Consider the following 57671-nt stretch of genomic DNA (forward strand, 5'->3'; position numbering starts at 1 on the left):
CACGAACTGATCCCACGCGACTTCATGACCCGCCTCGGCCCAAGTCGTATCGGCCTTCAAGGCGAGCGACAGCAGCAGCGTCGCTTCGCCGTCGCCCGGCAGCGCATCCCACGCATAAGGCACGATAATCTCGGCACTCTCGCCCGGCGCCAGCGCCAGCTCCAGCACGCCGCTCTCTCGCGCTACGCCGTCGATTGCGATCTCCCAGCGCAGCGCGTACGCGGAAAGATCGGTGAACAGATGTTTGTTGCGTACGCTGAAGCGTCCCTCGCGCAGATCGACCGCCGTCCATGCCGCATTCTGGTAGCACTTTTTAACCTCGAGCAGCTTGGGCGTAATCGTACGGTCCGCGAAGAGCAAGCCGTTGCCGCTGAAGTTGCCGTCGTGCGGAGACTCGCCGAAGTCGCCGCCGTAGGCGAGGTACTCGACGCCCTCCGGCGTGCGCGTGCGGATCGCCTGGTCGACCCAGTCCCAGATGAACGCGCCCTGCAGGATGTCGTACTTGTCGAACAGCTCCCAATACAGGTGCAGGCCGCCGCAGGAATTGCCCATCGCATGGCTGTATTCGCACAAGATATAAGGCTTCTTGGGCTTGTTCTGCGCGTAGCGCTCGACATCCGCGGGCTTGGCGTACATCGTCGACTCGATATCCGACGCGGCATCGTACGCTCTGTGATGGAACGTACCCTCATAATGCACGAGGCGTGACGGATCGGACTGCTTCAGGAAATCGTGCATGGCGATGAAGTTCTCGCCGCCGTACGACTCGTTGCCGAGCGACCAGATGACGATGGACGGATGGTTCTTGTCCCGCTGCATCATCGAGTTGGCGCGGTCGAGCACGTTGTCCCGCCATTCCGGCTTGCTGCCCGGCACGTTGAACTCCTTTTCTTCCTCCTGGCCGTACTCCCAGCTGCCGTGCGTCTCGAGATTGGTCTCGTCGATGACGTACAGGCCGTATTCGTCGCAAAGGTCATACCAGATCGGCTGATTCGGATAGTGCGACGTACGTACGGCGTTGACGTTATGCGTCTTCATGAGCAGGATGTCGCGGATCATGTCCGACTTGGACAGCGCGCGTCCGGTGTCGCAGGAGAACTCGTGGCGGTTCACGCCTTTGAAAAGAATCCGCTCTCCATTGATCTTCATGAGCCCGTCCTTGAGCTCGAACGCGCGGAAGCCGACGCGGCAGCCGGTCGCATGCAGCAGATCGCCGTCGTCGCCATAGAGCGACAGCACCAGCGTGTATAAATGAGGCGCTTCGGCGCTCCATTTGAGCGGTGCCGTCACCGGGGCGGACAGCGTCAGGGCGAGCACTTCCTCGGAAGAGGAGGCGACGGCCAGCGAGTGAGCGGCATCCCATACGGCGTTGCCGGAAGCGTCGTAAAGCTGCAGGTCCAGGCGGCTCGCGTTATAACGATTGCCGAAGTAGTTTTCCAGTTTTACGTCCACGGCCAGCACCGCGTCCCGATAGTCCGCATCCAGCGTGGGCTTCGCGAAGAAGTCCGATACCCGCAGGGTGGGAGCGGAGTACAGATATACGTCGCGGAAAATGCCGGACAGCCGCCAGAAGTCCTGGTCCTCCAGCCAGCTCGCGTCGCACCAGCGGTACACTTCGACCGCCAGCTTGTTTTCCCCTTCGACCAGGTAGGCCGTAATATCAAACTCCGCAGGCGTGAACGTATCCTCGCTATAACCCGCGAGTTCGCCGTTGACCCAGACGTAGAACGCGGACTCGACGCCTTGGAAGCTTAAAAATACGGGCTGTCCCGTCCACGAAGCGGGCACCTCGAACGAGCGCACGTAGGAGCCGACCGGGTTGTAAGCCGTGGGCGCGAACGGCGCCTTCAGCTCGGGCTCGCGTTCGGACCACGGGTAGCGGATATTCGTATATTGCGGATAATCGTAGCCTTGGAACTGCCAATGCGAAGGCACCGGCATGTCCGCCCAGCCGCTCAGGTCATAATCCGTCCGGTAAAAATCGGCCGCGCGCTGATCCGGCGTGTCCGCGAGGGAGAATTTCCAGGTGCCGTTCAGGGAAAGAAAGTAAGGCGAAGCGGTCGGATCCCCTGCGAGAACGCCTTCGGCGGAAGTATAGGCCATCATATGGGAATGCGCTTCCATCCGATTCAGCTGGAAGACGTCGGGATTGTTGTTCCATTCGGGATAGCCGTTGGCCGGCGGGGTATATTGCAGCTTTTGACGCACTGGCAGCGCTCCTCTTCCATTAATGACGTTAATATATTCACATTATAGACTCTATGATAGAGTGGTTAAATAAAAGGATTTTATTCCAAACTATTAAAATATGAAACGAGCGATGCCAGTTGAAAAGCAAGATGCTGTTCTGCCGGACGGACCGGACGTCGCTGCTGCCGGTGTACGTGACATCGATCGGCTATTGGGAGCATCAGCCCGAGACCGAGCGCGAGGAAGGCTTTCCCGATTATCAGCTGCATCAGACGATACGGGGGGCCGGCGAATATACCGTAGAGGGCCGGTCCGTCCGCGTCGGACCCGGAGAAGCGTTCGTCCTGTACCCGGGCGTCGCGCATGCGTACCGCCCCGTTTCGAAGCCGTGGGAGATGGCGTGGGTCGCGTTCAACGGCCGGGAGGCAGGCGCGCTGCTGCGTTACGCCGGTTGGCGCGCTTCCGGAGTCGGACGGCTGGCGGAGGCGGGACTGCTGGAACCGTTCGCGGCGATGCTCGAGGGCGACTCGCTCTCGTACGAGGCGAATCTGGAGCGGTCGCACGGCATATACGCCCTGCTGCTTGAGCTGGGACGCATGCAGACGGCAGGCAACCGGGAGCAGGACATGAACCGGATGAAGCCGATCGTTGCGTACATCGAAGACAACCTCCACCGGGCGCTCTCGCTCGGGGAGCTGGCGGAGGCTGCAGGGGTATCGCCGCAATATTTGTGCCGGTTGTTTCAGAAGACGGTGCAGATGCGGCCGCTGCAATACGTCAACCTGCAGCGCGTCGGAAGGGCCAAGCAGCTTATGTTCGGCGCGCCGGGCCGGCGGATGCACGAGGTCGCGCGGGACGTCGGCTTCGACAACGCCAGCTATTTCGGTGCTGTGTTCAAGAAGGCGACGGGCTTCAGTCCGGAGCAATTCCGGCGGCTGTACGGGCTGCCGGGAAACGATTGAGCGAGTCCGACGAAAGGCAACTTTTAACCGCCGCGTATCGTTGAAGGGTTAAAGGGGCGATGAGAAGTGGAGCGACAAGGCGAAGGCAAGAGAACGGGGATCCGTATTCGATGGATGGCTGTGGCAACTCTAGCGTCGGTGATATTATTGTCGGCTTGTCAGTCAGGCGCGCAAAATGGAGCGGATTCCGGCAGCGGCACGGAGAATAGGGGCGAAGCGCTACGGACGGAGGGTGAGGCGGAGGCCTTACCGTCGTACAAGCCGGAGGCCTTACCGTCGTACAAGCCGGTGCCGAGCGTCGGTCCTTCGGCCGAACCAGAGCCGGAGTTGGCGTCCCGTGTGCTGAACGAGCGCGTCGAAGCTTCGGATGTCAAATGGGTCTATATGACGTGGCCCCTTCAGTCTAATTTGGCTGCGACACTTTATTCGGATCGCGATGCAGCTCGTATCTCGCAAATCATCGATTGGATCGAAGCGGCGCGGCCAATCGATGGGACAGGGCTGACCATCCCAATCAGAGATCGCAGCATGGCGGTTAACGTAGAGCTTCAGGACGGACGCCTGGTCGTCGTACGGCCGGCTTGGCGCTGCACGGCGACGACGTCTGAGAAGGGCAACGCAAATGTAAGCTGCGAAGACGAGTTAGACCGCATCGTCATCGAGGAAACCGCTGAATCGGGGGCCGATGCCGTTTTTGCGGAGTCCGCCGAGCTTTATCGATTTTTAAACGAGGACTTTAAAGCTTGGATGTCGCCGGTTCAAAAATACGAATATCCGGATAAATTGAAGCCTGGGGCTGCGTTTGCGATCAGCGGCCACGGTGCTCGTTCGCAGTCGGCGACCGTCACGCTATCGAAGGGCGACGCCGTCCTATGGACCGGAAAATCCGACGTGCGCGACGGCGAGTGGAAAGTGGAGGGCAAGCTGCCGGACGCGCTCGCTTCGGGAAAGGATTACTGCCTTCAAATTCAAACCGACGAGGGTGGAACGACCGTCTATCCCGACGTCGAGTAGAGACGCATAGGGCTGCCGATCACGATCAATCCGGCAGCCCGCCGGGCGTCAGCGCCGCGGCGCCGCCGAGTACGACGGCGAGCAAGCGATCGGACATATCTTCGGCCGACACGGCTTGCTTTTCGCGGGCCCATTCGTTGGCCGCCCCGAAGATCGCCCAGCTGGTCGTAGACGCGACGGTAGCGGCAGGGACAGGCCAAGCTTCGGGAGGGGCGGGCACGGCTGCGAGCCACCGTCCGAACAGGGCGGCCAACTCCTGTTGGACTGCCTGCTCGAACAGCGGATGGAGCGATTCGCGCCGCCGGCAGCCGCCGTACACATTCGCGAAGTGGTCGAGCACGACCGCGATTGCGAGCCGCAGGTCGCTTCGGCGCCAGCCCGCGTCCGGCCCGAGCCGGGCGCCGAGCAGCGCCTGCAGCTTTTCGCGGATGACCAGATCAAGCAGGCCGTATTTGTCAGGGAAGTGGGCATAAAAAGTGCCCCGATTGACGTCCGCACGCTCGGCGATATCCCGCACCGTCACGGCCTCGAATCCCTTTTCATCGACCAGCTCGCGGAACGATTGCTTAAGCAGTCTGACCGTCCTTCTGGAACGTCTGTCCCGTTGATTCGAAGCTGCGTTAACGATCGTACTCCTGTCCGCATCCATGTCCGTCCTCATGTCCGAGACCTCCGTTTCCCGACAATATCGGGGTTGTGTCCGTTTAAAGGCCGAATCGCCGTTATTGTCGATTGAACGCGATGCGTTCGGCACGCTACATTATAAGCGAGCGCGCAGTTGGCGCACAATGGAGCGGAAAGAGGGGAACGAGATGGACGAGTGCAGGACGGCATGGATGAACGCAGTGCGCTTCCATGAATACGGCCCGCCCGATACGCTGCGCTTGGAGCGGGTTGCTCGGCCGGTCGCGGGGCCGGGCGAAGTACTCGTGCGCGTGCATGCGGCGGGGGTCAACCCGGGGGACTGGCAGATGCGCTCGGGCTGGGCGGCGGAAAAGTTCGGACTGGCGCTAACGCTGCCGTTCACGCCGGGCTACGACCTGGCGGGCGTCGTCGAAGCGGCAGGGCCGGGAGCTGAGCGATACCGCGCCGGAGACCGCGTCTATGGAATGACGGCGACGGCGGGCGCTTACGCTGAATATGCGGCCGTTCCCGAGTCACGGCTTGCGCCGCTGCCGGGGGCGCTCGACGACGAACAAGCCGCGGGTGTGCCGATGTCCGCATTCACCGCATGGACCGCCGTGCATGAGCAGGCGCTGCTGGCGCCTGGCCGGACGGCGCTGATTAACGGTGCGTCCGGCGGCGTCGGTCACTTCGCCGTGCAGTTCGCAAAGCTCGCAGGCGCTCGCGTCATTGGCGTGACGTCGGGCGGCAACCGCGGATTCGCGGAGTCGCTCGGCGCCGACAGCGTCTTTGACTATACGGCGGACGATTGGAGAGAGCTCGAGGGAGCGGCGGACGCTGTCATTGATACGGTCGGCGGCGAGCGGACGGATGAACTTGTCCGGGCCGTTCGCAAAGACGGCACGCTCGTGCCAATCGGTTGGGGGCGGTACTCGCCGGAGCTGGCTGAGAACGTCGGGGTTCGCGTGCAGGCGCTGCGCATGGCGCCATTCGACGCTGACAGGCTCAAGTGGATCGGAGAGCTGATCGTCACCGGGGATCTAAGGGTCGAGATCGGCGCATCGATACCGCTCGCGGAAGCGGCGAGTGCGCATGCGCTAAGTGAAAGCCGACGGGCGCGCGGCAAAATCGTGCTTCGAACCGACGCTTAGAGGGCGGGGCTTCCTGGATATAGAAGAAGCGCGAACCGATAGAAAATTCCGATAAGGCCGCAGATTGACGCCGGGACGCCGGGGTGGTACAGTCGTGACCATACAAAACATAGTAAGCGGGTGGGAAAAATGGCTTTATCGGCGAAACTAGTGTCAACGGCAGCCTCGTGCAGTCCTGAAGCGACGGGGTGGGAGCAAGACCTTCACGCTGTGCCGGAAGGCGCTGGGTTGGACGTCGATGCCGTCAGCCGCGCGATCGAGGAGCGGGAGGCGGAATGGATCTCGCTTCGGCGGGAATTTCACCGTTTTCCCGAGCTGCTGTTCGACGTCGGCCAGACGGCCGCACGCGTCGCGCAGCTGCTGCGCGAGTACGGACTGGAGGTGCAGGAGGGCGTCGGCGATCACTTCGGCAAAGGCGTCGTCGGCGTGCTGCGCGGCGGCAAGCCGGGACGGACCGTGCTGCTGCGAGCGGACATGGATGCGCTCCCGATCCGGGAGATCGAGGGCCGCGAATACGGGTCCGAGATCGAGGGGGCGATGCATGCCTGCGGCCATGACGCGCATACGGCGATGCTGCTCGCGGCCGCTTACGGTCTGAGCCGGGAGCGCGAACGGCTGGCGGGGACGGTACGGTTCGTATTTCAGCCCGCCGAAGAGGGAGCCGCGCCGAGTCCGGTGGACGGCGAGCTGCGCAGCGGCGGACGCGATCTCGTCGAGAGCGGGGCGGCGGACGGCATCGACGCGGCTTTTGCAATTCACGTCTGGCCGGGACTGGAAACCGGCGGCTTGGCGATTCACCGGCGAGAGGCGATGGCGGCCTCCTCGCATTTCCGCTTCACGTTCCGCGGACGGTCCGGCCATCATGGGGCCCCGCATCTGGCGGCGGACGCGCTGCTCATGGCCGCGCACTTCGCCGTTGAGGCGAATAGCGCCGTCGCGGTCGCGTCCGACCCGCTCGAGCCGGTGTCCTTCGCCTTCGGCAAGCTCCAAGCGGGCACCGCGGGCAATGTAATCGCGGACACCGCGGAGGTGCTCGGCACCTACCGCGCCTTCAGCGATGCGACGGTGAAGCGGATCCGGTTCGTGCTCGAGCGCTGCGCAGCCGCCTGCGCCGACCGCTTCGGCGGCACCGTCGAGCCGAGCTTCCGCATGGGCAAAGCGCTGATCAACGATGCCGCCGCAGTCGGGCTTGCCGAGCGGGCGGGCGCGGACGTGTTCGGCGCGGAGCAGGTTCACGTGCTCGACCAGCCCAGCCTTGCCGGCGAAGACTTCGCCTACTATCTCGACAAGGCGCCCGGCGCCATGCTGCTCATCGGCGTGCGCGACGAGACGCGGGGCATCGTCCATCCGCTCCACCATCCGTCGTTTGACCTGGACGAACGCGCGATCGCGCTCGGAGCCAAGCTGCACGCGCGGGCGGCCGTTGCTTTTTTGGAACGGGGCTGGGAATAAAGAGTCATATAGGCTTTTACGTAGTGAAGCCGACGCAAGCAAGACCCCGCGTCGGTTTTTTTGTTGTATCGGAAGATACTGCCCCACGCGCAGGAACGCACGCTTCTCCGCCGTTTAAACGGTATCCCCTTCCCACAGGAACGCACGCTTCTCCGCCGTTTAAACGGTATCCCCTTCCCACAGACAGACAGGCAGGCTGACAGTCAGCCGGCATTGCTATCGCCGTTGCCCTTACTCCCGTGCACGTGTCTGTTCCCGGCGAAATGACGCAGCAAGCTTGTCCGATTCTGGGAAAAGATGACGAATCCGATGACCTGCGTAACTGTCTGAATGACAGGCAGTGGAGCTAGAATAGTCCAATCAAGACAGGGAATGCAAGGGTTGAGGCCCGTTCCTGAGTGAAGGGGATATCGTTAAAAAGGCAAAATCCGGCTCGCGGTACAGATGGAAATTAGCGGTACTTTGCGCGATGAAGAGAGGGAGGGGATGCGACCGTCGAAGCGGATGAACGGCTTGATGAGCCGACGCGCGTGTCTGCGGGATCGGCTGCAAAAGGGAACAGAGTGCCAACGCTATTTATCAAGATTTTTGCGAGACCATGTATGGAGGAGATCCGATGAAGATACGCAAACGTAATCAAAAAAGCTTGTTGCTGGCCTTGTTAAGCCTATGCCTGTTCGCGGGCAGTTGGCCGGCGCCCGGGGCGAAGGCCGACGCCGCCGTGCCCGGGGCTATTGTGCAAAAATATATCATGATCGACCAGTTCGGCTACCAGCCGGACGGAGACAAGGTAGCCGTGCTCGTCGATCCGCAGGTCGGCTTCAATGCCGCGGACGCTTACACGCCGGGCGGGACGCTGGAGGTGCGCCGGGTGTCCGACGATTCGGTCGCGTTCAGCGGCGCGCCGAAGGTTTGGAACAACGGAAAGACGCAGGAGAAGTCGGGCGACCGCGGCTGGTGGTTCGATTTTTCCGAAATCACGGCGACCGGGGATTACTATATTTACGATCCCGCGAACAATTTCAAATCCTATGACTTCACGATCTCGCCCGACGTCTACAAGGACGTGCTGAAGGCGGCGATCAAGACGTATTACTATCAGCGGATCGGCACGCCTCACCTGGCGCAGCACGCCGGAGCGGCGTTCGCGGACGACGCGGCGCTCATAGGTCCGGGTCAGGATTCGCAGGCCCGCAGCGTGTTCGACCGCAACAATCCCGCCACCGAGCGCGATCTGTCGGGCGGCTGGATGGATGCCGGCGATTACAACAAGTACGTGACGTACACCGCGCAGCCGATCAATGAGCTGCTGTCGGCGTACGAGCAGAAGCCGGACATCTTTACCGACGACTACAACATTCCTGAATCCGGCAACGGCATTCCCGACGTCATCGACGAGGTGAAGTGGGAGCTGGACTGGCTGAAGAAGATGCAGGAGGAAGACGGCGGCGTGCTGATGAAGGTGGGCTTCCCGCATAGCGGGAAAACCGGCGAGTACAACGACAGGCCGAGTAAAATTACCTTCCAACGCTACTATCTGCCCAAGACGTCCGCCTCGACGGTCGTCACGGCGCTTAACTTCGCGCATGCGGCGGTCACGCTGCGTCAGTTCCCGGAGCTGGCGAGCTACGCGGCCGATCTGCGGGAGCGGGCGATCAGGGCGTGGGAATGGTACCAGAACAATCCGAAGGAAACGAATGTGGACAACGGAGATGTTGAGGTCGGTGACGCCGACATGCCGCTCGACAAGCAGGCCCAGGTAGCGACGGTCGCGTCCGCCTATCTGTTTACGCTGACGGGCGATCAGACCTACCACGATTACTTTAAAGCCAACTATACGACGACCTCGCCGATGTCCGATGCGTACTGGGGGCTGTACTTCGGCGAGCAGGCGGACGGCGTCATGTTCTACACAACGCTGCCGAACGCCGATCCGGCGGTCAAGGCGCATATTTTGGAGCGCCGCGATCTGCACGACTTCTCCCAGTCGTTCGAGGACAACGACGATCTGTACCGCTCCTTTGTGCCGGACTTCTCCTACCACTGGGGCAGCCTGCAGGTGAGGGCGCGTTCGGGCGCCTCCTCCTATGACTTCTATCAGTACGATATCAATCCGGAGAAGCGGGACAACTTCTACAAGAAGGCGCAAAACGTACTGCACTATTTCCACGGCGTCAATCCGTTCGCCTTTACGTACCTGACCAACATGGATGCATACGGCGCGGAAAATTCGATCAAGCAAATCTACCATAGCTGGTTCGCCGACAAAACGCAGTGGGACAACGCGCCTCCGGGCTTCCTTCCGGGCGGTCCGAGCGAGCAATACACGGGCAGCCAGTCTCCGCCGCTTAATCAGCCGGCCCAGAAGACGTACAAGGACTGGAATGCCACCTCGAACGACGATCCGGCCGAGAGATCTTGGGAGATTACCGAGAACGGCATCTATTATCAGGCCGGTTATATCAAGCTGCTCGCCAAGTTCGTGCCCGAGCCTGCGGCGCAGGCGCAGGCCCCGCAGACGCCGACTGGCCTCACCGCCACTGCTGCGGAGAGCACGACGGCGATTCAGTTGAACTGGAGCCGCTCTCCAGGCGCGACGAGCTACGATGTCGAGCTGGACGGCGTCGTACGGGAAAATGTGAAGACGCTCTTCATCACGCATGACGGCCTGCAGCCGGGCACCGAGCATTCGTATCGCGTGCGGGCGAAAAATGCGATCGGCGCCAGCGCCTGGAGCCCGCTCGTGATGGGAACCACGTCCGTGCCGCCGCTGCCTCCCGAAACGCCGACCGGCCTCAAAGCCGAACCGGCAAGCGCATTTGTGATGAACGTCATTTGGAATGCTGCCGACCGCACGAAAAAGTATGAGCTTGAAGTGGACGGCACGATTGTAAACAACGCCAAGCAGACCGCCTACAAGCACAAGGGGCTGGACCCTGTCTCTACGCACACCTACCGGGTGCGCGCCATCAACCTCGGCGGCACGAGCGCATGGAGCGCGCCGGTGACGGCGACGACGCCGGTAGCGCCGCCGACCAATGTGATCGATCTCTCGCATAACGGCGATAGCGGCTACACGTTCGGCCAGGCGAACGACCAGGTCAAACGCTATCAGACATTTATCGCCGACATGTATCCGGTGCTGACGAGCGTCGAGGTCAAGCTGCGCAAGTTCGGCAATGCGAGCGATGCCACGGTAGCGCTGTATGCGACCGCTGCCGACGGCAAGCCGACGGGCAATGCGCTGGCCACCGCGACGATCGCGGCGGGCACAGTGACCGAGGACTACAAGGCGCTGTCCGCGCCGCTGAAGTATAGCGGTCTGCAGAAGGGCAAAAAGTACGCGATCGTACTCGGCCAGACTACTCCGAGCAGCCAAAACAACATCTACGAGTGGCTCGCGGGCTATAATGTGAGCAACGACATCGAGTTCGGCAAGTTCAACGGCTCGGCATATATCGACGAGTCGGACATTGGAGACGGCTGGACGAAACTATACGTCGCCCAAAGCGCCGATCCGCAGCAGCCGCCGGCCGTGCCGACAGGGCTGACCGCGACGGCGGCAAGCAGCACGTCGATCTCGCTCGGCTGGACGGCCGTAACGGGCGCGACCGGCTATCAGATCGAGATCGACGGATCGTCGACGTACGTGACGTCGACGGGCACGTCTTACACGCACAGCGGCCTGACGGCCGGCTCGACACATAAGTACCGCGTGCGCGCGGTCAACGCCGCGGGCACGAGCGGCTGGAGCGCCCTCGCTACCGCGACGACGAGCCAGAATCAGCCGCAGCCGCCTGCCGTGCCGACGGGGCTGACCGCGACGGCGGCAAGCAGCACGTCGATCTCGCTCGGCTGGACGGCCGTAACGGGCGCGACCGGCTATCAGATCGAGATCGACGGATCGTCGACGTACGTGACGTCGACGGGCACGTCTTACACGCACAGCGGCCTGACGGCCAGCTCGACGCATAAGTACCGCGTGCGCGCGGTCAACGCCGCGGGCACGAGCGGCTGGAGCGCATTGGTCACCGCGACGACGCAGGGGCAGTCTTCCTCGTCCGTCATCGACATCTCGCATAACGGCACGGACGGCTTTACGTTCGGCGAGACGAGCGACCAGGTCAAGCGTTATCAGACGTTCGCAGCCAACGCCAACAAGAAGCTGACGAAGGTCGAGGTCAAAGTTAAAAAGTACAACGGGCCGGCCGACCTCGTCGTTACCTTGTACGCGACAAAGGACAATAAGCCGACGGGCAGCGCGCTCGCGACCGCGACCGTCAAAGCGTCCGCGATCGGCGAAGACTTCGCCGTCGTGAGCGTGCCGCTGGCGTACAGCGGTCTCGCGAGCGGCACGACGTACGCGATCGTGCTCGGTCAATCCAAAAACTCGGACTACGCCAACTATGAGTGGAGCACGTCCGAGGTGAGCGCGAGCCTGAAGTACGGCAAGTACAGCGGCGGCAAGTGGATCGACGAGTCGGGCATCGGCGACGGCTGGCTGAAGGTATACGTCGGACAGTAGTTTTAACGGGACGAAGTGGTTTAAAATGTGCGAAGAAGCCGCCGCGGGGGTAACCCTGCAGCGGCTTTTTTTCGCCTCTTCGCGACAGGTAAACGCGCTTTCGGCGTGCCGGCGCTTTTCGATGTTTTGCGGGTCGAAAAACCTGCATTTGTAACATTTGTACATGTATTTTCTGCCGACCCGCGACGCTTGATGAAATACCTGCAAATGTGCAGGTAAATGCAAAGCGCATGCCGAATATGGGGCTGATAAAGGAAATTAACTGCACTTTGACATCTATTCTGTACAAAAGGGCCGACGTCGGCGGAAATAGATGTAGATTTGCAGGCATTACGGCGAAAGAGCAACGCGGGCAATGATATCCCGACCTATAGTAGGAACGGCTGCGGATGAGCCGTCGACAGGCGTTCCGCAAAAATCGAGTTTCGGATATCCGCCAACCTAAATGAGACCGACAGAGCGATTTTCCCTGACGGTATTTCTGATCTTTTCACATTAGAGGGGGATTCCGAGCAACTCGGCGCCGTTCCGATACAATATCCGCTCGAGCACGCCATCCTTCCAGTCCTGATTCCGGAAATGGGACAAGGCAAAATCGTAGGGAACGTTGGGGTAGCAGGTGCCGAACAGAATCCGGTCGCGTAGTTGAAAATTGGCGGCCTCCACATAAAGCTTGCTGCCTGGGAAGCCGAGGTACAAATCCGGGGACAGGTATACGTTGGGGCAGAAAATCGCGAGCGCTATCGCATCGGAGACGAACGGCCAGGCGCCGTGCGAGATGATGATTTTCAGATCGGGGTAAGCCCGCGCCGCCCGCGCGAGACCACCGGGTTTGGCATAATCGAAATCGACCTGCGGGCCGACAAGGCCGAGAAAGCCGCTCAGCGTGATGGATAGCGGGAGCCCATGCTTGAGGCAAGCTTCAAAGATCGGATCCCAAGAGGCGTCACCGATCGGGACGCGCGGCTGCAGCACGGCCGGATTAATCGATACGCCGCGAAACAGGCCTGTCGCAGCATACTGATCGATGGCCGCAACGGCACCGGCCACATCCGGGCTGTCCGCCCCGATGAAGCCGATGAACCGGTCGTCCGTACGGCTCGCCAGGAAGGCTGCCAGTTCCTCGTTCGACGATCCCGGCTCGTTGTCGCGTCCCATGATGACCGTGTGCGCGATGCCCAGCGCTTCGCCTTCGCGGATGACCTCGTCCAGCGTTTCCGACCGTATGGGCTCAAGTCCCTGCAAATTCAATAAACGGCTCAGCGCGTCCTTGCCTTCCGCAAATAACGATTCCCATGCGGGGATCGGCGGCTTCATGCGAAAATCGATGATCACGTCGCGGGTCCTCCTTGTTCAATGCTCGTTTACTAGAAAATCTATCACCTCGGTTCCGCCCGGGTCTAATCGAATAATTGAATTGAAGGATTAACAAATCCAATCGGCTGCGAAACGGCAAAAGATGACGGCGTGGAATGCGGAATGTGTGGGTGGCGTGAATCGGAGGTGCGGGCGGAGGAGCGATCCGCGGAGGGTCGCTTCTTTTTATAATTATCGATCGATGCATTCAAAAACTCTATTAGACGCTGCGTCGCGACAGGCGTATAGTAGTTGCATCTGTAATTCTGACTAAATTGCCTGGAATAGTGTGAAGAGCTTTGCGAATGCCCAATCCCGAGGAGGTCCGCCATGAAATTTGCCTTATTCAGCCTGCTGATGAACATACCGAACGCGGTGACCGGGGAGTCGCTGACCGACCAGGAGAAGTTTCAAAATGTATTGAAGCAGGCCGCGCTGGCCGAGGAATTGGGCTTCGACGCGTACGGCGTAGGAGAGCGGCACGGCGAGCCGTTTCTGTCCTCGTCGCCGGCCGTGGTGCTGACCGCCGTCGCCGCGCGTACGTCGCGAATCCGGCTGCTGACAACGGTGACGGTGCTCAGCGTGCTCGATCCGGTGCGCGTCGCCGAGGATTACGCCACGCTCGATCATCTCTGTGGGGGGCGGCTCGAACTCATTATCGGCAAGGGCAACGATCCCCGCCACTATCCGCTGTTCGGCATTCGGGAGGAGGAGCAGTGGGAATCGCTCGCGGAGCGCTACGCGCTGCTGAAGCGGCTGTGGACGGAGGAGAAGGTGACCTGGGAAGGCAAGTACCGCCCGTCGCTCAGCGAGGTGACGACCTTCCCGAGGCCATTTCAACAGCGGATCCCCGTCTGGCACGGCAGCGCGTCGAGCCCGCTTTCGACGGAGCTGGCGGCTAAATACGGCGAGCCGATTTTTTCGTCCAACACGTTCCATCCGATGGCCAAGTATCAAGCGCTGATCGACCACTACCGCGAGCGATGGGCGTATTATGGCCACGATCCGAAGGACGCGCTCGTCGGCGCGGGCGCCGGCCAGCTGTACCTGGCCGATACGAAGGAGGAGGCGATCCGCCGGTATCGGCCGTACTACGACGCGTTCGCCGCGACGGCTTCGTCGCAGCACAACCAGTCGCCTTTTACGGGACTCGAGGATACGATCGAGCGCGGATCGACGCTCGTCGGCAGCGCGGACAGCGTCATCGAGAAAATATTGCGCTACTACGAGGGCTTCGGCAACCAGGTGCTGGCGATCAGCGTCGACGGGCTGACCGAGTCCGAGCAGCGCGAGCAAGTCGAGCGCTTCGCGGCGGACGTCATGCCGATGCTGCGCCGGGAGATCCCGAGCACGGTGTGGAGCGAGCGGCCGTTGACGCTGCAGCGGGCGTGACGAGGTGTTTTGAAACGTAACGAGGGATTGTGCGTCCGCGCCAAAGAGGCGAATACCGAGGCGGTCAACGCACAAACCGGCTGTCCTTCTTGGTCATAACATATGACGAAGGAGGGGATTTCCCAATGGCAGCTAGATTTTTGGATTCCAAAACCTCGCAAAATGCGAGCTATGCCAACTCGATCGCGATTCCGATCACCGTAATCGGCACGCCGCAGCTGGTGGCCCAGCAGACGCTCGACCTGTCGGCAGGGACCGCGGGCTTGACCCGGGTCGAATTCACGGGGATCATCGCGCTCCAGCTTCCGCTGCTCCCTGCGGTAACGAACATCACGTTGGACGTATACCGGGGGCTCACGACAGGCGGAGTACTCGTATTCTCGGCGGCCGAGAACCTTAACATCAACATCCTCGGCCCGCAGCTGATCACGATTGCCGGCTCGGATTTTAATGCGCCTAACGCGGCCGGCGTCGCCTATTCGGTTTTCGTAACCGCGTCCCTGCTCGGAACGGTCCGGGTCGGACCGGAAAGCTATAACTTTACCGGCGTCTCCGACTGAGCCGCTGATTCAATCGAACAAGAAGAGAGCCCCGCGCAAGGGCTCTTCTTCTGTTTTCGCTTCTATTCTTGCTTCCCTTTCCGCTCTTGCTACTCTTTCCGCGCATCGCTTTTTGCCGCCGTCAAGGAATGACGATATCCGAATATCCCGCGAAAATCGTCTGCGTGCCCGGGGTCGTGTCCATCCAGACGCCGATGTAGCCGCCGGGCGGAACGCTGATGATATCGATATAATCCCCGATGAGCGGCACCGGCGTCGGATTGCTGCCGTTCGGGTTGAACGAGGTGTTGGTGATGCGGGTGTTCGTGAACGTCGCACCGCCGTTGATCGACCGCGCTACGAATACGTCCAGGTCGAAGCCGTCTACCTGGTTGCTGTAATAAATGATGTTGACGACGCCGGTCAGCGGGTCGACGTCGACGGACGGGAAGAAGTTCTGGCTGCCGGCCGGCGCGCCGGTAATGGGGACCGGGGCGGACCAGTGCAGGCCTTGATCCGTGGATTTGGACATGAAGATATCGGCATAACCCTGGCGGTTGTCCTGCCAGACCGCATAGACGTCTTCGGTGAACGGCCCGATGGACCGGTCGGTCGAGATGCTGGCGAACGTAAGCACGCGAAAGTCGTAGTTCGGTACGGGCAACGGCGTTGGAACGGGGACGACGTTCGACACGAGCACCGGCGGATCGAACGTCATGCCGCCATCCAAAGATCTGCGAACGATATAGTTGGAATTCGGATTGAGGGTGACCCAAGCCGCGTACACGATGCCGGTCAGACTCACCGCTACTTCGGGCCGCTCGACCTGGTTCGATTCGCTCGAGAGGAGGATCGTCGTATTCCATGTCGCGCCGTTGTCGGTGGAACGTTGGAGGAACGCTGTCGAATTGCCTCCGTTCGCCACATTGAACTGATGGTTGTAAGAAACATAAATATTGCCGAGATAGGGACTGGACTGGCCGACGTCCACGATGATATTGGTCTCGTCGTTGTTAATATACGTGCCGAACCCCGGTGCCACGATCTTGGGAGCGCTGAACGTCGCGCCATTGTCAGTAGAGATGTAGAAGATGGTCGTGCCGTCCGAAGGGCCGGGGAATGCATGTGCGGCGACGACAAACGTGCTCGGGAATCCGTAAGCGACCGTCGGCGCTTCAGCGCCCGTAAAACCGGCAGGCAGCGGAAGCGTAGAGTTGGCCCAGCTGTTGCCGCCGTCCAGCGAGCGGTAGAGGCCGACCATAGGCGAACCGGAGGTCGTATCGACCGATACGGCCACCATAATGCCGGTAATCAGCAGATTCACGGCGACGCTTGGCTCGAACTTAGGAAAACCTGCCGGCGTGACCTGAAAGTTAAAATTGGTCATTCCCGCGCTCATTCTCCTTTCCTAATTGAATGTATTAGTTTACTGCCATGCGCACGTCTCGACCTATGCGCAAGCCTGCCGTTGGCAAAAAAATGCGCCATTTTCGGGGCAAAGTTGTCCAGTTGCATGCGGTGCATACGGAATAAAGTAGAGGAGGGAAGGAGGGAATCCAATGGCTACTTTTACAACAGGTTTGATCACCAATACGAGGGCGATCGGCAGCGCCGCCTCCAACATTGTCGTCAGCGCGCGCAACCTTAGCAACGCGAGCGCGACGATCGTCGTTGAAGTGTTCGGCGTTCCGGGCAGCGCGCCGACTCTGACGCCGCTGTATGTGACGGGCTATATCCTGCCTGCGCTTTCGTCCGACATCCGCACCTTTTTCATCGCCGGCAACGTGTCCTATGAAGTGCAATACAGCATCACTTCGACGCTGACCCAGGTTGCGATGTCCACTTACGGGATTGACGAGTTCGGCAATCTCGTGACCGAACAGCGCGTGCTGCAATCCGAGCTGACGCCGACCGCCGGACTGACGATACCCGTTTAAGGGTTGCATAACCAAACGAAGCCGGCGTGCGAACGCCGGTTTTTTGGCGTTTTTTCTCAGGCAGAAAACGAAGGCCGGCTTGGTTAGTCGCACAAGCAATCCGGCTGCAGCCCCATACACTAACATCATCTATGCACGGAAGAGGTGACGCTTCATGGTCGACCTGGGCGTAGTCATGCCCGTCTACAAGCAAAAGCCGGCTTTTCTGAAGGCCGCGCTGGAATCCGTGCTTCGGCAATCGTTCAAGGACTTTAAGCTGATTGTCGTGATCGACGGCGCGCCCGAGATGGAGTCGCTCGTGAAGCAGTACGCCGACGGGGATGCGCGGGTCGAGGTGCTGCCGCTCGAGCAGAACCAAGGCGTGGCGAACGCGCTGAACGCCGGCTTCAAGAAGCTGTATAAAATGAAGCAGATCCGATATCTGACCTGGGTGTCCAGCGACAACGTGTACTATCCGGCTTTTTTCGCGACGCTGCGGAAGGCGCTCGTTAAGGGGCCCGACGAGCTCGGTCTTGTCTACAGCTCTTTCCAATCCATCGACAACGACGACAGGCGGTTGAACGACGAGCGCAAGCTTGCCGCCCTGCGCCAATATCAATCCAAATCCAAAGATAAGCTGCTCGACTCCTCGATCATCGGGGTCTCTTTTATGTATAAGGCGAAATACGCCAAAATGATCGACGGCTACGAGCTGCAGCCGGTCGAAGATTACGATTATTGGCTGCGGTTGACGGAGAACTGCGAGATCAAGTACATTCCCGTCGAGCTCATGGATTACCGGGTAAATTCGACCTTCAGCATCTCGGCAACGCTGCAGACGGATGCACAGCACCGGTATTGGCGCTACCGTTATCATTTGGCCAGACATATGGCAAGGCGGCGCAGAAACATCGAGCCGCTCGTTACCGTGATCTTTCCGGTAGGCGTCGCGGACGGCGTTGCGATCGGGCGGCTTGAAAATTTATACGAGCAAGCGTTCAGCAATTACTATTGTTACGTGCTGGATCTGACGCCGGGCGGGCAAGCGACCGCGCTGCTGTCCACGATCTCGCATCCGACGACGGACTTCAAGACGTTCGCGAACGAAACCGAGCATAAAGCGCTGCTGTACGCGGTGCAGATGCTCCGCACGCCATACACGATGGTGCTGGGCCCCGCACATTTCCCGGATCCGATGGATATGGAGTTCCTGATCGGGCAGTTGTCCAAGGCGGACGCGGCTTTGTTGTCCAGCTTTTACACCGATGACCGCACGGATATTCACTACAGACTGCCCTATGGCCTGCCGCCGAAGCCGAACCTGTACAACGAGCTGTTTCGTACGGAAGCCCTTCTCTCGATTTTAAAATCCACGTGAATGAGTGATGAGGATGAAAATTCTATTCACCTTTTATAATCCGAGCGGCGGCATGGAAACGCTGAACCGGGTTCGCAGCCGTGCGCTGATGCGCGCCGGGCACGAGTGCCACCTGCTGTACACGCACGACGGCCAGGGCCGCAAGAACATCAGCGGCATCAAGACGTTTATTACGGGGAACGACGATTTGATCGAGCGCCTGATCGAGCGGGAGAATTACGACGTAATCGTCGTATGCACGGACATCTTTTTGCTGCAAAAAATCCGGAATTGGGATTACGAAGGAACGGTGATCTTCGAGATCCAGGGTCTCGGCACGTACGAGTCTGCGCGGGCTATTCTTCAAGACTTTGCAGCCAGGGTTCGGATCTACGCGGATGCGCTGCTCTACCCGAAGACGGACCACCTGATTGCGCTGATGGGCGAGCTTTTCCCCCAAATGCCGCAATTCTGCTTCGACGATCCGCTCGACGCCGAGCTGTTCAGCTACGAATCCTACCCCAAGAAGCCTTTTCCGATCGTGGGGTGGGTCGGGCGGCTGGAGAAAAATAAAAATTGGCAGGAGTACCTGCTGATCGGAAACAATCTGAAGGGCTATTATCCGGACTTGCAGCTGTGGATGTTCGACGACGATACGCTGTCGGAGCCGCCGGAAAAGGCCGTTTTCGAGCAGACCTTGCAGTACTTGCAGCTGTCGGACCGGTTCGTGCGCCATTCGAACATTCCGCATGAGCAGATGGCGGACTATATGTCGATTATCGGGGATTCGGGCGGGTTTCTGTGTTCGACCTCCATCATGGAAGGCTTCGGCTACGCGGTGGCGGAGGCGATGCTCTGCAGATGCCCGGTGCTCTCCACGGATTCTGACGGCGTGCGCAGGTTCATTCAGCACGATAAAACGGGGAAGTTCTACCGCAGGGGCGACATTGCGCACGCGACGGAGGCGGCGTTGTCCCTGATGCGGGATCAAGCGCTTCGCGCCTCGATCCTGGAAAACGCGGATGCGCATATCCGCACCCGGTTTTCCCCGCAGCTGTACACAAAGCAGTTCATGAAAATGATGCGCCAGCTCGGCTGCAACGATTAGCATAGGCCGCTATCGTTGCGGCTTTTTTTGCGCGCGAACGGTGGCGTCCGGTTGGAAAATGGCGATGTTCCTTTTAAGCGAACGGTCTGCAAATTTTCAATCTATTTTCAGCCGGCGCTTTTACAATGAAGATTAAGTATAGTGTGGGGCCGCGCTGCTGGGCGGATTAGAAGATCGGTGGAAGGCAAAACTAATCGTAATCCTCGTTTTGTCAGACCCTATACCATGTTTGTCTGCTGTGATAAAATATGTAAGGCAATTTGTGTCACCGCTGTGTAAATTCGTGACGAATCGTGACGAAGAATGTAAAATCAAGGCATCCATTGGTGAAAGAAGGGGCTTAAACGTGTTCCGGAAAAAAGACATTTTTTTTAAAACGCTCGAGGATATGGCCGACCTGATCTTGGAAACGACCGAGCGGTTTCTGTCCGCCGTCAACAGCGATATTCCCGATCCGAGCGCGTTTTCCAAGGAAATGAAGGATTACGAGCATCGCGGCGACCAGTTCGCGCATCTGATCATCACCGAGCTGAACAAGACGTTCATCACGCCGATCGAGCGCGAAGACATTCTGGATCTGACCAAGCTGCTGGACGACGTGCTGGACGGCATCGAAGCCGTCGCATCCCGCTTTGATATGTATCATGTGAAAAAGCCCGACGGAAGCATCCGTAAATTCGCGGATTGCCTGAACCGTTCGGCCGTCGAGATCAAGTCCGCGATCTATCTGCTCGGCCAGAAGAAGCTGCTCGCCATCCAGACGCACTGCGTGAAGCTGAACGAGCTGGAGAACGAAGGCGACGATCTGCTGCGCGAGAGCGTGAAGACGCTGTTCCTGAACGTCAAGGATCCGATCGAGCTGATCAAGCTCAAGGAAATTTACGAACGGCTCGAGCAGACGACCGATTCCTGCGAGGATGTCGCCAACACGCTGCAATCCATTATTATGCGCAATTCTTAATGCGCCCGGGACAGGACTGAATACATCGCATGGATATCACCATTTTAGTCGTCATCATCGTCATCCTGGCGCTGGGGTTCGACTTTATCAACGGCTTCCACGACACGGCGAACGCGATCGCCACCTCCGTATCCACCCGGGCGCTCAAGCCGCGCGTGGCGATTCTGCTGGCCGCGGTCATGAACCTGGTCGGCGCGCTGCTATATACCGGGGTCGCCAAGACGATCGGCGGCAAGGTGACGGACCCGTTCAAGCTGGAGCACGGCCTGACGGTCGTCATCGCCACATTGATCGCGGCCATCATCTGGAATCTGATCACCTGGTGGAAGGGGATTCCGTCGTCTTCCTCGCATGCGCTGATCGGCGCGCTGGCCGGCGCGGCGGTCACTTCCGAGGGCTGGGCCGGCATCAATGTTGGCGGATTTTCGACAATTGTTCTCGGATTGCTCCTTTCCCCAATCATTGCGTTCGTTTTGGGGTATATAATTATGTTCTTGTTGAAGCACCTCTTCGCGAGGACGAGCCCGCATCAAGTGAACAAGGGATTCCGGACCGGACAGATTCTGACCGCCGCGCTTCAATCGTTCACGCACGGTACGAACGACGCGCAGAAGGCGATGGGCATCATCACGCTGGCCCTCGTGTCGGCCGGTTGGCAGGATCATCTCGAGGTGCCGCTCTGGGTCAAGATCTCCGCGGCGCTCGCGATGGCGCTCGGCACGTCGGTCGGCGGCTGGAAGATCATCAAGACGATGGGCACGAAGATTTTCAAGATCGAGCCGATCAACGGCTTCTCGGCGGACGCGGCTTCCGCGGCGGTCATCTTTACCGCGACGCTCACCCATCTGCCGGTTAGCACGACGCATGCGATCACGTCCTCGATCCTCGGAGTCGGTGCAGCCAAGCGCTTCTCGAGCGTTCGTTGGGACATGGCCGGACGGATCATCATGACGTGGATCATCACGATCCCGATCTCGGCGCTGATCGCAGCGGCCATCTACGCGGTCCTGAGCCTGTTTCACTAAAAAAATGGGCACCGATGCACGCGCCAATGCAGCCGTTACCACATTACAATATAGAGAAACATGGTGTTCTCCACGGGACGGAGTCTGGAGGAATTCACGCCTATGATCCAAGCATCCGCACAGCAAGCCAAATCATGCGTCGAACTGCTCAAGGAGTTCCGCCTCAAAGGTACGGACGCCAGGGGCGAGAAGCTCTTTTTCGCCGGAGTAGGCAGACGCGACGTTTACAACGTGACCGCGCCATTCCTCGACGAAGGGGAATGGGTCATCGCCGGCCGGGTTGAAGACCGCGCGAGCGAGCGCTCTTCCATCATGTTTTTTGTGGAGAAAAACGGAAAGTGGACGCCCCGCGAAGGCGCGCCCGTCTTTGAATTGCAGGATCCTTTCTTCACCTTCGTCCGCGGCGAACTCGTGCTCGGCGGCGTTCAGGTGTTCTTCGATCCCGACGATCCCCACTACGTGACGACTTGGCGCACGGTGTTCTACCGGGGCTACCGCGTCCGCGAGCTGCGTGAATTCGCGCAGGGGCCGCTGACGATGAAGGACGTGCGCCTCGTCGATCAGCAGAACGGCACAATCGGCGTCTTCACGCGGCCGATGCCGGTCGGGGACGCGCGGGCGATGATCGGCTACGCCGAGATCTCGGACCTCGACGAGCTGACCGAGGACCTGATGGCGAACGCCGAGGTGCTGAAGGGCCAGTTCCTGAAGGTCGAGTGGGGCGGCGCCAACGAGATCCACTTGCTGAACAACGGCAAGCTCGGCGTGCTCGGGCATGTCGCCTGGATGGACTACGGCAACATCAGACATTACTATCCGATGGTGTTCGCGCTCGACCCGGCGACCCGCGCGCACACGCCGCTCAAGATGATCGCTACGCGCAACCTGTTCCCCGAAGGGCCGGCCAAGCGGCCAGACCTCGAGGACGTGCTGTTCAGCGGCGGCCTGCGACGCAACGGCGACGGTACCGCGACGCTGTACACCGGCGTCAGCGACGCCGAGGCCGCGCGGATCGTGATCGAGGATCCGTTTGTCGAGTACGAGGCGTAAGCGGCAGAAAGTGCAAGTTAGGATAGGGACAGGGGCCGCTCCGGTTGGGGCGGCCTTTGTCGTTGGGTGCGGCTTCTGCTGCTCCAGCCGCAAAAGTGGAACGATGCTTGTACGGACGGATTACTTGATCAAGGAGGGTTCGCCCAAGTGGGACAAACGGGAATTGTAGTCGACCGGCTCGATCATCTTGTACTGACGGTCGCGGATCTCGACGCGACGGTAGCGTTCTACGAGAGCGTGCTCGGCATGGAAGTGACGCGCTTCGCCGGAGGCCGCTTCGCGTTGAAGTTCGGTAGTCAGAAGATTAATCTGCATGAGCGGAATAAGGAGTTCGAGCCAAAGGCATTGGCGCCAACCCCGGGTTCTGCGGATTTATGCTTCATCGTGGAGACGTCGATCGAGGATGCGCTTGCCCACTTGCAGGCGTGCGAAGTAGAGATCGAGGAGGGGCCCGTAGCGCGTACAGGTGCGAACGGCCCGCTGATATCGGTTTATTTCAGGGATCCCGATATGAACCTGATCGAGATCTCTAATGAAGCGAAGGCGTAGGCCGCAAGCGCTGAAGCAGGCCCCCGAGTCAAATCGCTCGGGGGCCTGCTTTTGTCATACGTACGACGAGTTATCGCTCGAACGGACTACTGCCTGCTCAACGCCGCCGGCTGCCCGAACGCCGCTTCGCGCCGCTGCCCGTGCGCCGTCTGCGGCTGCTGCCGCCGGTGCGCCGGCGCGACCGTCTGCGCCTGCGGCGGCGCGGACGCGGGGCGTGATCCTCATCGTCGGTATCCGCGGACTTTTTGCCTTTGGACGTGAAGATCTTGATGAGCGGCGCGATCTGTTGGACGGAGGACATGATCTTCTGGATCTTGCCGATATTGCTGATCAGGCCCTCGATGCCTCCCATCTTGTCGATAAAGCCCTTGACGCTCTCCAGGTTGCCCGCATTCAGCAATGCGCTTAGCCCGCCGCCCTTCGCGGCCGGCGCTGCTGCCTGCGCCGCGGCCTGAACGGGCGAGCCGCCGAAGAGCGCCGGCGGTCCGGAGACGGGGGCGCCGCCTCCGAGCCCGGGAAAGCCGCCGCCGGCAGCGCCAGCGCCGAGTCCGCCGCCGGCAGCGCCTGCGCCGCCAAACCCGCCGAACCCGCCGAAGGCGTCGAGGCCGGCTCCGCCGCCTTGCACGGGGAAGCCGCCAGGACCGCCGGTCCAGTTGCGATTGTACGAAGACGGTATGCGGTTCATGCCATCACTTCCTTTTTTTCTGCTCTGAATCGCCGCGCCCGCCCATGCCGCAGGGCAGGATTAACCTATGGCGGCGTCCGATGATACACCATATGTGCGATGGCCCGGCGCCGAATGGACGAATGCCCGCCCAGATTCGGAATTTTGCGGCTCACGCCCGATTTTAGCTCTGTAAAGCGCGAATACGTTGCAGGTTGAACTGCTTACCCAAACGCAGTACAATAGAGTGAACCGCTATTCATGTTCCGTTCACAATAACGGAGCTACTCGTTAGAAACTGAGGTGTGCCCGAATGCAGCTGAAGAAGCTGAATGACAAGTCGATCGACCAATTGTTCGAAGCGATTCTGACACTGAAGTCCGTGGAGGAATGCTACGTTTTCTTCGACGATCTGTGTACGGTCAACGAGATTCAGTCGCTGTCCCAGCGACTCGAGGTCGCGCGGATGCTCGGCAAGGGTCAGACGTACAACCAGATCGAAGCGGAGACCGGAGCCAGCACGGCGACCATCTCCCGCGTGAAGCGGTGTCTGAACTACGGCAACGACGGCTATAAGTTGACGCTGGACCGTCTGGGCCGCTTCGGCAAGACGGCCGACGAAGCGGAGCAAGCGACGGAGATTGAGCAAGTCTAGCTCGTCCGGAGAGCGCCCGTTCACGGGATGCTTTGCGGAGCACGTATAGGATTACCGATCGAATGAGAGCAGGGGTGTTCGCACAGCGCCGGAGAGCGGCTGACGGACAGCCCTTTCTTATTTTGCGGCAATTCGCGGCTTGACGCGTCGGCTGCTTCTACTGCCCATCATTTACATATTTGGGATTGCCGGACTGACGGGCGGCGGTTATGCTAGTAACAAACGCGTCGGTCCGGGGAGAGACATCCATGCGCATCTGGCATTCCGTACGGTTCAAGATCGTCTTCGGCTTTTTTGTTGTAATCGCTCCCATGGTCGTCTTCCTCATCTATAACAACCTGTACGCCATGAAGGTCGTCCGCCAGCAAATCTCCGCCCACTACGACAATCTGCTCCAGACCAACATCAAGCAGAACGACAATATCCTCCACGAATACATGGTGTATCTCAACCGGCTCGAGAGCAATCCCGACGTGCCGCTCATACAGGCGCTTACCGCCGCCGACAGCGACTTCATGCTTGCGAAGATCCGGCTGCTGAACCAGTTCGTGCGCGACTCGAGCGGCATTTACTACGGCATGATGGATACGATTTTCATTTTTGACCGCAAGGCCGACGATCTTTATTACGTGACGCAGGATAACAGCACCTATACGGACAAAAAGGACGTGCTGCTCGGCTGGTCGCGCAATTATCTGCGGGGCACGGGCCGCCTGCAGCCGGACGCCGGCGAGTGGACGCCGATGATCATCGGCACCGCCCCGGATTCGCAATATTTGATGTGGACGTACGACCTCGGGCTCGATGTCTACGCAGGCGTGCTAGTGCGGGACCGCAGCTTGCTGCGGGTACTCGAGGGCTTCGACGTCGGTCCGGACGGCGGGACGTTTCTGCTGAACAAGAAGGGCGAGCTGCTCGCGGACAGCGATTCGACGCTGATGAACGATAACGTTTTCCGTCAGGCGATCGTGTCGCGGGCGGGAGATTACGGGATCGTGAAGCAGGGCGGAAAATCGTACCTTGTCCTGGCCCAAGCCTCCGACCAGGTCGACGTCGTCTATGCGATCGTGATGCGCGAGGACTTCATTTTGCAGAACCTCCCTTTTTTCCAAAAGGTGCTCTACTACTGGATCCCGCTGCTGGTGGCGCTGCTGCTCATGATCTATCTGGTGTTCCTGCAGCGCATCATGTTCAAGCCGCTGGTCGACCTCATCCGGGGGATGCGCAAGCTCGGACAGGGACGCTTCGATATCCGCCTGCCGACCGATCAGAGCAGCGAGTTCGCGTTCATGTCGGGCACGTTTAATAACATGGCCGGGCAGATCGAGAAGCTGAAGATCGACGTCTACGAGGAACAGCTTCGCGTGCAGAAGGCGGAATACAAGCATTTGCAGGTGCAGATCAATCCGCATTTTTACATGAACAGCCTGAATATCGTCTACAACCTGGCCGCGCTCAAGGACTTCAAGTCGGTGCAAAAGCTGTCGTTGCATCTGGCGGATTACTTCCGCTTCCTGATGCAGAGCCATCGGCAGACGGTGCGGCTTGCGGACGAGCTGCGGCACATCGGTCACTATCTGGAGATTCAGAAGATCCGCTATGCGGGCAAGCTCGATTACGACGTGCGCGTAGGGCAGGCTTATCTTGACTGCGAGCTGTCGCCGCTCATGGTGCAGCCTTTCGTCGAAAACGCGGTCATCCACGGGTTCGGCAAAAAGGTGCCGGACGGTACGATGTTCCGCATCGAGATCGAGACGAAGGCGGATCACAGAGACACTGAGACGCACCTGCTGCTGCTGATTCGGGACAACGGCATAGGATTTCCGGCGGATATGCTCGCAGAGCTGGCCGCAGGCACGTACGCGGAGGGGACGGGCGAGGAGCATCTCGGCATCTGGAACATTTTGCGGCGCTACCGGATGCTGTACGGGGACGAGCGGGGCATCGCGTTCGCCAACGCGCCGGAAGGCGGCGCGATCGTGACGATTCGGCTGCCGCGCAAGGAAGCGACGGCTTCGGATGGCACGAACGAGGAAGGCAAAGAAGAGGAAGTCAACGACGAGGAAGGAACGGGCTAGGATAGAGCGGGCTGGGGAAAAGGAAATCGCGCGGTTGGCGCGGCAATCGATTGACAAAGGGGGTAGCGCGGTGGTAACGATGCTGGTGGTGGACGATGAGATCTATGCGCTCAAAGGGATCACGCAGGGGATCGAGTGGGAGGATTTACCGATCGCTCGCATTCTGGAGGCGGACAGCGTCCCCGAAGCGCGGCGGCAGCTCGAAGCGAATCAGGTGGACCTGGTCATCTCGGACATCGAGATGCCCGGCGCGAGCGGCATGGAGCTGCTGCGTTATATCAAAGAGGCGTGCCCGTCTACGCTTACGATTTTCCTGACCGGACATGCACGCTTCGAATATGCGCAGGAAGCGATGCGACACGGCTGCTTCGAATACGTGCTTAAGCCGGTAGACCACGACGTGCTCAAGGAGATCGTGCGGCGGGCCGTGGCGGAGATCGAAGAGCGCCGGGCGCAGCTCGCGTTCGAGGAGACGCTTGAGACGTACCGCCGCCAGTGGACGAGCCAGCTCCCGATCCTGGTAGAGCGGTTCTGGCAGGAGGCGCTGGCGGGAGGGCTGCCGGCGTCGCCGGACAGGCTGGCGCGGGAATATGCGACGTACGACATCCCGCTCTCGGCGGGCGATCCCGTGCTGCCGATGCTGCTGAGCGTCGAACAGTGGGACGCGGCGCTCGACGGACGCGACGAGCGCATTATGGAATACGCGCTTCGCAAAGCCGCGGCCGAGATCATCGTCGGCGCCGAAGGCGCGGGGGCGGCCTTGCAAGATCGCGCCCAGCAGAGTCTGGTGCTGCTGTACAAAGCGAACGAAGCGCGCGGCGAGGTGCTCAAGCGCTGCCGGGATTACATACGGGCATGCCGCGAGTATTTCCATTGCACGGTGTCCTGCTACGTAGGGGAACCGACCGCACCGCAGGCGCTGGCCGCGGAGCTGGAACGGCTCGCCAGGGTGGAACGCGCCAACGTGGCGCAGCCGGCTTCGGTCATAGATGCCTCGACCGGCGCGGAAAGTGCGGGCGGCGCTTTGTCGGGCACCCCAGGCAGCGGCCAGACGATGCCGCCGTTCATGGAATGGGGCATTCTGCTCGATGGCGGCAGCGTGGCGGAGCTGGAAACGGCAATGGCGGAAGCGCTGCGGCGGATGAAGGAAGAGGGGGCGGGCCGCGAGAGCCTGGAGCTGTTCTACTACGGCTTTGTCCATATGCTCTATCAGTCCGCGCTGCGGCATGGCATTCCCGCCGGGGAACTGCTCTCGCAGCAGGAGCTGGCCGACGGCCTCTCGGCGCGGACGCCGGACGGCATGGCGGCATGGGCGCTGCGGCTGCTCGCCAAGACCAATGCGGCGCTGCTCGATCGGCAGCGGGACGCATCTGCGGTCATCGCCAAGATCCAGAGCTACGTCCAGGAGCACCTGAGCGAGGAGCTCGGCCGCGACGAGATCGCGAGAGCCGTCTACCGCAATCCGGCTTATCTGTCGCGGCTGTTCCGCAAGGAGACGGGCATGTCGCTCACCGACTATATCGCCCAGGCGAAGATTGAGCGCGCCAAGCGGCTGCTCACCGAGACGAACGACAAGATCAGCAACATTGCCGAAGGGCTCGGCTATATGCACTTCTCATATTTCGCCAAGCTGTTTCGTAAGATAGCGGGCGTGACGCCGCAGGATTACCGGAAGAAGCATCAATCAATTTAGAAGCGGAAATAAAAATGAGGTAAATATAGGTAAAAAGAATCATTAATGCGAATGAATACCTAACAAACTCTAAACTATTTGTCGGATAATGACGATTATTGTCTAAGACACCATCGCGAGATGGCTCCGACGAGAAGGGAAGAGGATCATGGACAACAAGATTACCGGCAAGTCCTTTGCTTGGCACCGAAGAAGCCAGATGCTAACGTTATCCGTCCTGTTGGCCGCAGCGCCGATCGTGGGCGCGGGCCCGGCGCATGCCGCGGACAGCGCGATTATAGCCGCGCCGGTCAAGAACCTGGACGTTAATTGGATCGCCGGTTATGCGGGGAATAACGCCGTGGGTGCTCCGATCGTCGTCAACGGTTCTACGGTGACGATTGACTTGGCCGGTCACATAACGTGGCAGCCGGAACCTGGCATGAGGCTCTCGGCAACATCGGACAACACATCTGTAACCGCTTCCGCCATGGCGGGCAAGCTCTCGGTCACGGTGCTCGGCGCCGGAACGGCGAATATCGAGCTCAAGGCGGAGAAGGACGGGGCGTCCCCCATCATCGATCATATCCAATTTCTCATTACCAAGATCGGCGATACGACAGGGGACGGGCTGGTTACCTCGGCGGACGCCTTATATATCACCAAGGTCGTTAACAGCAAAGTTCCTCTCTCCGACGAGGAGATCAACCGACTGGACATTAACCGGGACGGAAAGGTGACGGCCGCTGACGCGACGGCGCTGCTCGCCAACTATGTCGGCAAGACGGGGCCTCAGTCGGTAACCTATATCGTAAGTATCAAGGAAGACAACGATGCGCCATTTACATCCGGAACCTCGATTGCGGGGACGCTCAAGACGGACGGCACGCTGACGGCGAACTACGCTTACGCCGACGTCGAAGGGGATGCCGAAGGCACCTCGGAGTTCAAATGGTACAAGGGACTCGTTGCCGACGGCTCCGACAAGTCCCCCATCGCCGGCGCCAATGAGCGGACGTACGTCGTTAAGGACGACGACGTCGGTTATTTTCTGTTTGCGGAGATTACGCCGGTCGCTGCCGAAGGAACGGCGCGCGGCGCGTCGGCTACGGTATCGACGGATCGGGCCGTGCCCGATACGACGCCACCGTCGCTGGCGGCGGTTAACGCTTTGACGCCTGCGGGAACGATTGCAAAAGGCGACATGGCGAAAGACTTCGTCATGACGTTTACGGAAAAAGTGAAGGCCGGTACGGGCAGCATCAAGCTGCGCAAGTTGTCGGACAGCAGTGTGGCCGTCTCTTACGAGGCAGGCGACACAGCGCATGTGACATTTGCCGACGACAAGGTGACGATTAAAAATCCGGGTTTGGCCGACGTAACCGCGTACTACGTAGAGGTCGAGGCGACGGCGGTCGCCGACCTGGCGGACAATGCCTATGCGGGTACGAACGGCAGCGAGACGTGGACGTTTACGACATCGGACACGACGCCGCCCGTCGTATCGACGCAGTCGCCGACCTCTGGCGCGCCGAACGTGCTGAAAGGCGCGGACTTTGTGCTGACCTTCAACGAGCCGGTAAGGGCGGTGGCGGGCAAGAAGGTTTATATCTATAAGCAAGGCGGCTCGAAGCCGCTATATACCTATGACGCTGCGGACGGGACGATGATCGACGTGACCGGGGCGACGGTATCGATTACGCATCCGGATCTGGACGAAGCGGAAAATTATGAAGTGCGGGTCGAGGCTGGGGCGTTCGCCGATCTGTCGGACAACGCGTTCGCAGGCGTGAACTCTGGCTGGACGTTTACCGTGCCGGATATAACGCCGCCGTCCATGAGCACGTTGGCTCCGGCGAACCAAGCCAAACGCGTCGATGCCTCGTCGGATCTTACGCTTACCTACAACGAGGCTATGGTCGCCGTAGCGGGACATGCCATTAAAATCTATGACGCGTCCGCTCCATCCGCGCCGTTGGCGCTCATCCAAGCGGACGATCCGACGCGCGTATCGATCTCGGGCGGCACGGTCACGATCCAAAATCCGGGTTTGAGCGACAATGCGGCGTATTACATAGACGTTCCGGCCGGTGCCTTCGCCGACGCGGCCGGCAATGCGGCTTCGGCCATTGCGGGCGCTTCGGCCTGGTCCTTCACGACACCGGATACGATCGCACCGACGCTAACCTCAAAGTCGCCGGTCGACGGCGCCGTGACGGGCAGCAAGGATTTCGAAGCGACGCTGACCTTCAGCGAGCCCATCGAAGCCGCGGCAGGCAAACACATTACGATCTACAATGCCGCGGACGACACGGAGGCGCTTCGGTTCGAGGCGACGGACACCACGAACGTGGTCATAAACGGAAATGTCGTAAAGATGCGTTATATGCATATGGCGGAGAACGCCGCCTATTACGCCGTGATCGACGAGGGTGCCTTCACGGATGCGGAGGGCAACGAATACGCAGGCATCGCCGGCAAAACGGATTGGCGATTCGCGACGCCGGACACGATCGCGCCGACGGCTGCGACGCTGAACCCGGTGCAAGGGGGGACGGGCGTCAGCTTGAGCGCGGATTTCGTCATTGGCTTCAGCGAGCCGGTCGTCGCAGGCAGCGGTACGATCGTGATCAAGCGGGCATCGGATAACGGCACGGTCGCTTCCTACTCGGCGGCGGATACGACCAAGGTAACGTCGAGCGGTGCTCAAGTCACGATCCGTAATCCCGGACTCGCCGACGAGACGGAATATTATGTCGAGATCTCAAGCTCCGCCTTCAAGGACGCAGCAGGCAATGCCTTCGCGGGCTTCACCGGCGACGCCGGCGTATGGAGATTCACGACCCCGGATACGGCGGCGCCGGTCGCCGGTACGTTGACGCCGGCCGATCAAGCGACGGGGGTCAGCCTGACCGACGACATAAAGATCGATTTTAACGAAAATATCAAAACAGTAAGCGGCAAAAAGATTGCGATCCGCAACGCGGCCGACGACAGCTTGTTCGCCGAGTACGATGCGTCCGATACGGCGAATGTGACCGTCAGCGGCAAGACGCTCGCGATTGCGCATGCAAAACTAGCTGACGCGACCGACTATTATGTAGATATCGAGGCCGGCGCGATTACCGACATGACGGGCAACGCCTTCGCAGGAATGAATGGCAAGACCGCATGGCGGTTCGTGTCGGCGGATTCGCGCGTCTTCGGCGCGGAGAACATCGCCGAATTTTCCGAGAAGCAGATGCAAGAGGACGGCGGCGCGATTCTGCTGCTTACGATCGCGGGCGATCAGTTCCATTTCGACCTGGATCAGGATGACAATGAAGTGTTCGCTCAAGCGAACATTCAGTTGAATCATGCGCCGGCGGGCCTCACGGTCCTTAGCGTGGACAAATTCGACGACGAGACGCTGATGCTCAGCCTCGATTACGACGGCACGCCGATGAACGCGGACGTGACCGACTTTAGCGTAACAGTGCTGTCTTCGGGTCTTGCGAGCGGCAAAACAGTCACCTCGAACGCGTCAACGATTACGGCCATGCCGCGTTCGTTATCGATTGCAAGCCGCTCGCCGGCCGCAGGAGAAGCGGACACGGACAAGCGGGGAGCGCTCAGCATTACGTTCGACAAGGCCGTTACGGCCGTTGCAGGGAAGACGGTATCGATCCGCAAAAAGTCCGACGACAGCCTCGTGCAGAGCATCTCGGCGAACGACACTTCCAAAGTGACGATCAGCGGAGCGACGGTCACGATCCAGCCGAACATGCTGAGCAACCTGACGGAGTATTACGTGCTTATGGACGCAGGGGCGTTCAAGAGCGCGGACGCTTCCGCGAGCCCGGCGCTGAGCGCCAACACCGATTGGTCGTTTAAGACGATCGAAGAGATCCCGGGCCCTTACTTCTCGCAATACCTGGATGCCGGGGACGGACGAATCGCGCTTGAACTCTACAATACGTCCACGCAGGATGCGACCGGCTACAGTGTCGTCGTGTACAAGTATATGAAATCGACGCACCAGATGTCGGTGACGACGGTGCCGTTGCTAAAAGTTGTTCCAAGCATGCCGTTTATCTTTATTGATTCCATCTTTTACGATGCCATGGATGTCATGAACATTTGGTACTATAACGACGAGCTGGACCTGTACAATCCGAACAGCTTCTCCGTTACGGCATTGGTTCTGAAGAACGGCAGCGGCAAGGTTATCGACGTGCTTGGCGATCCAACCGTGACGACGGATATCAAATTTATGCCGAACGGCGGGACGATCATCCGCAAGCCGCAGACGTACGGCGGCTCTCCGAAGTTCCAGCTAGGTCAATGGACGAGCTTCCCGAAGGGCACGCTTCAGTATTTTGGCACGCACACGAATTAACCTCGCCCACTGCATCCAAGGATCATCAACTTAACGGAGGTTCTACATGAGCATACGCAATCGTACATCCGCTGCGCGCAGAGCTGCGCTGTTCGTTATCATCCTGCTGCTGGGCATACCGGTCGCCGCTTTCCGCACCGCCTCGGCCGAGCCGGCAGCGCCTGACGTGAAGCTCGTCATCGGCCAAGCATCCGTGACGACCGGGAGCGCCGCCACGATCCCCGTCTCGGTCAAGACGGAAAAGGCGATCGCTTCCTACAACGTTCAGATCGATTACGACCCCAAGGCGATCGAGATCGTCTCGGTCGCGCCCAAGTACGGCAGCACCGACGATACCGCTTGTTTGACCGACGAGAAAGGCTGCATCCGCACGAGCTTCGATAACGAAGGGGGATGGCTGCGCGCCGCCTGGATCGATCCGAGCGCGGGCAGCGCGGCGGAGCATCCGATCGCTTCCGATCAGACGCTGTTCGAGATTCAGGTGCAGGCGAAAAACCAGACCGGCAACCAGGCGTTGTCGATAAACGCTTTGAGCGCGGAGAACCTGTCGTTCACAGGCGGCACGTTTTCCGGCGCGAAGGCCAATGCGCTTACGGTCAGCGTCGAAGCCGGGCAATTGAGCGTGAGCAGTCCGAGCTCGACTTCGGCAAGCGCCGACCTAAAGGTCTACATCGACGGAAAGCTGCAGCCCAAATCGGCGACCGTAACCTTCGGTAAGGTCGGCAGCCGTTCCGTGGCGAACATCGCCGTAGACAATGATGCCGTGGAAGCGCGCATCGCCGGCAATGAGACGAAAAAGCTGCTTCTTGACGCGAGAGGCGACGCCTCCGGCGCCATCGTCTCCAAGCTGAACGGCAAACTCGTGAAGACGATGGAGAGCAAGGAAGCCGTGCTGGAGATTGAGACGGACAAGGGCGGCTATACGCTGCCTGCCTCGCAAATCCGCATCGACGACATCTCCGCGCAGATCGGCAAGGATGTCGCCCTGCAGGATATCGAGATCAGCGTTCGCATCGCCGATCCCGAAGACGCCGATCTTGCGAAGCTGGAGCAAGCGGCGCAAAGCGCGGGCGCCTCGCAGGTCGCGAAGCCCGTCAGCTTTGAAGTCGAGGCTTCCTATGGCGGCAAAGTCATCAACGTCAGCCGGTTCAGCAGTTATGTCGAACGGAGCGTGTCGTTGCCCGAGGGCATCGATCCGTCCCGCATCACGACGGGCGTCGTGCTGAACGCAGACGGCACTGTCTCGCATGTGCCCACGGTCGTCACGGAGCAGGACGGCAAATACTATGCCACGATCCGGAGCTTGACCAACAGCGTATATACGGTGATCTGGCATCCGAAGACTTTCGCGGACGTGGCCTCCCACTGGAGCCGGAACGACGTGAACGATCTGGCTTCCAGGTTGGTCGTGAACGGCGCGACGGCGACGGCCTTCGAGCCGAATCGCGGCGTCACGCGCGCCGAGTTCGTCTCGATTCTGGCGCGGGGTCTTGGCCTGCACGTCGCGCAGGGCTCTGGAACGACGGCGGCTTATACGGACGTGCCGGCCGGAAGCTGGTATGCGGATGCGGTCCGCATCGCGGCTTCCTACGGTATCGCGGGCGGCTACAGCGACGGTACCTTTAAGCCGGGCGCATTGATAACCAGGCAAGAAGCGATGGCGATGCTGGACCGCGCGATGAAGCTGGTCGGGATGACGGCCGGCAGCGGAACCTCGACCGGCGATATATTGGGCGCGTTCGCTGACGCCTCGGGCATCGGCGCCTGGGCGAAGGACGCCGTTGCTTCTGTCGTGGAAGCCGGATTGGCGCAGGGTGCCGGCGGGAAGCTGAATCCCGGCGCGGGCATCACTCGTGCGGAGACGGCGGCGATGGCGCACAGGCTGCTGGTGAAGGCGGGTTATATTGATGGTACGTTGTGACCTAGTTCGGCGTTACGTTGACACATAAGGGTTCGACAGCAGAGCGCTTCGGCGCTCTGTTTGTTGCGTTTAAAGCGATTAAGCGGGACGGGCCGCGAGTAGCCGGGACTCGCAGCCCAGGCGCTGTTTTGCGTTAAGCGATTGTTCAGAAGAGACAGATATAATGGAAAAAGTTGTCGAATTGTGTCCGATGGACGCAAATCAGCATCGAGGGGAGATTCAGGACTTGAATAAATCGTTCGCATGGAAAAGATCCGCGGCCGCGGCCGCGCTTGCCCTGCTCGTCGCGTTGACAGCATGGTACGTAACGCCGGCGCAGGCTGCGCAATGGAGCTTCGCGGAGGGAAACGGCACCGCCGGACTTAACGTGAATGCGTCGAGCTCGGCCAGTTATCCGTCGATGATCGATTTTAACGGTAAGCTGTACGCAGGATGGTCGGAGCTTACGGGATCGTCTTATCAACTGCGCGTCAAAAAATACGACGATGCTTCCGGCGGTTGGGTCGCCGGAGACGATGGCTCGCCGCTTAACGTCAAGCCGAGCGACAGTGCGATGGCGCCTTCCTTTGCAATCTATGGCGGGACGCTGTATGCGGCTTGGCACGAAGGATCATCGTTCGGCCAGAACATCCGCGTCAAAAAGCTGGTAGACGGCATTTGGAAGTCCGTCGACGGCGGCGGGGCAAACGGCCTGAACATCGATGTCACAAAAAGCGCGACAAATGCGCGTTTGATCGTTTATAAGGACGTCCTCTTCCTGTTCTGGGAGGAGGACAACGCGCAGGGGCGCTCGCAGATTCGGGCCAAGAAGTACGCCGGAACCGGCTCGACGTGGACCGCTGCAGACGGCGGCGCGTCGTTGAACGTAAGCAGCTCGGATCTCGGCAGAGACGCGAGTTTGGCCGTTCAGGACGGAAAGCTCTATATGGCGTTTACTGAACTGGACAATAAGGGCGAATTCGCCGTGGTTCATGTCAAGGCATTCGACGGAACGAACTGGACGTTGACCGACAATCCTGTCTCCGGCATTAATGTGAATGCGTCGCAATCCGCGAGCACGCCTTCGCTAGCTGTATACGGCGAAGGAGCGGGACAGCTCTATGTAGCCTGGAACGAGTATGTGGAAAACGCACAGAACCCAGCTATGCCTGCAGCCCAGACCCGAGTCAAGAAATGGAACGGCTCGGCCTGGGTGTCGGCTGAAGGCGGATCCTTGAATTACGATCAGGGATACAGCGCTTATAAGGTAAATTTGAGGGCTTACGCAGGCAAGCTTTACGCTGCTTGGTCGGAGGAACCGTCCTACCAGATCCGCGTCAAAGCATACGACGGACAAGCATGGTCCTGGGCGGACGGCGGCTCGGATCAAGGCCTCAACAGCAGTCTTACGAGCGAAGGCATGCTGCCGAGCCTCGAGGTTCATGCGCGTCCTTCGGGCAATGAACTGTTCGCCATTTTCATCGAAAAAGGACAGGTTCGCGTCACTCGCATGGCACCGTCGAATGCGGCGCCTAAGGCAAACGACGTAAGCTTCACAGGCACGTTGAAGGAAGGTCACACGCTATCAGGCACGTACAACTACGCGGATAACGAGAACGACGAGGAAGGTACGACGACATTCAAGTGGTACACGGCGAATGACAGTGCCGGCACTGCGAAAGTCGCAATTCCGGGCGCAACGTCGGAGCAACTGCAGCTGACGAACGCGCAGGCCGGCAAGTATATCGTCTTTGAAGTAACGCCCGTAGCGAAGGCCGGCACGGTTACAGGCATGCCGGCCACGTATACGAGCGCTGCGCCTGTCGCTGCAAACGCGGCACCGACGGCAAGTTCCGTAGGATTCACAGGCTCGCTGAAGGAAGGAAATCGCTTAGAAGGCTCGTACACTTACGGCGATGTGGAAAACGATGAGCAAGGCGACACGACGTTCAAGTGGTACACGGCGAACGACAGCGAAGGATCTGCAAAGGCGGAGATCGCAGGCACAACGACGGCGCAGCTTCAACTGACGAGCGCGCAGGTCGGTAAGTACATCGTCTTCGAAGTGACGCCGATTGCGAAGGCCGGCACGACGACGGGCACGCCGGCGACCTTTACGAGCGCAACGCCGGTCGCCGCGAACGCGGCGCCGACGGCAAGCGAGGTGCATGTCGTTGGCGGGTTGAAGCTGCTGCAGACGCTGACGGGAAGCTACACGTATGCGGACGCGGAGCAAGACGCAGAAGGAACATCGGCCTATCAGTGGTATGCGGCCGACGATGCGCAAGGCACGAACAAGACGGCGATCGTAGGCGCAACGGACAAGACGCTGATTCTGAAGGCCGCGCAGTACGGCAAGTACGTGAGCTTCGAGGTGACGCCTTTGGCCTCGACGGGCACGGCTGCCGGCGCATCCGCCCAGAGCGCCGCGCTCGGACCGGTCGGCGTTCTGAAGGGCGACGTCAACGGGGACGGTTATGTCTCCCCTGCCGACGCGCTGATCGCCAACAAATATGCGACCGGGAAGACGACGTTGACCGATGAGCAAAAAGTCATTCTCGATATGGACGACGATGGCGATGTCGATGCGGAAGATGCGAAAATTATCCTGGCGATCTATAACGGGGAGAGGAAGTGAGCGGCATGCAGGCTATTCAACGAATGATTAATGGCGGACGGCGCGGCCGTCGTCTGACGGCCGCGCTGCTGACGCTGTGCTTGGCCCTCGGGCTGCTGCCGATAGCGGCGCATGCGGCGCCATACCAACAATTCAAGGCATCGGCGGCGAATGCAACGGGCCGGGGCGGGGAGACGGTTGACGTAACCGTCTCGCTGCAGCCGAACAGGCTGCCGACCATTACCGTATACGAGGGTTTCCGGGCGTACACGCTGCACGTGCAGTACGATCCGCAGGTGCTGACGCTGAAGAGCGGCGGCGTCAAGGACAAGACGAACGCTGCGCACTTCGAAGCGGACACGTCGGTGGCGGGCAGCGTCTATGTCGCCGCCGATACGTTCGGCATCGGAACCGACGGATTGATCACGGGGACGGCGGATGTCTTCACGCTGACGTTCGAGGTCAGCAAGGATGCGGCGCCTGGCACGACAAACGTCGTACTCGACGAAGGCACTTATACGTACAGCGTGGAGCCTCTACGAATCCAGAGCTTTGCCAATGCGCAAGTGACGATTGAAAACGATGCGCCGACGGCTGGCAGCGTCGCGATCGACGGCACGCCGTCGGTCGGACAGACGTTGACGGGCAAGTACGCCTATGCGGATCGGGAAGGCAATGCCGAAGGCGTCTCGACGTACCAATGGTACGCGGCGTCCGATGCGTCCGGAGCGGACAAGACCGCGATCGAGGGCGCGACGTCGAAGACGCTGCAGCCGACCGATGCGCTGATCGGCAAGTACCTGCTCTTCGCGGTGACGCCGGTGGCGGCGGGCGGCGCGACGACGGGGACGGCAGCGCTGAGCGCGGCGGTCGGACCGGTCGACGTTGCCCGCGGGACAACGACGGTCGCGATCGGCCGGGCGTCGGGCCTGCAGGGAGCGACCGTCGACGTGCCGGTCACGCTGACGGCCGCTTCGGCGGAAGTCGGCTCGTACGGCATGAAGCTCGCATTCGACCCGGCTGCGCTTGAGGTGACGGGCATTGCCGGACCTGGCGGCGAGCTGTTCGACAGCGGCTATGACAATGAAGCGGGCTGGCTGAGAGCAGCCTGGGCCGACCTTGCAGGCGGCGACAAGGCGCTCAAGGCCGGAGACAAGCTGTTCACGGTAACGTTTAAAATCAAGTCGGACGCAGCATACGGCAGCTATGCGTTGAAGGTCGCCGACGAAGCGGATCTGCGGCAGTTCACGGTGACGGACGCCGCGGCGTACGAGACCATGAAGACGCTGACGGCGGGCAGCGTAGAGGTGTACGCGCCCTCCTCGGCGGCGCAGCCTGATAAGGAGATTATTACAGTCGACGTGAAGGATGCCGCCGCCGCCGACGGCGGCGCGGTCGCCAAGGCGCAGATCGAGCGCACGAAAAAAGCGGACGGCACGAAGAGCGACAAGGTCGTGCTGACGGCGGACCAGGCGAAGCAGACGGTGGCGAGCATCGTGGCCGCAGGGTCGACGATGGCGAACATCATCATCCCGGATACGAAGGACGAAGTTTCCGAAGTGAACGTGACCGTGCCGAAGGATGCGGGCCAGCTGATCCGGGACGCGAAAATCGGTCTTGGCATCGTGACGGACAACGTGAAGGTACAGATTCCGGCAGCGTCGCTGCAGAATTTCACGGACGAGCTGTACTTCCGGTTCGTGCCGATCAAGAGCGAAGCGGGCAAGCAAGAAGCCAAGGCGCGCGCCGAGCAGGATGCGGCCGTGAAGGCGGCGGCAGGCGAGCTTGGCGTCACGGTCGTCGGCCGTCCGATGACGATCGAGACGAACCTGCAGGGCCGCGAAGTAACGCTGGTCATGCCGCTTAAGGGCGTAACGATGAGCGAGACGGAGCTTGCGAACCTGGGTATCTACGTCGAACACAGCGACGGAACGAAGGAACTGCTGCACGGCAAGCTTGTCACGTATGAGAGCGGCGTGAAGGGCATTGAATTCAAAGTGAACAAGTTCAGTACGTTCACGCTCGTGAAGACGGCGGGTGCGGCGCACGAAGCGTATGTTAAAGGCTATGCGGACGGTACGTTCCGTCCGGAGCGGACGATTACGCGCGCCGAGATCGCGGCGATCCTGTCGCGGACCGTAACGCTGCCGGCTGCGGCGGCCGATATCGCATACGGCGACGTGGCGGGCGGCTACTGGGCCAAGAACGAGATATCGTCGGTAACGACGATGGGCCTGATGAAGGGCTACGCGGACGGCACGTTCGGCGCGGAGAAGCCGATCACGCGCGCCGAGCTGGCGAGCCTGGCGGCGAAGCTGATGGACGGCAAGGCAACTGCGTCCGCAGCAGGAGCGGGCTTCACGGACACCGCAGGCACGTGGGCGGAAGCGGCGATCAAGCAGGTGCAAAGCGCGGGCATCATCAAGGGCTACGAGGACGGCAGCTTCCGTCCTGGCAAGCCTGTGACGCGCGCCGAGGCGGTCGCGATCATGAACAAGCTGCTCGGACGCAGCGCATCGGCAGCCTTAGTTGCAGAAGCCGCGGCAGTATCGCCGTGGCAGGATGTACCGACCACGCACTGGGCATACGGCGACATCCTCGAAGCATCGATCGCGCACGGCTACACGACAAGCGCCGAGGGCGCGGAGCAGTGGATTTCCGGCAAATGAGTTAAATGACGGTTAATGCATGGACCGAGCGTCGTTTTCACGGCATTCGGTCTTTTTTTGTTGTCAGGTCAGCCAGGGTTTCTGGGTGGCCTTTTTAGTTCGCTCTGCCCGTCAGCTGGAACGACGTTCGTTGGCTCATCGGATCTTGTAATGGGCGAAGAAGTCTCAGCTAGAACTACATGGGTGCGGACGACGACTGCGGGAGGGTTTAGCGCGGGCATCGGGCGCCGGCAATCGCACGAGTCACAATAATGCTATCTCGGTCACCGTAGTAGATAGATGGCGTGCCGGGGCGGACTGTACAATGACATCACAGACCAAACGTAAGGAACGTGATGGAGATGGAGCAGGCCACGCCAACCGTGCCGGCCGCGATCGAGAAGCGCAGAGCGGCCAAGGCGAAGACGCTGAACCAGGGCTATTGGAAAAGGTATGGCGTGTTCTACCTGATGATGGCGCCGGCGTTGATCGTACTGATCGTCAACAACTATATCCCGATGGCAGGCGCGCTGATCGCTTTTAAGCAGATGACCTATCAGTCTCCGAGCTTCATCGAGAACTTCATGGACAGTCCGTGGGTCGGCTGGGGCAACTTTAAGTATTTGTTCGCGAGCAGCGACGCCTGGGTCATCACGCGCAACACGATGGCGTACAACGCGGTGTTCATTGCCCTCAATACGATCATTGGGGTCGGAATCGCGATCGCGCTGAACGTCATGCGCAACCGGACGCTGTCCAAGCTGCATCAGACGGTCCTCTTCCTGCCCTACTTCATGTCGTGGATCATCCTCTCGTATCTCGTGTACGCGTTCCTCAATCCGGACATCGGCATCCTGAACAAATTCGTCCTGCCGTGGTTCGGCGCGCAGCCAATCGACTGGTACTCGGATTCGAAATGGTGGCCGGTCATCCTGCCGCTCGTCAACACGTGGAAAGGCATCGGCTACTACGCGGTCATCTTCCTCGCGGCGATCGTCGGCATCGACAACGAATACTATGAAGCCGCCCATATGGACGGCGCGACCAAGTGGAGACAGATCTGGACGATCACGATCCCGCTCATCCGCCCGGTCATCATCACCATGACGCTGCTGCAGATCGGCCGGATTTTCTACGCGGACTTCGGCTTGTTCTTCCAGGTGACGCGCAATGCCGGGGCGCTCTACGACAAGACGCTGGTCATCGACACGTACGTGTATCAGGGCTTCCTCGTCTCTGGCGATATCGGGATGTCCTCGGCGGCCGGCCTCTACCAGGCGGTCATCGGCTTCATCCTCGTGTTGACCGCGAATCTGGTCGTCAGACGCATCAGCAAGGAAGACGCCTTGTTCTAGGCGCCAGCCGCCCGCGACCACAGAAGGAGGAACCTATCCATGGCAACCAGCGCCATCCGAAAACGCAAGTTTAACGCGAACGAAATCTCCGCCGGCACCAATGCCGTGATCAATACGGTCTTCTGGATCTATAGCGCGCTCTGCGTGATCCCGCTGCTTATCGTCATAGCCGTCTCACTGTCCGACGAACGGACGGTGACGGTCGAAGGCTACAACATCTGGCCGAAAAAATTCAGCCTGGGCGCCTACGATTTTCTGCTGAACGACTGGAAGCCGATCGTCCATTCGTACGGCGTATCGATCTTCGTCACCATCGTGGGCACACTCGTCGCGCTCTCGATCATGACGCTGTACGCTTACCCGATCTCGCGGCGGGACTTCAAGCACCGCGGCATCTTTTCCTTCATCGTGTTCTTCACGATTTTGTTCAACAGCGGACTCGTGCCGTTCTACCTGACCTACAAGCAAGGGCTCCATCTGCAAAATACGCTGCTTGTCCTCATGCTGCCGATGTTCGTCCAGGGTTTTTTCGTCATCCTGATCCGCACGTTCTTCTCGGGCTCGATCCCGCCGGCGCTTATCGAATCGGCCAAGATCGACGGGGCGGGCGAGCTGCGCACCTTTGTACGCATCGTGCTGCCGCTCTCGTTGCCGGTACTCGCCTCGGTCGGACTGCTGTGCACGCTGAATTACTGGAACGACTGGTTCCTGAGCCTTCTCTTCATCAACCAGGACGGACCGATGAGCATCCAATTCCGCATGTACAAGACGCTGTTAGATATTGCATACTTAAGCTCTAACTCCCAGGCGTACTCGGCGATCATGCAGGCGAATCCGAACTTCCAGATGCCGAGCGAGACCGCCCGGATGGCAATGGCCGTCGTCGGGATCGGGCCGATCATCTTCATCTATCCGTTTTTCCAGCGCTACTTCATTCAAGGGCTTACCGTCGGCGCCGTCAAGGGCTGACCCGATCCGGCCGTCGTCCCGCGCGGCGGCTGCCGGACCCAATTTGCAGGCTGAACCCGGTTACCGGCCGGTTCACGCATATACAGCGGTACTCACTATGAAAAGGGAGGCAATACCCATGTTCGTACAAACCAGGCTCGGCAAGTCCGCGCTCGCCCTCGCGGCGCTCTCCGTCGTGCTCGCAGGCTGCGGCGGCAACAACGACAACAACAACAAAGGCGCCGACGCGTCCGCGTCGCCTTCGGCTGCCGCTTCGCCGAAGGCTTCCGCCAGCGGCTCCGCATCGGCGAGCGCATCCGCCTCCGCGTCCTCTGCGGCATCGGACCTCAAGGAATACAAGCTGACGCTGTATCTCCCCGGCACGCCGCCCAAGGACGAGGCAAAGGTCGAAGCCGAGATCAACAAGTACCTCAAGGAAAAGATCAACGCGACGCTCGATCTGAATCTTGTCGACTGGGGCCAATGGGACAACAAGATGAATCTTGCAATCGCTTCCCGCGATCCGATGGACATCATCTTCACGGCCAGCTGGAACGGCCACGCGACCAATGTGGCCAAGGGCGCCTTCCTGCCGCTGAACGATCCCAACGGCAAGTACGGCAACCTGCTGGAAAAGTACGGCCAGGACATTTTGTCCACGCTGCCCGAAGCGTTCCTGAAGGGCGCCAAGATCAATGGCTTCAACTACGGCGTCCCGACGAACAAGGAGCTCGCCGAGCAGGGCGGCATCATCTTCCGCAAGGATATCGCCGACGAGCTTGGCGTCACCGACCAGCTGATGGCCGCCAAGACGATCGCGGACCTCGAGCCGGTCCTCGCCAAGGTCAAGGCCGAGAAGCCGGAGATGACGCCGGTCTTCCTGCGCGACGGGGATAACTTCAACTCGCACTACTTTGCCAAGTACGACTTCCTGGGCGACAACACGATCGAGGGCGCGATCATGAAGGACGGCGACGAGACGACGGTCAAGCCGCGCAATGAGCTGCCGCGCTACAAGGAGACGCTGGAGATTACCCGCGATTTCTTTAAAAAGGGCTATATCAACAAAGACGCGGCGACGACGCAGCTGAGCGGCAACGACGCGATGAAGAAGGGCAACGTGTTCATGATGACCTCCGCCCTCAAGCCGGGCAAGGACGCCGAGACGGCGAACGCGACCGGTCTCGCAGGCAAGCTGGCGCAGGTCGCGATGACGGACCGCACCGTCGCGACGAGCGATACGGCGGGCTCGATGCTGGGCATCTCCACTACGTCCGGCGATCCGGAGCGCGCGATGATGTTCATCGACCTGCTGCACACCGACAAGTACCTGAACAACCTGCTCAACTTCGGCATCGAGGGCGATCATTATACGAAGAGCGGCGAGATCATCACGCCGACCGACAATACGGGCAACTACGCGATCGGCGCGACCTGGATGCTGGGCAGCCAATTCCTGAACTACGTCTGGAACACGGAAGCGCCGGACAAGTGGGAGCAGTTCAAGAAGTTCAACGAAGGCGCGCACAACTCGCCGGGTCTCGGCTTCACATTTAACGCGGAGCCGGTCAAGTCGCAAGTGTCCGTCGAGTCCAACATCCGCAAGCAGTACGACCCGGGCCTCGACACCGGCTCGATCGATCCGTCCAAGGCCGACGAGTATTACAAGAAGCTAAAGGCGAACGGCCTTGACGCGATCATCGCTGAGAAGCAGAAGCAGCTGAATGCTTTCTTGGGCAAGTAAATCGTAGATTGGTAAAGGAAAGCCGCCGGCGCTGAACGGTTGAACAACGACCCGCAAGACGGACACTTTGAGAAAAGTGACCCGATTGCGGGTCGTTTGCGTTTCCATAATAGGTTTCTCGAACGGATCAACAAAATTGATATAAGGGGATCAGACAAAGAAAGATACAATGCAGAGAGCGAATCAACAGGACGATTCAATTCTATCTGGACTAGAGAAAGGCAGCGGGGCAAAAGCCTGCGAATCTGCAGGCTTTGCCTCGGAGCCCGACTCCGTATGGGAAAAGATGCAGATTAGCAGGCTTTTTTAACGGCAACGGCCCCAATGCGCTGTTCAAGCACCAAAAGATGCACGTAAAGTCAATTTCATAATTCAAAAAGTCGCTAGTTTAAACAAACTTAATCATAAGACTTGACGAATAACGTTCGGTTTTGGACTTATTTCCGAATCTCAGAGGTTCTATTTTGTATTAAAAGTTCGGATTTATTCTGGTAAAAAATGTTTATGAAATTGACTTCGTATGCAGGCATTTGCGCCAAAAACCATCCAAGTGTAAAAAGAGATGTATATTTGCAGGCTATCGAGAGTTAGCCATCTGCCGAGCCCCACTGCGCTATCTTCGCAATCAACTGATATTAAAAAGTAAATCTTCAGGCGAGTAATCGGCGTTGTAGGAGTGGCGGAGTAGCGGAGGGGGAGAGGGGAGAGGAGCCGAGGAGCCGAGGCGCTTTTTTTCTGATCCTGACGGGGGATTCGGGAAAAGGGCAGCGGGTTTTGGGCGTGCGGAGCATTTCGGATGTGTGGCGGGCTTAAAAGCCTGCATGTATACATGTATTTTCTGCCGACCCGGGAGGCTGAATGAAATAACTGCAAATATGCAGGTAAATGCAGAGCACAAGCCGGAGATGGGGGGGATGGAGGGAAATAGCTGCATATTTGCATCTTTTCTGCTCAAAAGGGTCGATTTCGGCGAAAAAAGATGTATATTTGCAGGCATTGCGGCGAAAGAACGAAGCGGGCGACGAAGCGGCGTGCGAAGCGGGCGAAAGAAGCGGGCGAACGAAACAGGCAACGAAGCGGGCGACGAAGCTGGTGACGAAGCTGGTGACGAAGCTGGTGACGAAGCGGGCGACGAAGCGGACGGCGAAGCGGCGACGAAGCAGATGACGAAGCGGACGGCGAAGCGGGCAAACGAAGCAGGCGTGCGATTGGCGCCCATCGGAGCGGCATCGGATGATGAGTCTTCGATAGGTGTCCGTGCGAATCGCGTTTCGGATATCCGCCAAAACGAAAAGGACCGTCAGGGAGATCCTCGATCTCCCCTGACGGTTTCTTTTCGTCTGCAAATCTAGCTAAACCCCTACACCCAACCTTTATCCATCGCCTTGCAGATCACCTGCGCAAACAGCGAGTTGGACCAGGCGAACCACGGACGGGTGAAGATCGCGGGATCGTTGCAATCAAAGCCTTCGTGCATGAAGCCCGTGTCGGCGTCCGTGGCGATCAGCACCTCGATGAGGTCCTTGACCTCCTGCTCGTCCGTGCTGGTCAGCGCCTGCATGGACAAGGCCATATGCCAGACATAGCCGTCCTTGGTATGGGGACTGCCGATGCCCTTGGCGTGCTTTCCCTCAAAGTAGTACGGATTGTCGAAGCTGAGCGCGAACCGCCGCGTGTTCTGATAGACGGGATCGTCCGCCGGGGCGTAGCCGAAGTACGGAATGGACATGAGGCCCGGCGTGCCGGCGTCGTCCATCAGGCAGTAGTTGCCGAAGCCGTCGGTCTCGTACGCGTAGATGCGGCCGAAGCGCGGGTGGTTGACGATGCCGTAGGCGCGGATGCCGAAGTCGATCTGCTCGCGCAGCTTCTGCGCGCGCTCGGCGAGGCCGGCGTCCTGATAGATCGTGCTCGCAATCTCGCGGATATGGCCGAGGATGACGACGGCGAACATATTGCCCGGCACGTTGTAGCCGAACAGGGACGCATCGTCGCTCGGCCGGAAGCCGGACCACGTCATGCCGGTGTAGTTGACGGGCAGGCCGAGGCCTTCGTTTTGCATCGTTTCGGTTTCCTTGAAGCCTGGGCGCAGGAAGCGATAGGGCGATTTTTCCATATGCCGCTGCTCGGTGCGAATGACGTCCACGATCGAGACGAGCGCCTGGTAGCAGGCGTCGTCGAAGACGTCCGTCTTGCCGGAGGCGTGCCAGTAATCGTACAGCAGCTGCACGGGGAAGCAGAGAGAGTCTAGCTCGTACTTGCGCTCCCACATCCAGGGAGTCATGTCGGACAGGTCGCCGTCGTTGTAGTGCTTGCCGCTGGCCGTCTCGTTGAACGCGTTCGTATAAGGATCCTGATTAATGTAAAAAAGCTGGCGGCGAATGAGCCCGCCGATGATCCGCTGCAGCTCCTCGTCCTCGCGGACGAACGGCAGGTAGTGGCGCACCTGCTCGGTCGAGTCGCGCAGCCACATGGCCGGGATGTCGCCGGTGAAGACGAAGGTCGTGCCGTCGTCCAGCAGCTTGGTCGTCGTCTCGAGCGTATTGGGAAAGCAGTTGCGGAACATCCGCTGCAGCTTGGGACGGTGGGCGAGCCGCCGGTCGGCTTCGTCGAGAAAGTCGCGGATCGAAGCGGGCAGGGCGGATACGGTCTGCGTCATATTCTTTTCCTCCTTGGCGTGGCTGGCTGATTGGAACGGGAAGGGCGGTCAGGCTCGCAACGAATCAACACACAGGTTGTCACACCTCGCGCAAGCGCGCAATATGTAACGTTTGCAGCCTTGAAAACGGTTAAAACTTTACACATTCCGCCCCTCGTCCAAATGAGAGCGTCTACATCCGAAACCCTTGCGCCACAAGGGTTTTGCGCTTTTTACAATGACAATGCACATCTCACATATTTACGGTGCGCGCCTGCCTTCCCTACAATTCAAATTGTAATCGCTGCCACGCCGCTGCCTGCCGAGGGATGAATGCGCTCACAGGTTCCGCCTGGCGGTTCAGCAAGAAGGGAGGAGCAACGTGAAAGCAGAAACGCAGCAAGTTCAAACGATGGACGGCAGCCTGCCGCTGCCGAAGAAGCTTGCCGAACGCGCGTCGCTCGGCAAACGGATCTGGCGCAACTGGGAGCTGTACCTGTTCGTCGCGCCGGCGCTTGTCTACTTTATTTTATTTCATTACCTGCCGATGTACGGGATCCAGATCGCGTTCAAAAACTTCATGCCGGCCAGAGGCGTCATGGACAGTCCCTGGGTCGGATTTGCTCATTTTGAACGGTTTTTCCACTCGTATTATTTCTGGGATCTAATCTGGAACACGTTCGGCATCAGTTTGTACGCGCTTGCGGTCGGGTTCCCGCTGCCGATCATTCTGGCGCTCGCCTTCAACGAAGCGAAAAACGGGCTGTTCAAGAAATCGGTTCAGACCGTGACGTACGCGCCGCACTTTATCTCCGTCGTCGTCATGGCCGGGATGATCATTACGTTCCTGTCGCCGTCGTCGGGTATCATCATCAAAATCCTGGAGTGGGTGGGCATCGACGCGCCGCAGTTTCTGACGGATCCGCGGTGGTTCAAGACCGTGTACGTCCTGTCCGAGGTGTGGCAGAGCGCAGGTTGGGGCACGATCATCTATTTGGCGGCACTGGCGGGCGTAGATCCGCAGCTGCACGAGGCCGCTATCGTAGACGGCGCGAGCCGGTTCAAGCGCGTCCTGCATATCAACCTGCCGACGATCGTCCCGACGATCACGATCATGCTCATTCTGAACATGGGCAACATTCTCGGCGTGGGCTTCGAGAAGATCCTCCTGCTGCAAAACTCGCTTAACATGGAGTCTTCCGACGTCATTTCCACCTTTGTCTATCGAACCGGTCTGGTCGACGCGCAGTACAGCTTCTCGACCGCGGTAGGGCTGTTCAACTCGGTCATCAACGCCATCCTGCTGATTCTCGTCAACCGCATCGCCAAGCGGACCAGCGAGACCAGTCTGTGGTAGAAGGGAGAAATGCGCATATGAACCAAGCCAACGCTGCGATAAAAGCGTCCAAGGGCGACAAGATCTTCATGTTCATCGTCTATCTGTTCCTGGCCGTCGCGCTGATCGTCGTCCTGTATCCGCTCATTTATATCCTCAGCGCGTCGATCAGTTCGCCGAAGCTCGTGAACGCCGGAGAGATGTGGCTGTGGCCCAAGGGCATCACCTGGGACGGTTACACGCTCGTGTTCCAAAACTCCAAAATCTGGAGCGGCTATCTCAATACGATCATCTACACGGTGCTCGGGACGGCGCTTAACCTGGCCATAACGCTGCCCGCCGCCTATGCGCTCAGCCGCTCCGATTTTGTAGGACGCACGTTCTTCGTTATTATTATCCTGGTCACAATGTTCTTCAACGGCGGACTGGTGCCGACGTATCTCGTGGTCAAGGACCTTCATCTGATCAATACGATGGGCGCGCTCATTCTGCCGGTGGCCGTCTCGGTCTGGAATCTGATCGTGGCCAGGACGTTCTTCCAGACGACGATCCCGAGAGAGCTGCAGGAAGCCGCGCAGATCGACGGCTGTACGAACCTGAGACTGTTCACCCGCGTCGTGCTGCCGCTATCCTTCCCTATTATCGCGGTTATGGCGTTGTTCTACGGGGTCGCCCACTGGAACAGCTATCTGCCATCCTTGCTCTATCTGAACGACGACGCCAAATATCCGCTGCAGATGGTGCTCCGGCAGATTCTCGTCCTTCAGGAGATGACGGCGGAAACGACCGGCGCCGCAATCAGCGGGGACATCGCCAAGGCGATGAATTCCAAGGCGGAGACGGCCTCCTTGCTCAAATATGCGGTTATCGTCGTCTCCACGCTGCCGATCATCGCGGTCTATCCGTTTTTGCAGCGCTACTTCGTTCAAGGCGTCATGATCGGCTCGGTCAAGGGCTGACGGCACGCGGGCTTTATTAATAACCGGCTTCGGCCGCTTATTATATATGCCCCGCCGTCGCCTGCGGCGAACGGGGCGACCCATTACGCGATTCATCATTATAAACGGGAGGGTTCATCCATGGGATCGTACGCAAAAACAGGCAAGCTGCTGCTCGCGGCGTCAATCGGAGTCGGCCTGCTGGCCGGCTGCGCCTCGAACGAGAAAAAAGAATCGGCAGGCGCCACCGTCAACAAAGAAGGCTTTCCGATCGTAAGCGAGCCGCTCACGCTCACGCTGATGGCGCCGGATACGGGCGACCAGGACTGGAAAAAGATGAAGGTCCTCGACATCATGGCCGAGCAGAGCAACATCAAGCTCGACTTCCGCAACGCGCCCAAGGACAGCTTCGATACGAAGAAAAACCTCGTGTTCGCGAGCGGCGACTATCCGGACATGTTCTATGCCTCCGGGCTGACGACGGCCGAACAGATCAACTACGGCGAACAGGGCATCCTGATTCCGCTGGAAAATCTGATCGACGAGTACGCGCCGAACTTCAAGAAGGTGCTGGAAGACAATCCGGAAGTGCGCAAATCGATCACCGCGCCGGATGGCCATATCTACGCGCTGCCGGTCATCGAGATGAGCCAGCACTGGTATCGCAACCCGATCTGGTACAACGGCGACTTCCTGAAGGCGCTGAACATCACGAAGCTGCCGACCACGACCGAAGAGCTGTATACCTATCTGAAGCGCGTCAAAACCGAGGATCCGAACGGCAACGGCAAGGCCGACGAGATCCCGCTGACGGCAAGCAACGCGAGAGACGTCAACCTGCGGGACATTCGTACCTGGCTGCTGGGCTCGTTCGGCGTATATGAGGACACGATCTACGTGGACGACAGCAAAAAAGTGCACTATACGCCGCTGGAAGAGGGCTTCAAGCAGTATCTTACGTTCATGAACCGCCTGTGGAACGAGGAGCTGCTGGATCACGAGAGCTTCTCTCAGACGGACGAGCAGAAGAAGGCGAAGGTACAGAACAACCAGGTCGCGATGTTCGCCAACTGGAACGCTTATATGTCCCTCGGTGGCGACCCTTCGACGGACGATCCGATGTACGCGCCGGTGAAAAGCGAGATGGTCGACAAGCCGGCCATCGCGGCGAATGCGGGCATCACGCCGGGCGCGTTCGCGATCTCGAGCACGAACCCGTCCCCCGAAGCGTCGATGCGCTGGGTCGATTACCTGTATTCGTATGAAGGCGCGCTGCTGTTCAACAAAGGGCCGGAAGGCATCCTGTGGAAGTACACGGACGAGGCGACGCGCACGAAGGAATACCTGCCGATCCCGGACGGCGGCACCGACCGCGAGAAGTATCGCTCGACGCTGACGCCGAATTACGGCATCCCGGCGCCGACGATCAACACGGACGATATCGAAAAGGGACTGAAGGGCGACTTCGAAATCTGGGTCGCCAAGGAAACGCAGACGAAGCTGCTCGATCAAGGCGCGCGTCCGCCGTTCCCGACGCTGTTCCTCACGTCCGACGAGCAGACGCAGGTCAACAGCCTGACGTCCGATCTCAACACGTACGTCAACCAGATGGAAGCCAAGTTCATCACCGGCGCCGAGCCGCTGAGCAACTGGGACAAGTACGTGGACACGCTGAAGAAGATGGGCGCCGAGAAGATGGCGAAGATCTATCAGGGCGCGTACGACCGGTGGGCTTCTAATTAAGAGGATGGGGACCAAGCGGTTGCGGAAGCTGCCAAACCGTCGCGAGGCGGTATAGAAACAACGGCGCAGCGAACGCTGCAAATGCAGGGAAGCGCGAAGGCCGCCGCTTCGGCGGATGGCCTTCCTTCAGCATGAAAAGCTTCAACGATTCTCCGCCGTCGCCCGCCGATGCGGAGAAATTGTTTTTTAGGATTCATGTCGGCCCGAGCTCGGAAAAGAATCTGACCGGCTCGCTGACGGTGAAGTGAAAGCCGAAAAAGCCGGCTAACGTTACTCGAAGCTAGTGTGCTCGGGGCTGAGATAGCCGGAAAAACCGGCTAACGGAGCCGGGACTAGTGTGCTCAGGGCTAGATAGCCGGAAAAACCGGCTAACGGAGCCGGGATTAGTGTGCTCAGGGCTGAGATAGCCGGAAAAACCGGCTAACGGAGCTCGAAGCACCGGTTTAGTGGGGGGAGCACCCTCGCTATGGCGGGATAGCGGAACGATCTTCCGCTAAGTGCCTCGTACACGCTCGCTGTGGTGGGATAGCGGAACTTATTTCCTTTAAAGTAACTTTGGCACGCTTGCTGTGGTTGTATAGCGGAACGATCTTCCGCTAAGTGCCTCGTACACGCTCGCTGTGGTGGGATAGCGGAACTTATTTCCTTTAAAGTAACTTTGGCACGCTTGCTGTGGTTGTATAGCGGAACGATCTTCCGCTAAGTTACCTCGTACACGATCGCTGTGGCAAGATAGCGGAACTTATTTCCGCTAAGGCACCTTTTGCCCCCACGGCGAGATAGCCGGAAAGACCGGCTATCTTGGGCCCGAAGCGCCTGCGGCACGCGCGTTCATTCCGCAGGGACGTTCACCTGCGCGTACAGCTTGCGGTACTGGCCGGGGGTGTAGCCGGTCTCGTTTTTGAATTTGCGGATGAAGTTCGGCGCGTCGAGGTAGCCGACCCGCTCGATGATCTCCTTGAGCGGCGCGCTCGTGGTGACGAGCTGGCGCATGACTTCGTCCGTACGCAGCCGCCAGATGTACTGGGAGAAGGTCATGCCCATCTTCTCTTTGAAGCTGCGGCTCAGGTACGAGGTCGAGACGGAGTATTTGAGCGCGATATGCTCGAGGCTGAGCGTGTAGTCGGCGTACTGGCTGTCCACGTATTCGACGATGTTCTCGATGAGCGACTGCTGCTCGGTCTCGGTATTGCGCTCGACCTGACGGCAGATTAACGACGACAGCTCGATCAGCCGGCTCTCGAGCTCCTCGAGCGTCTCGAACGAGGTGAAGCCGGGAATTTTGTTCATCACGCCTGTCATGCCGTACTCCGACGCGGTGCGCAGCAAGGCGTTGAGCAGATCGAAGCAGACGCAGCGGAGCAGGGAGACGGACAGCTTCACGCCGCGGATCTCCGCCACGAGGCTCTGAATCGTTTGCGCGGCGACCGCCTCGTTGCCCTGCTTAAGGCTCTGCTCAAGCTTCAGCATCGACTTCTTGGGCAGCCAGAACGCGTCGCCCGAGGCGTGCTCTTGCTGAGCCAGCCCCTCGAAGTAGGTGACGCGGCCCTGCTCGCCCATCAGGCGGAACTGCAGCGCCGTCGCCGCCTCGATGAACGACTGGTTCAGCTCGCCCAGGCTGTCGTACGCCGTGCCGACACCAAGCGAGAGCTGCTGCCGCAGCTCGTCGCCGAGGTGCAGCAGCACGGCGCCAACGACCTGCTCGACGCGCTCTTGCACGGGCTGATCGCCCTCGGCGCTTAAGCTAACCATCAGCGCGAACCGCTCCGACGGGGAGAGGTCCACGCCGTAGGCGCTCGCCCCCAGCTCGGAGAACCTCGCCTCGCGGAACCGCTCGGCCAGCTGAGCTACAATCGCGCGCGAAGACGCAGGATCGGGCAGCTCCTCCCAGGTGAGGATGACGGAGAAGCAGAGGCTTTTACCCGGCGTCAGCTCCAGACCCGCGCTTTGCACGAGCCGCTCGATCTCAGGATCTTCGGGCTTGCCGTGCTTCAGCAGCAGGAGCAGGCACTGATTGCGCACATACGGCTGCTGCATATCGGCCCGCGCGCTGTACTCGTGAATCGTATGGCGGATCCAGTCCCACTCGTTGCGGCTGTCCGTGGCTTCTGTGGCACCGGTGTTTCTCAGCTTGACGAACTCCATCAGATTTTTAATCGGGTGATACTGCCTTCTGGCCAGCACCATGGCCGCCGCGATGCCGATAAGGCCGACGAGGCAAAAGACGATCAGGATCAGCGACTTGATATGTGCGACCCGGCCGAAAAACTGGTGGCTCGGCATCGTCGTCACGTAGGTCCAGCCGTTGGTCTCGGACTTCACCGCCACGACGGACTGCTGCTTGCCGTCCAGCGTCAGGCTGTGAATACCGGTCGACAGGGACGCAATCCGGTTCAGGCCGGCCCGGTCCATCGTTTCGCCGTGACTGGTGCCCGTCAGCTTGTTGCCCTGCGCGTCGAAAATATAGCTGCTGCCGGAAAAATCGTTCAAGATCGAAGCCATCATGCCGGTCAGATTCGATTCCTTCATCAGGTAGATGACCGTGCCGTACGGAAACGGATTGTTCGGCTTGATCGGCACGAGCAGCGTCAGCATCGATTCCTGGCGGGCGTTGATTGTAACCTGCTCGGCGGGACGCATGATCGGCTGGATCGCGGTGTTCATCTCGCGCGCCAGCTCCTGCCTGCTCGCCTGGCTGAACTGGTAGGTGCTCCCGAACGCCACGTCGAGATTCATCAGCCCGCGATAGGAGTAGACGACGGGATCGTCGCGGAAATAGAGAAAGAGATCCTGCAAAATGCTGCTGCTCGCCTTATAGTTCGCCAACGTTTGAATGGCTTCCATTCCGTAGTAGTCGTGATGCACCATGTAGGAGGTCAGATGCTCGTCATAGGTGATCCGTCCGGCAATCTCCTGCAGCTCGGCAATGCGGCCGTCCAAGGTTCGCTTGACTTGATCCAGCTGATTGAGGTTGGATTGCTCGATCTCGGTGCGGAGGCTGCGAACGGCGCTCTCGTAGACGGAAGCCGTCACGCCGGTCAGCGGGATCAGGAAGATGAGGATGTAAGAGAGCGTGTATTTTAAGAGCAGCTTGGATTTAAAATGGCTCCAGTTCAGACGCATGCGAGAAACGAAAGCTCGCGTGTCCGTCAAGTTCAACATCGACATCGCCCCTTGCATCAATCTCGTTCGACGGAAGCGAGTTCCGTTTTCGTTATCGTTCATCGTCTTCATTTAAACATTATAACGATATCAATCATTATAACGATAATATAGGCGTCAAGGGAAGGAAAACGATTTCAAATCTAAAGGAGCGTGCCACATGGCAACGATTATCTTTTACGACGCGGGGTTCCCCTATGAGGGAGCGGCACCGGACGAAGCGGCACTAAGCGAGCTGGATCGCAGCTGCCGGGTCGTCAATGCGGCAGGATTGGCCGAGGCGCTGGAAGCGGAAGATGCGGGAACGTTCGTGCACCTGCACGGACCGTATTTTCCCAGGGAAGCCTGGCCGGCGATCTCCCGTCATCTCAGAGCGGGCAAAGGCTGGGTTCACGCGGGCGGCGCACCGTTCAAGCGGCCGGTCGGCCTGACGGCGGAAGGCTGGGTTGCCGAACCTGAGATGACGGCCTACCATCAAGAGATTCATATCCACGAAGCGCTGGTAGCGGACGGTACCCGTGCCGCCTCGCTGCGGCACAATCCGGAGCGACCGCTGCTGGCGGGCAGCGAAGCGTTGTTCGACATCGGCGAAACGTACGGCCTTGTACTGCACGTGACGCATGAGCGCGACCAGTTGAACCAGGCGACCGGCTCCTCCGGGCCGATGAACGCCTGCATCCAGCCGCTGCTCGTCGGCGTAAGCGCCGAAGGCCGCGAAGTGACCGCGCCGGTCGTGCTGCTCGAGCGCTTCCGCGGCGACTATGCCGGTGGCCGATGGCTGCTGGCGAACCAGCGGCTGAAGGTGCGGTTCTGGTCCGGCGGCGGTGCCGCTGCGCTGCTCCGCTGGGCGGCCTACTGCGAGGCCGGCGTGACCGAGCTGTGGCTGAAGCCAAGCTACGCGGCGTACCACGCGGACGAAACGCCGCATCTGACGGTGCAGGCGCAGCGGATCACCCCGGCTGGGGACATCGCGCGCGAGCCGGAGGAATGGCGGCTGCGGATCTCGCTGCGCAAGCGGGCGGCGCCGGAGCATGAGCGGGAAGCTGCGAAGGAGGCGAAGGCGGCCGGGCTGAACCAGGATACGCAGGCAGTCGCTTCGCAATCGTGCCCAGCCGCGCAGACGGCGTCGTCCGAGTCGGACGACCTGTACGCGAATCCGCCATTTGCGGCGACCACGTCGAGTCCGGACGCATCGGCTGCGATGTCCGCCGTTGATGCGCTCTGGTACGAGGAGCTGAACCTGACTGCGGGAAGCGAGATCGCGTACGTGAACTTCGTGGCGCCTGTGACGCTCGAGCCGGGCAGCTACGCGATCGCATGCGAAGCCGTGTCCGCCTCGGGCGAGCGGCGCCTGCTGCACCAGGGCTTCTGGTGCTACGACCGGGAGCTGCTGCGGCGCGGGGCGCCGCTGGCTGCCGGACGGGATTATTTCATCAAGGATGGCAAACCTTTTCCCGTGGTCGGCATGACCTATATGGCGTCGGATACGGGCCGCAAGTTCATCAACCTGCCGAACCCCGCGATCTGGGATCGCGAGATGGCGACGATGAAGCGGGCCGGCATCAACTGGATCCGCACCGGTATGTGGAGCGCCTGGCGGCACCTGATGTTCGAGGACGGGCATGCCTCCGAGGAGCAGCTGCGCGCGATCGACGCGTTTATTTTGACGGCGGCGCGGCATGGTCTGGAAGTGACCTTCACGTTTTTTGCGTTCGCGCCGGAGGCCTGGGAGGGACGCAATCCGTACCTGGACCCGCGCAGCGTTCAGGCGCAGAAACGCTTTATCGCTGCCATCGTCTCCCGCCACAAGGACACGTCGAACGTACAGTGGGACCTGATCAACGAGCCGTCGCTTTTCGACCCGACGCGGATCTTCACGGGTCCCCGGGCGGTGCACGACAAGTTCGAGCGGCAGGCGTTCGGCGATTGGCTGCAGCGGCGCCACGGTACGATCGACCGGCTGCAGGCGCGCTGGAACATGACGCAGGCCGAGCTGCCCGACTTCGCATCCGCGGAGCCGCCTGAGCAGATCGATATCGCCTTTGACATCCACGACGTCAAGCGGCTCAAGAAAAACGGGCGCTGGCTCGACTATACGCTGTTCACAATGGACATGCACAATCGCTGGGTGGAGGCGCTAAGCGCGACGATCCGGACGCTCGTCCCGGGACATCTGGTTACCGTCGGACAAGACGAAGCGCTGGGCAGGGGACCGCGGCCGTCGCCGTTCATGTATGCGCAGAGCGTCGATTACACCAACGTGCATACATGGTGGCTCAACGACCAGCTGCTGTGGGACGGCCTGTTCGGCAAAGACCCGGGCAAGCCCACGCTCATCCAGGAGACGGGTATCATGTACGTGGAAATGCCGGACAACCGCGCCAAACGGACGGAGGAGGAGCTGCGGAACCTGCTGGAGCGCAAGTATGCCTATGCCTTCGCGGGCGGGAGCGCCGGCGCCGTGCATTGGCTGTGGAACACGAATTATTACATGGATAACGTGTGCGAATCCAACATCGGCGCCCTGCGCGCGGACGGCACCGAGAAGCCGGAGGCGGACGTGTCGTACGACTTCGGCCGATTCATCGGAAGGATCTCGGACCTGTTCGAGGACCGCGAGCTCGCAGATGTCGCCGTCGTTTTCCCGTATACGAACGACTTCTCGAGCCGCAGGTTCGCCTGCGAGGCGACGCAGAGCCTGACCCGGGTGCTGGCCTACGACATGAAGGTGCCTTTCTACGGCATCAGCGAGCTGCACCTCGATTCGCTGTCCGCGGACAAACCGCGGCTCATCATCGTGCCGAGCGCGCACAGCTTCAGCGACGAAGCGCTGGCGAAGCTGCTCGGGCATGTCGAGCTGCACGGCGGCACCCTGCTGTTCACCGGCCCCATCGGTCTCGACGCTTACTGGAAGCCGACTTCGCGGGCCGCCGAGGCGGTTGGCGCAGCCTATCGGCTGACCAACCTGTCGCGCGAGGAACAGGTGCGGATCGCAGGCCGCACGTACCGCGCTTCCTTCGGCGACCGCAAGATCGGCCAGCTGAACAAAGAGGTCGTGCCTGGCGCGGACGGCAACGGCTGGAGCCAGACAGCCGAGCTGCTCGTCCGTCCGCTCGGCGCTGGCAAGCTGCTCTGGTGCCCGCTGCCGCTCGAGCTGAACGAACGCACGGATACGCTGCAAGCGTTGTACGCGGCCGCGCTGCAAGAGGCGCAGGCGGGATGCGGCGCAATGGCGTGGGTAGAAGGCGGCGACCACCCGGGCGTCTATGGCACGAAGCTGACTTTTAAGCACGGAAGCTTGTATATCTTCATCTCGGAATCCGGCGCCGACTGCGAAGTCGCGATCAGGGACGGGGAGACGAGCTACCGCTTCACCGTGCCGAGCGAACGGTCTGTGCTGTTTGCGACGGACACGCAGGGCGGGCTGATCGCCACGTACCGGGATACAGTCGTGAGCCAATCCGGCCAGGTTGCTGGAGCGGAGGAGAAAAAGGCTGCGGGTGCGCTGAGTTAGGCTCCGCAGCCGGGTTGTCCGACATTGATGCGAAGCGCTTGCCCATGGGGCGAGCGCTTTATTTTTGATAAAAATCTCAGATTTAAGCCGGATAAATCGGTTTAATACATTTCTCAAAGACGATAGTAGGCGTTCAAACAGGTTGCAAGCCGGAGTCATAGACTATTTTTAATAGACTATTATCTAGGGGGAAACACATGTATCGGCAACTTCGCGCCATCGGCATCGCTCTCTTAGGTTTTATGGTCACTGGGTCGGTCGGACTGTCCGCGGGATCCGCGCAAGCTGCGTCGGCGGGGAAGACGGGGGCTGCGAAGGCGTCTGCATCGATCGCGGCTGCATCGATCGCCACCGCTTCTTTCCAGGACAAGGACGAGCAGGCGGGAGAGATCGGCGGCATTTTATACGTGAACGAGGGCGGAGAATCGGCGGCGAAGAGCTACGAGGCCTATCTGCTGGACGATAAAGGCAAGCGCTACGGCAAGGCGATCGGTCTATACGCGCCGGAGCGGC

Annotated in this window: 37 protein-coding genes (2 of these 37 only partly in view); 30 read left to right on the top strand and 7 right to left on the bottom strand. The window is 59.9% G+C overall.

The window, feature by feature from the left end:
• A protein-coding gene (gene lacZ / locus ACFSR7_RS35020) for a beta-galactosidase, LacZ type (RefSeq protein WP_378169267.1) crosses the window boundary here: on the bottom strand, positions 1 to 2208 show its 5' portion. It extends 945 nt beyond the left edge of the window; 2208 of the gene's 3153 nt are visible here — the first part of the coding sequence; its start codon is at positions 2206 to 2208; its stop codon lies off the left edge, out of view.
• Between the two features lie 119 nt (positions 2209 to 2327).
• On the opposite strand from lacZ, the gene ACFSR7_RS35025 reads away from it, so the two are divergent.
• Together ACFSR7_RS35025 and ACFSR7_RS35030 are read left to right on the top strand one after the other, a co-directional pair.
• Positions 2328 to 3152, top strand: a complete 825-nt coding sequence (locus tag ACFSR7_RS35025; protein ID WP_378169268.1) for an AraC family transcriptional regulator — start codon at positions 2328 to 2330, stop codon at positions 3150 to 3152.
• 66 nt (positions 3153 to 3218) lie between these two features.
• Positions 3219 to 4166, top strand: coding sequence for a hypothetical protein (locus ACFSR7_RS35030; RefSeq protein ID WP_378169270.1), 948 nt, complete (start codon positions 3219 to 3221; stop codon positions 4164 to 4166).
• A gap of 25 nt (positions 4167 to 4191) precedes the next feature.
• Here ACFSR7_RS35030 and ACFSR7_RS35035 read toward each other — a convergent pair whose 3' ends face one another.
• Positions 4192 to 4827 (bottom strand): TetR/AcrR family transcriptional regulator, encoded by a 636-nt coding sequence (locus ACFSR7_RS35035; RefSeq protein ID WP_378169272.1) that lies wholly within the window; start codon positions 4825 to 4827, stop codon positions 4192 to 4194.
• 151 nt (positions 4828 to 4978) lie between these two features.
• On the opposite strand from ACFSR7_RS35035, the gene ACFSR7_RS35040 reads away from it, so the two are divergent.
• The 3 genes from ACFSR7_RS35040 (at position 4979) to ACFSR7_RS35050 (ending at position 11918) form a co-directional block, all read left to right on the top strand.
• Positions 4979 to 5941, top strand: coding sequence for an NADP-dependent oxidoreductase (locus ACFSR7_RS35040; RefSeq protein ID WP_378169273.1), 963 nt, complete (start codon positions 4979 to 4981; stop codon positions 5939 to 5941).
• Positions 5942 to 6169: 228 nt separating this feature from the next.
• Positions 6170 to 7393: a M20 metallopeptidase family protein gene (locus ACFSR7_RS35045; RefSeq protein WP_378169275.1), complete on the top strand. Its 1224-nt coding sequence runs from the start codon at positions 6170 to 6172 to the stop codon at positions 7391 to 7393.
• A gap of 616 nt (positions 7394 to 8009) precedes the next feature.
• On the top strand, positions 8010 to 11918 hold the full coding sequence (locus ACFSR7_RS35050; RefSeq protein WP_378169276.1) for a glycoside hydrolase family 9 protein: 3909 nt from the start codon (positions 8010 to 8012) through the stop codon (positions 11916 to 11918).
• Between the two features lie 495 nt (positions 11919 to 12413).
• Here the strand turns inward: ACFSR7_RS35050 and ACFSR7_RS35055 are convergent, their stop codons facing one another.
• A complete protein-coding gene (locus tag ACFSR7_RS35055) occupies positions 12414 to 13253 on the bottom strand; it encodes an amidohydrolase family protein (protein ID WP_378169277.1) in 840 nt (279 codons plus the stop codon).
• 351 nt (positions 13254 to 13604) lie between these two features.
• Here ACFSR7_RS35055 and ACFSR7_RS35060 point away from each other — a divergent pair, with 351 nt between their 5' ends.
• Both ACFSR7_RS35060 and ACFSR7_RS35065 read left to right on the top strand, forming a co-directional pair.
• Positions 13605 to 14666 carry an LLM class flavin-dependent oxidoreductase gene (locus tag ACFSR7_RS35060; RefSeq protein ID WP_378169278.1) on the top strand — a complete coding sequence of 354 codons (1062 nt, stop codon included), beginning with the start codon at positions 13605 to 13607 and terminating at the stop codon, positions 14664 to 14666.
• Positions 14667 to 14791: 125 nt separating this feature from the next.
• Positions 14792 to 15226, top strand: a complete 435-nt coding sequence (locus tag ACFSR7_RS35065; protein ID WP_378169279.1) for a hypothetical protein — start codon at positions 14792 to 14794, stop codon at positions 15224 to 15226.
• A gap of 121 nt (positions 15227 to 15347) precedes the next feature.
• Here the strand turns inward: ACFSR7_RS35065 and ACFSR7_RS35070 are convergent, their stop codons facing one another.
• Positions 15348 to 16592, bottom strand: a complete 1245-nt coding sequence (locus ACFSR7_RS35070) for a sialidase family protein (protein WP_378169280.1) — start codon at positions 16590 to 16592, stop codon at positions 15348 to 15350.
• 172 nt (positions 16593 to 16764) lie between these two features.
• Between ACFSR7_RS35070 and ACFSR7_RS35075 the strand changes: the two genes are divergently transcribed.
• The 7 genes from ACFSR7_RS35075 to ACFSR7_RS35105 all read left to right on the top strand — a co-directional run bounded on the left by ACFSR7_RS35075 (position 16765) and on the right by ACFSR7_RS35105 (position 23171).
• On the top strand, positions 16765 to 17142 hold the full coding sequence (locus ACFSR7_RS35075) for a hypothetical protein (protein WP_378169281.1): 378 nt from the start codon (positions 16765 to 16767) through the stop codon (positions 17140 to 17142).
• A 154-nt stretch (positions 17143 to 17296) separates the two neighbouring features.
• Entirely contained in the window at positions 17297 to 18499 is a 1203-nt protein-coding gene (locus tag ACFSR7_RS35080) for a glycosyltransferase family 2 protein (RefSeq protein ID WP_378169282.1), read from the top strand.
• A gap of 13 nt (positions 18500 to 18512) precedes the next feature.
• On the top strand, positions 18513 to 19586 hold the full coding sequence (locus ACFSR7_RS35085) for a glycosyltransferase family 4 protein (RefSeq protein WP_378169283.1): 1074 nt from the start codon (positions 18513 to 18515) through the stop codon (positions 19584 to 19586).
• Positions 19587 to 19932: 346 nt separating this feature from the next.
• Positions 19933 to 20547: a DUF47 domain-containing protein gene (locus ACFSR7_RS35090; RefSeq protein ID WP_378169284.1), complete on the top strand. Its 615-nt coding sequence runs from the start codon at positions 19933 to 19935 to the stop codon at positions 20545 to 20547.
• A gap of 29 nt (positions 20548 to 20576) precedes the next feature.
• On the top strand, positions 20577 to 21572 hold the full coding sequence (locus tag ACFSR7_RS35095) for an inorganic phosphate transporter (RefSeq protein ID WP_282910850.1): 996 nt from the start codon (positions 20577 to 20579) through the stop codon (positions 21570 to 21572).
• Between the two features lie 105 nt (positions 21573 to 21677).
• Positions 21678 to 22622, top strand: coding sequence for a DUF1861 family protein (locus tag ACFSR7_RS35100; protein ID WP_378169438.1), 945 nt, complete (start codon positions 21678 to 21680; stop codon positions 22620 to 22622).
• 147 nt (positions 22623 to 22769) lie between these two features.
• Positions 22770 to 23171, top strand: a complete 402-nt coding sequence (locus ACFSR7_RS35105; RefSeq protein WP_378169285.1) for a VOC family protein — start codon at positions 22770 to 22772, stop codon at positions 23169 to 23171.
• 97 nt (positions 23172 to 23268) lie between these two features.
• On the opposite strand, the gene ACFSR7_RS35110 is transcribed toward ACFSR7_RS35105, so the two are convergent.
• On the bottom strand, positions 23269 to 23856 hold the full coding sequence (locus ACFSR7_RS35110) for an aminotransferase (protein ID WP_378169286.1): 588 nt from the start codon (positions 23854 to 23856) through the stop codon (positions 23269 to 23271).
• A 292-nt stretch (positions 23857 to 24148) separates the two neighbouring features.
• On the opposite strand from ACFSR7_RS35110, the gene ACFSR7_RS35115 reads away from it, so the two are divergent.
• The 11 genes from ACFSR7_RS35115 (at position 24149) to ACFSR7_RS35165 (ending at position 45182) form a co-directional block, all read left to right on the top strand.
• Positions 24149 to 24490 carry a YerC/YecD family TrpR-related protein gene (locus ACFSR7_RS35115; protein WP_378169287.1) on the top strand — a complete coding sequence of 114 codons (342 nt, stop codon included), beginning with the start codon at positions 24149 to 24151 and terminating at the stop codon, positions 24488 to 24490.
• Positions 24491 to 24738: 248 nt separating this feature from the next.
• The gene (locus tag ACFSR7_RS35120) at positions 24739 to 26568 is read left to right on the top strand and encodes a cache domain-containing sensor histidine kinase (RefSeq protein WP_378169288.1); all 1830 of its coding nucleotides are present in this window, start codon (positions 24739 to 24741) and stop codon (positions 26566 to 26568) included.
• 79 nt (positions 26569 to 26647) lie between these two features.
• Positions 26648 to 28261, top strand: a complete 1614-nt coding sequence (locus tag ACFSR7_RS35125) for a response regulator transcription factor (protein WP_378169439.1) — start codon at positions 26648 to 26650, stop codon at positions 28259 to 28261.
• Positions 28262 to 28409: 148 nt separating this feature from the next.
• Positions 28410 to 32618 carry an Ig-like domain-containing protein gene (locus ACFSR7_RS35130; protein WP_378169289.1) on the top strand — a complete coding sequence of 1403 codons (4209 nt, stop codon included), beginning with the start codon at positions 28410 to 28412 and terminating at the stop codon, positions 32616 to 32618.
• A gap of 46 nt (positions 32619 to 32664) precedes the next feature.
• Positions 32665 to 34539 carry an S-layer homology domain-containing protein gene (locus ACFSR7_RS35135; RefSeq protein WP_378169290.1) on the top strand — a complete coding sequence of 625 codons (1875 nt, stop codon included), beginning with the start codon at positions 32665 to 32667 and terminating at the stop codon, positions 34537 to 34539.
• A 226-nt stretch (positions 34540 to 34765) separates the two neighbouring features.
• Entirely contained in the window at positions 34766 to 37156 is a 2391-nt protein-coding gene (locus ACFSR7_RS35140) for a dockerin type I domain-containing protein (RefSeq protein ID WP_378169291.1), read from the top strand.
• 5 nt (positions 37157 to 37161) lie between these two features.
• Positions 37162 to 39804 carry an S-layer homology domain-containing protein gene (locus ACFSR7_RS35145; RefSeq protein ID WP_378169292.1) on the top strand — a complete coding sequence of 881 codons (2643 nt, stop codon included), beginning with the start codon at positions 37162 to 37164 and terminating at the stop codon, positions 39802 to 39804.
• A 341-nt stretch (positions 39805 to 40145) separates the two neighbouring features.
• A complete protein-coding gene (locus ACFSR7_RS35150; RefSeq protein WP_378169294.1) occupies positions 40146 to 41138 on the top strand; it encodes an ABC transporter permease in 993 nt (330 codons plus the stop codon).
• A 39-nt stretch (positions 41139 to 41177) separates the two neighbouring features.
• Positions 41178 to 42107 (top strand): carbohydrate ABC transporter permease, encoded by a 930-nt coding sequence (locus ACFSR7_RS35155; protein WP_378169295.1) that lies wholly within the window; start codon positions 41178 to 41180, stop codon positions 42105 to 42107.
• Positions 42108 to 42225: 118 nt separating this feature from the next.
• The gene (locus ACFSR7_RS35160; protein ID WP_378169296.1) at positions 42226 to 43830 is read left to right on the top strand and encodes an ABC transporter substrate-binding protein; all 1605 of its coding nucleotides are present in this window, start codon (positions 42226 to 42228) and stop codon (positions 43828 to 43830) included.
• A gap of 1031 nt (positions 43831 to 44861) precedes the next feature.
• Positions 44862 to 45182, top strand: coding sequence for a hypothetical protein (locus ACFSR7_RS35165; protein WP_378169297.1), 321 nt, complete (start codon positions 44862 to 44864; stop codon positions 45180 to 45182).
• An 8-nt stretch (positions 45183 to 45190) separates the two neighbouring features.
• Here ACFSR7_RS35165 and ACFSR7_RS35170 read toward each other — a convergent pair whose 3' ends face one another.
• Complete coding sequence (locus tag ACFSR7_RS35170) at positions 45191 to 46486, bottom strand: glycoside hydrolase family 125 protein (protein ID WP_378169298.1); 1296 nt, start codon at positions 46484 to 46486, stop codon at positions 45191 to 45193.
• A gap of 391 nt (positions 46487 to 46877) precedes the next feature.
• On the opposite strand from ACFSR7_RS35170, the gene ACFSR7_RS35175 reads away from it, so the two are divergent.
• The 3 genes from ACFSR7_RS35175 (at position 46878) to ACFSR7_RS35185 (ending at position 50482) form a co-directional block, all read left to right on the top strand.
• Entirely contained in the window at positions 46878 to 47822 is a 945-nt protein-coding gene (locus ACFSR7_RS35175) for an ABC transporter permease (protein ID WP_378169440.1), read from the top strand.
• Between the two features lie 17 nt (positions 47823 to 47839).
• Positions 47840 to 48760: a carbohydrate ABC transporter permease gene (locus ACFSR7_RS35180; RefSeq protein WP_378169299.1), complete on the top strand. Its 921-nt coding sequence runs from the start codon at positions 47840 to 47842 to the stop codon at positions 48758 to 48760.
• A 120-nt stretch (positions 48761 to 48880) separates the two neighbouring features.
• Positions 48881 to 50482, top strand: coding sequence for an extracellular solute-binding protein (locus tag ACFSR7_RS35185; RefSeq protein ID WP_378169300.1), 1602 nt, complete (start codon positions 48881 to 48883; stop codon positions 50480 to 50482).
• An 831-nt stretch (positions 50483 to 51313) separates the two neighbouring features.
• Here the strand turns inward: ACFSR7_RS35185 and ACFSR7_RS35190 are convergent.
• Positions 51314 to 53644 (bottom strand): helix-turn-helix domain-containing protein, encoded by a 2331-nt coding sequence (locus ACFSR7_RS35190; protein WP_378169302.1) that lies wholly within the window; start codon positions 53642 to 53644, stop codon positions 51314 to 51316.
• Positions 53645 to 53804: 160 nt separating this feature from the next.
• On the opposite strand from ACFSR7_RS35190, the gene ACFSR7_RS35195 reads away from it, so the two are divergent.
• Together ACFSR7_RS35195 and ACFSR7_RS35200 are read left to right on the top strand one after the other, a co-directional pair.
• Positions 53805 to 57158 carry a beta-galactosidase gene (locus tag ACFSR7_RS35195; protein WP_378169304.1) on the top strand — a complete coding sequence of 1118 codons (3354 nt, stop codon included), beginning with the start codon at positions 53805 to 53807 and terminating at the stop codon, positions 57156 to 57158.
• Between the two features lie 197 nt (positions 57159 to 57355).
• Positions 57356 to 57671, top strand: the beginning of a protein-coding gene (locus ACFSR7_RS35200) for a hypothetical protein (protein WP_378169305.1). 1061 nt of this gene lie beyond the right edge of the window; only the first 316 of its 1377 coding nucleotides appear in the window; its start codon is at positions 57356 to 57358; the stop codon falls past the right edge of the window.

The sequence above is a fragment of the Cohnella sp. GCM10020058 genome (assembly GCF_042683485.1).
GTDB lineage: Bacteria > Bacillota > Bacilli > Paenibacillales > Paenibacillaceae > Cohnella.

Excerpts from the sequence above, each read along its gene's own strand:
- ACFSR7_RS35035 (WP_378169272.1), bottom strand. The coding sequence starts at position 4,827 with ATGAGGACGGACATGGATGCGGACAGGAGTACGATCGTTAACGCAGCT.
- ACFSR7_RS35040 (WP_378169273.1), top strand. The coding sequence starts at position 4,979 with ATGGACGAGTGCAGGACGGCATGGATGAACGCAGTGCGCTTCCATGAA.
- ACFSR7_RS35050 (WP_378169276.1), top strand. The coding sequence starts at position 8,010 with ATGAAGATACGCAAACGTAATCAAAAAAGCTTGTTGCTGGCCTTGTTA.
- ACFSR7_RS35060 (WP_378169278.1), top strand. The coding sequence starts at position 13,605 with ATGAAATTTGCCTTATTCAGCCTGCTGATGAACATACCGAACGCGGTG.
- ACFSR7_RS35065 (WP_378169279.1), top strand. The coding sequence starts at position 14,792 with ATGGCAGCTAGATTTTTGGATTCCAAAACCTCGCAAAATGCGAGCTAT.
- ACFSR7_RS35070 (WP_378169280.1), bottom strand. The coding sequence starts at position 16,592 with ATGACCAATTTTAACTTTCAGGTCACGCCGGCAGGTTTTCCTAAGTTC.
- ACFSR7_RS35075 (WP_378169281.1), top strand. The coding sequence starts at position 16,765 with ATGGCTACTTTTACAACAGGTTTGATCACCAATACGAGGGCGATCGGC.
- ACFSR7_RS35080 (WP_378169282.1), top strand. The coding sequence starts at position 17,297 with ATGGTCGACCTGGGCGTAGTCATGCCCGTCTACAAGCAAAAGCCGGCT.
- ACFSR7_RS35085 (WP_378169283.1), top strand. The coding sequence starts at position 18,513 with ATGAAAATTCTATTCACCTTTTATAATCCGAGCGGCGGCATGGAAACG.
- ACFSR7_RS35095 (WP_282910850.1), top strand. The coding sequence starts at position 20,577 with ATGGATATCACCATTTTAGTCGTCATCATCGTCATCCTGGCGCTGGGG.
- ACFSR7_RS35110 (WP_378169286.1), bottom strand. The coding sequence starts at position 23,856 with ATGAACCGCATACCGTCTTCGTACAATCGCAACTGGACCGGCGGTCCT.
- ACFSR7_RS35115 (WP_378169287.1), top strand. The coding sequence starts at position 24,149 with ATGCAGCTGAAGAAGCTGAATGACAAGTCGATCGACCAATTGTTCGAA.
- ACFSR7_RS35120 (WP_378169288.1), top strand. The coding sequence starts at position 24,739 with ATGCGCATCTGGCATTCCGTACGGTTCAAGATCGTCTTCGGCTTTTTT.
- ACFSR7_RS35125 (WP_378169439.1), top strand. The coding sequence starts at position 26,648 with ATGCTGGTGGTGGACGATGAGATCTATGCGCTCAAAGGGATCACGCAG.
- ACFSR7_RS35130 (WP_378169289.1), top strand. The coding sequence starts at position 28,410 with ATGGACAACAAGATTACCGGCAAGTCCTTTGCTTGGCACCGAAGAAGC.
- ACFSR7_RS35135 (WP_378169290.1), top strand. The coding sequence starts at position 32,665 with ATGAGCATACGCAATCGTACATCCGCTGCGCGCAGAGCTGCGCTGTTC.
- ACFSR7_RS35145 (WP_378169292.1), top strand. The coding sequence starts at position 37,162 with ATGCAGGCTATTCAACGAATGATTAATGGCGGACGGCGCGGCCGTCGT.
- ACFSR7_RS35150 (WP_378169294.1), top strand. The coding sequence starts at position 40,146 with ATGGAGCAGGCCACGCCAACCGTGCCGGCCGCGATCGAGAAGCGCAGA.
- ACFSR7_RS35155 (WP_378169295.1), top strand. The coding sequence starts at position 41,178 with ATGGCAACCAGCGCCATCCGAAAACGCAAGTTTAACGCGAACGAAATC.
- ACFSR7_RS35160 (WP_378169296.1), top strand. The coding sequence starts at position 42,226 with ATGTTCGTACAAACCAGGCTCGGCAAGTCCGCGCTCGCCCTCGCGGCG.
- ACFSR7_RS35170 (WP_378169298.1), bottom strand. The coding sequence starts at position 46,486 with ATGACGCAGACCGTATCCGCCCTGCCCGCTTCGATCCGCGACTTTCTC.
- ACFSR7_RS35175 (WP_378169440.1), top strand. The coding sequence starts at position 46,878 with ATGGACGGCAGCCTGCCGCTGCCGAAGAAGCTTGCCGAACGCGCGTCG.
- ACFSR7_RS35180 (WP_378169299.1), top strand. The coding sequence starts at position 47,840 with ATGAACCAAGCCAACGCTGCGATAAAAGCGTCCAAGGGCGACAAGATC.
- ACFSR7_RS35185 (WP_378169300.1), top strand. The coding sequence starts at position 48,881 with ATGGGATCGTACGCAAAAACAGGCAAGCTGCTGCTCGCGGCGTCAATC.
- ACFSR7_RS35190 (WP_378169302.1), bottom strand. The coding sequence starts at position 53,644 with ATGTTGAACTTGACGGACACGCGAGCTTTCGTTTCTCGCATGCGTCTG.
- ACFSR7_RS35195 (WP_378169304.1), top strand. The coding sequence starts at position 53,805 with ATGGCAACGATTATCTTTTACGACGCGGGGTTCCCCTATGAGGGAGCG.